Origin of the sequence: Peribacillus sp. NPDC060253, assembly GCF_042727425.1 — a bacterium.
Lineage (GTDB): Bacteria > Bacillota > Bacilli > Bacillales > DSM-1321 > Peribacillus.
In genome coordinates this window covers 1-57,671 of the sequence record NZ_JBHXAS010000008.1, presented here as the reverse complement: position 1 = coordinate 57,671, position 57,671 = coordinate 1, and the positions used below count along the sequence as shown (strand labels likewise).

Below are 57,671 nucleotides of genomic sequence, written 5' to 3'. Positions count from 1 at the left end.
CTACCGGTCGCGATCTTGACTTAGGAATATCCGGGGATGGTTATTTCATCGTCAAGCAAGGCGATGCACTTTCCTATACACGAGCAGGAAACTTCTATCTGGATGATAATGGTACGCTTGTCAACTCGAATGGTCTGAAAGTACAAGCCTACAAGGTTGATGAAAACGGAAAACGATCAAAAACGATCGGTGACGTTGCTGTTAATGTCAATGCGATTTTACCTGCTGTAACAACGACTAAAATATCAGTAAGTGAAAACCTTGCTGCTGATGCCATTGATGGTTCAGTATTTAGCCAGCAAATAAAAGTCGTTGACGATAAGGGGAAAGAACAGACGGCAACTATCTACTTCCAAAAAACAGGTGATAATAAATGGGAGCTTTTTGATGAAGAACCTGCTGCTTTGGGGGATGCTTCTGCAACTAAACCAAAACCGTTCACTTCAGTGAGTTTCGATGCAAATGGTCAGATAGTGGCTGCGGATAAAAATAAGGCAAACCAAACCCTTAGCATTACAAGCGGCAAAGAGGACGACACGAATACAGCAGTTGATGAAAGCATTCAAAAAGTTAAATTGGATTTTGATTTCTCAAAACTCACTCAAGTAAAAGGGTCTACGACTGCTCTGGTCAATCCGAATGGCAATAAGGAAGGGAAACTCGAGAGTTTTAATATTGGTTCATCGGGAGAAATAAATGGCGTGTATTCCAACGGGCTCATCACAACATTAGGCCAACTGGCCGTTGCCAAGTTTTCCAATTCATCCGTCTTGACGAAAACAGGTGGTAATACTTTTCAGGAATCAATCAATTCAGGGACTGCAAACATCAATATCGCAGGTGAGGGTCGCGGAATGATTGCATCAGGCTCATTGGAAATGTCCAATGTGGATTTATCTGAAGAGTTTACCGAAATGATCGTTGCGCAACGTGGTTTTCAGTCGAATTCCCGGATTATCACGACATCGGATGAAATCTTACAAGAACTGGTTAACTTAAAACGATAAGTTAAGGGGGGGAGGAGCCAGTTGCTTTTTGCTCTGGCTCCCAAATATCATTATCAAAGTCACAAGACTCAATGGAAAATGCTTTCATATCAATGCATTGTACATAGATACAGTCGAATCATTGCCTGATACGACCATTACTTTTACAAATGGCAAGAAAATCGTGGTGCTTGAGAAGGAAGAGGAAATGGTTGAAGCTATTATACAATTTTATCGTACCGTGAATATTCTCGGATTTCGCAATGATGTGGAGGAAAGAACATGAAAAAGAAATTAATGACAATTATGATGATTATGCTTGTGGCGATAACACTTGTTGGTGTCATAGCGGTCGTGGTTGTGACAAAGTTATCTGACCCCACATCTGCCGAAGGTAAACCGAGCATTGACGAAATTGTCAAATCATCCGTTGAAATTCCTGAAATTACAACGAATCTGGCCGGCAATGATTATATTAAAATCTCATTTATGGTCCAAACAGAAAATAAGAAAGCTAAAGAAGAGTTGGAAAAAAGAAGCTTTCAGATGAAAAATATCATTATTACGGAACTATCCGAAATGAAAGCAGAAGAGTTAACGGGTAAAAAGGGCAAGGAAAAACTACAAGATGCATTAAAGACTAGAATGAATGAATTAATGGAAGAAGGAAAAGTTGAAAAGGTTTATATAACCTCCTCGATTCTTCAATAAGAACATCCTTGCTACATTAAATAAGAAGGGGAAGCTTTGGAGGTGAGTGTTAATGTCCGGGGAAATATTATCGCAAAATGAAATCGATGCTTTGTTATCGGCCATTTCCACAGGTGAAATGGATGCAGATGATTTAAAGAAAGAAGAAGTAGAAAAAAGAGTGAAAGTGTATGACTTTAAAAGGGCACTTCGCTTTTCAAAGGATCAAATCCGGAGTTTGACTAGGATACACGAAAACTTTGCAAGGTTGCTGACCACTTACTTTTCGGCTCAGCTTAGGACATATGTTCAAATTTCCGTTGCTTCGGCAGACCAAATCCCATATGAAGAGTTTATTCGTTCAATTCCGAAAATGACTATCCTGAATGTGTTTGAAGTGCCGCCTTTAGATGGACGTATCATCCTTGAGGTTAACCCGAATATCGCCTATTCCATGATGGATCGAGTTTTGGGAGGGCGGGGCATTAGCGTTAATAAGGTAGATAGTTTAACGGAAATAGAAACGAAAATCATGTCCAATTTATTCGAGAAGGCTTTTGAAAATTTACAGGAGGCATGGGGAACGATTGTTGAAATCGAACCTGTGATGACAGAGTTCGAAGTGAATCCACAATTCCTTCAACTGGTTTCACCCAACGATACTGTTGTTGTCATTTCCTTGAATACCCAAATCGGTGAAACGAGCGGGATGATTAATATTTGCATTCCTCACGTCGTTTTAGAACCTATCATACCGAAGTTATCTGCTCATTATTGGATGGAAACTTCCCAAAAGGAAAAAATCCCAGAGGAAATCATGATTTTGGAAAAGCGTATCCGAAACGCAGACCTTCCCATTATTTCTGAACTTGGTTCTACAGATATCACGATCCATGATTTTTTGCTGCTTGATGTTGGTGATGTCATCGATTTAAATAAGGCAATCGATGAACCTTTGACGATAAAAATTGGAGGAATCCCAAAATATAGTGCGCAGCCAGGTAAAGTAGGTAAAAAACACGCCATCCAGATTCTTGATATTTTGAAAGGGGGAGACGAAGATGGTAAGTGATGAAATGCTTTCACAAGACGAAATTGATGCCCTTTTGAAAGGTACAAGTGATATAGAAGATGAGGTGAACACTCTTTCGATGAACGATTATTTATCAATGATGGAACTCGATGCTCTCGGTGAAATTGGTAATATCTCTTTCGGAAGTTCGGCAACTGCCTTATCCACGTTATTGAATCAGAAAGTGGATATAACTACCCCGACGGTCACCGTCATTGAAAAGGGCCAGATTTCGAAAGAATTCCCTTATCCGTATGTAGCGATTCAAGTTCAATATACAGAAGGATTTTCAGGTATTAATATGTTGGTCATCAAGCAAAGCGATGCTGCTATCATAGCCGATTTGATGCTTGGCGGTGATGGACTAAATCCTTCAGACATGCTGGGGGAAATTCAATTGAGTGCGGTCCAGGAAGCCATGAACCAAATGATGGGTTCGGCAGCGACATCCATGTCGACTATTTTTAGTAAAAAAGTTGATATTTCTCCGCCAAGCATAGATTTACTTAACTTTTTAAATGGTGAAGGAGAAAATGCGATACCAGATGAGGATTTATTTGCAAAAATCTCTTTCCGTCTGCGTGTCGGTACGTTAATTGATTCCAGCATCATGCAAATGCTGCCTTTAGAATTCGCTAAAGGACTAGTTTCTGAACTTTTAAATGGAACAAGCGAACCAACCGAAATGAAAACGGAAAAAGTATTAAGTGATCCAGTTATAAACAATCCATCCCAGGAGCCTGACCAATTTCAGTACGCTGGAACGAACCAAACGGCAAATGAGTTCAATGGACAAGGTGGTTATCAAACTCAACCTACGAACCAAATACCGGATGTGCCGCAACATTTTGGAGGTTCATCTGTACCAACAGGTCAGCCGGTAAATGTTCAGCCTGCCAGTTTCACTAGTTTCCAGCCCTTTCAGCTTCAAGAGACTGAAACGAAAAATCTCAGCATGCTGATGGATATTCCATTGCAAGTAACAGTGGAGCTCGGAAGAACGAAGCGTTCTGTCAAGGATATTTTGGAGCTGTCGTCCGGTTCGATAATCGAATTGGATAAGTTGGCCGGCGAGCCAGTGGATATCCTGGTAAACAGTCGCTTGATAGCAAAAGGCGAAGTAGTAGTGATTGATGAAAACTTTGGAGTCCGTGTTACGGATATCATGAGCCAAAGCGACAGATTAAATAAAATTAGATAAATTTGGGGGACGAAAAGAATGGCGAATAGAATTTTAATTGTGGACGATGCAGCATTTATGAGAATGATGATAAAGGATATCCTTTCTAAAAATGGTTTTGAAATTGTCGGTGAAGCAGCAGATGGCGCGCAAGCCGTGGAAAAATATAAAGAAACACATCCGGATCTTGTAACGATGGATATTACCATGCCTGAAATGGATGGAATTACAGCTTTAAAAGAAATAAAAAAGGTGAATCCTCAAGCTAAGGTCATTATGTGTTCAGCGATGGGGCAACAAGCCATGGTCATTGATGCAATCCAGGCGGGCGCCAAGGACTTTATCGTGAAGCCATTCCAGGCTGACCGGGTATTGGAAGCCATAAATAAAGCATTAAGTTAAGAGGGTGTCTTCATATTGTTTTTTATAAAAAAATGGCTTCAGGTCCCACTGATGATAGCAGTACTCTTCTCTGGGGCCATTCCGGCCCATGCGGAAGATCTAGATAAAACAGTGAAGGAAGTTTATGAGCAGCCAGATGATCAGAAAGTAGATAATGAAAAATCGATAGACTCTCAATCTAACAATCAGGCTTCTAATCCGGATAAAGTCGGGATTACCGTTTGGGAATTTCTCAGGATGATATTTGCTACTATTTTTGTAGTGGCACTTCTGTATATCATATTGAAGTTCATCAATAAAAAGAGTAAATCGTACCAAAAGGCAAATTCTGTAGAGAATTTAGGCGGTACGAGCCTTGGTGCAAATCGTTCTGTTCAACTTGTTAAAATCGGAGGGCGAATATTGGTAATCGGGGTTGGTGAAAATATTCAACTCTTGAAAGAAATAGATGATCCTTTGGAATATGAACAGCTTTTGAAAGATTATAACGATAAGTTGGATCAAATGATTCAGCCTGGGGAGTTTGCAGCTAAATTGAAAAATAAGTGGTTGAAGAATAGAGAATCCGAAACCGCTAGTTTTTCTTCAGAGCTCGAAAGTCAACTTGATCAAATGTCTGATAGCAGGAAGAAGCTATTAAATGAGCTTGATAGGAAAGGAAAAGACAATGAATGAATGAGTTCATGGAGTTTTTCAATAACAGTGATCCCACTAATGTCTCTACTTCCGTCAAGCTTGTTCTTCTAATGACCGTATTATCGCTGGCTCCAAGCATATTGATCCTGATGACGTGTTTTACAAGAATCATCATTGTCCTGAGTTTTGTAAGAACATCGCTAGCTACACAGCAGATGCCTCCGAATCAGGTACTGGTCGGACTAGCTCTTTTCATGACCTTTTTTATAATGGCACCGACTTTTCAGGAAGTGAATGAGAAAGCATTAACTCCGTTATTTAATGAAGAAATAGATTTAGAAGAGGCATATGTGCAGGCCTCCATACCTTTTAAGGAATTCATGAGTGCGCATACAAGGCAAAAGGATCTGGCATTATTTTTGGAATATGCCAAGGTGGATAAGCCGGAAACGGTACAGGACATTCCCTTGACTGCATTTGTACCAGCTTTTGCAATCAGTGAAATCAAAACAGCATTTCAAATAGGTTTTATGATTTTCATACCATTTCTGGTGATTGATATGGTAGTTGCAAGTGTCCTGATGTCGATGGGGATGATGATGTTACCGCCAGTCATGGTTTCCCTCCCATTTAAAATCCTCCTGTTCATTCTAGTTGACGGATGGTATTTAGTAGTGAAGTCTTTATTACAGAGTTTTTAAGCAGGTGAGAAAAAATGAGTGCAGAGTTTGTTATTGATGTAGCAGAAAAAGGAATTTATATGGTATTGATTATCGCTGGCCCATTGATGGTAATCGCTCTTATTGTAGGCCTATTAGTAAGTATCTTTCAGGCGACTACCCAGATTCAGGAACAAACCTTGGCATTCGTTCCAAAAATCGTGGCAGTCTTATTGGGGCTCATTTTACTGGCTCCATGGATGCTGAGCCATCTGTTATCATACGCCAATGAAATATTCGGTAACCTGAATCGATTTGTAGGGTAGGGCATGGAGGAAATATTTCCGCACTTTCCCGCCTTTTTATTAATTGTGGTCAGGGTCACTACGTTTTTTGTGGCTATGCCGATTTTTTCGTATCGTTCAATACCGATTCAACATCGTGTAGGGCTTGGAATCTTTCTTGCCTGGATCATGTACTATACCATTGAAGCCCCTGTTCTGGACTTGGATGTCACATTTTATTTATTAATCATTAAGGAAGCGCTTGTTGGACTTTTCATAGGATTCGCTGCCTATATGATTTTATCGGCCGTTCAAATCGCAGGTGGATTGATTGATTTTCAGTTGGGTTTTTCAATTGCTAATGTCATCGATCCCCAAACTGGGGCTCAAAGCCCGTTGTTGGGACAATACCTTTATACAATCGCTTTATTATTCCTATTAAGCACAAACGGCCATCATTTGCTTTTGGATGGAATCTTTTACAGTTATCAGTTCATCCCGATTGACCAATTATTCGTACCATTCGGAGATCATACATTGATAGAATACTTGGCCAAAGCGTTCAGCAAAGCCTTCATGATTGCTTTTCAAATGTCCATGCCAGTGGTGGGGAGCATTTTTTTAGTGGATGTCACACTGGGAATCCTGGCAAGGACAGTTCCTCAATTAAATGTGTTCGTTGTCGGAATTCCAGTGAAAATCATAGCTGGCTTAGCGATCATAGTACTGGTTATGGGGATGATGATGACGGTTGTCACCCAACTTTTCAATTTCTTGCTTTTGACGATGCGTCATCTAATGCAGCTGATTGGAGGCGTTTGATATAGAGAGATTTCAACTGGATTTACAGTTTTTCGCTGGTGAGAAGACCGAAAAGGCGACTCCAAAAAAACGTCAGGATTCGAAGAAAAAAGGACAGGTGGCAAAGAGTCAGGATGTAAATACGTCTGTGAATTTAATTGCTGTATTTGCAGTGCTATTTATCATGGGGCCCTATATGTACAAGCATTTGCTCGGACTCATGAAAGAATATCTGCAACATTTTACTCTGGCTGGATTCAGCGAGGAAAATGTACAAATTATCATGATTGAGGTTTTGAAGGAGATGGGTCTGGTCCTTGGGCCCGTTTTTGCAGCAGCAATAGTGGCTGGGATCTTGGCGAATGTCATGCAAATTGGGTTTATGTTTTCAGCAGAATCCATTCAGTTCAAACTTGAAAAATTGGATCCCATAAAAGGGTTCAAACGTATTTTTTCCATGAGAGCCATTGTTGAACTATTGAAATCCATACTTAAAATATCTTTTGTTGGTTTTGTTGCCTTTTATGTACTTTGGCAACGTATGGACGAGATTATGATTTTATCACAGACATCTGTGGAAGAAGCGATGTCAACATTGGCGGATATTACGATTAAAGTTGGGTTTTATGCTGCCGTGGCTTTATTGTTCATCGCGCTATTAGACTATTTGTATCAAAAATATGACTTTGAAAAAAACATCCGAATGTCCAAACAGGATATTAAGGATGAATATAAAAATTCCGAAGGGGACCCACTTATCAAATCCAAGATCAAGCAAAAGCAAAGGCAGATGGCGGCTCAAAGAATGATGCAGGAAATTCCCAATGCGGATGTCGTCATCACTAATCCGACGCATTTTGCAATTGCTTTAAAATATGATGAAGATAAGGCAGAGGCTCCGGTTGTAGTAGCAAAAGGCGTTGATTTTGTTGCTCAGAAAATTAAATTTATTGCAAAAGAAAACGATGTGATCATGGTGGAAAATCGGCCTTTGGCAAGGTCTTTATATGATCAAGCGGAATTAAGCCAGGCGATACCTGAGGAGTTCTTTAAGGCGGTCGCTGAAATACTCGCCTTTGTATATAAAACCAAAGGTAAGCTGTAAAGAAGTAACAGGTAACCCGTTAGTTAGGAGAGATAAACATGCGAGCAAGAGATTTAGTTGTTATATCGAGCGTCATCCTGATCGTTGCCATGTTGGTCATTCCATTGCCAACATGGTTGTTAAGTATTTTACTCCTCTTAAATATCTCTCTTGCGCTGCTGGTTCTATTGACTACGATGAATATGAAAGAACCTCTCGAATTTTCTATCTTTCCTTCATTACTCCTTTTACTGACATTGTTCAGGCTAGGGTTGAATGTTTCGACGACTCGTTCCATTTTGACCTATGGTGATGCTGGAGGAGTTGTAGAAACCTTTGGATCGTTTGTAGTCGGAGGTAACGTACTTGTAGGATTGGTTGTGTTCATCATTTTGGTCATCATCAATTTCATTGTCATCACGAAAGGATCGGAACGGGTCTCCGAGGTGGCTGCCAGGTTTACGCTAGATGCGATGCCAGGGAAACAGATGGCCATTGATGCAGATTTAAATGCTGGGATGATTTCCGAAAACGAAGCACGTGTCAGAAGGGAAAAAATAAGCAACGAAGCAGACTTTTATGGCTCCATGGATGGGGCAAGTAAGTTTGTTAAAGGGGACGCCATTGCTGGCATCATCATTGTCATCATTAACTTAATTTTTGGTATGATCATTGGCATCATGCAATTGGACATGACTTTTGCAGAGTCCGCCGTACATTTTTCGATGTTATCAGTTGGTGATGGTATCGTCAGTCAGGTGCCTGCCTTATTGATTTCCACAGCAACAGGAATAGTCGTAACCCGGGCAGCCTCGAATGGCAACCTCGGAGCAGATATTGTTGAACAGTTATTTCAATTTCCTAAAATGCTCTACTTAACAGCAGCGACCATTTTTCTGCTAGGGTTATTCACTCCCATTTCCGAATTATTCACATTGCCGATTGCTGCTTTATTAGTCATTGGCGGGTATACAATTTCAAGGATACCAAAGCAGGATGAGAGTGAAATACAAGAAATGGAAGAGGTGCTGGAAACCGATGAAATGAAAAGTCCAGAAAGCGTCGTTAACCTTTTAAGTGTTGATCCGATTGAATTTGAGTTTGGATATGGACTGATTCCACTTGCAGACGCCAATCAAGGGGGGGACTTGCTTGATCGAGTCGTCATGATCCGCAGACAGCTTGCTATTGAATTGGGGCTTGTCATTCCTGTCGTCAGAATACGTGATAACATTCAGTTGAACCCTAATGAGTATCGGCTGAAAATTAAAGGAAGTGTCATGGCTAAAGGGGAATTGCTTCTTAATCATTTCTTGGCCATGAGCCCGGGGATAGAGGATGATTCAATAGAGGGAATCGATACGATAGAACCATCCTTCGGTTTACCAGCCAAATGGATCACGGAAGATATGAAGGAACATGCGGAGATGATGGGATATACGGTTGTAGACCCCCCAAGTGTAGTATCCACTCACTTGACGGAAGTCATAAAGGCCAATGCACAGGAATTATTAGGCAGGCAGGAAACGAAACAATTGATCGATCATCTCCATGAATCTTCCCCGATACTTGTAGAGGAAGTCACCCCGAATCCCTTGTCGATTGGCGATGTACAAAAGGTATTGGCAAAGTTATTGAAGGAAAAAGTCTCTATAAGGAATTTGCCGATCATTTTCGAAACACTTGCGGATTATGGGAAGTTATCGACTGACACAGATTTACTTACTGAATATGTACGTCAAAATCTAGCCAGACAAATAACGAATTCTTTTATTACAGATGAAAATAGAATTAAAGTCATAACATTATCGGGTAAAGTGGAAAAAACAATAGCGGATGGTGTTCAGCAAACTGAACATGGTAACTTTTTATCACTTGATCCAACTGTATCGCAATCTATATTGGAGGCAATTGCTGCGAAATTGGAAGAGCTGACATTAATGGATCACCAACCGATCTTACTCTGCTCTCCAGCAGTAAGGATGTATGCCAGGCAATTAACGGAACGTTATTTTCCTAATGTACCGATTCTTTCATACAATGAGCTTGAATCCAATGTAGAAGTACAAAGTGTAGGGGTGGTGAATATCGATTGAAGGTAAAGAAATATTTGGCACCATCAATGAGCGAGGCGATGAAGCGAATAAGGGTGGAACTAGGCAGTGATGCGGTCATCCTAAGTTCAAAGCCTGTATATACTAGTGGCTTCCTAGGATTATTCAAAAAGAGGAATATTGAAGTCATTGCAGCCATTGATCCAGTTTCCCAACCTAACCAAACGGTAAGTAAACAAAAAACGAAGAGGGTGCCTTTGAAACCGGAATTGGAAAGTGCACCTGATTTTAATGAAAACAAAAGGGCAAGTTCTGATTTATTACAAGAAATCGAAGGTTTGAAAGAAATGATCAAAAATATACAAATCAATTCATCTGGTAGGGAATATCCAGAAAAACTTCAGAAAATCCACGATTACCTAACGGAGCAGGAAGTGGATATATCACTGCGGTCACAAATCTTGGAAGAACTACTTCAAAAATGGTTTATTTTCAAACAAAAAGCCACTGATGAAGAAGTTCAGGTTTGGTTGGAAGAAGCCATGTTCGGGATTCTGGATAAGGTTGAAAATGGAAAACAAGGGCTGCAAAAAAAATATATTAATATTGTTGGTCCAACAGGAGTGGGAAAGACTACCACTCTTGCAAAAGTAGCTGCGGAAACCATGTTGAAGCATGATAAAAAAGTGGCGTTCATTACGACGGATACGTACAGGATTGCTGCAATAGATCAGCTTAAGACATATGCAAAGATTTTAAACGTTCCGATTGAAGTCGCTTATAATTTGGAAGATTTCAAAAAGGCGGCTGAACGCTTCTCCCACTATGATTACGTCTTTATAGATACGGCCGGGAGAAATTTCCGTAACCCGCAATATGTAAAAGACCTTCATGAAATCATCCATTTTACAGATGAGATGGAAACCTATTTAGTGTTGTCATTAACCTCTAAGCAAAAGGATATGGAAGATATTTATCGGCAGTTTTCGGCCATACCGATTAAACAGGTCATTTTTACAAAAGCGGACGAGACTTCCACTTTCGGAGCAATATTTAATTTTATACACGCTCATAAATTAGGAGCCGCTTATATAACAAATGGACAGAATGTGCCAGACGATATTGAAATAGCTACTTCATCACAGGTATTGAAAATGGCTTTTGGGGCTGAAAAATTTGAATGATCAAGCTGAGAACTTACGAAGACGATTGGAAGCCCGTCATAATCAATCAATGGCTAGGACAATTGCCGTTTTAAGTGGCAAAGGTGGAGTGGGAAAATCAAACTTTTCCCTGAACTTTTCCATAGCCCTTTCCAAAAGGGGGAAAAGGGTCCTGGTATTCGACATGGATATCGGCATGGGGAATATTGATATATTGATTGGGCAACATTCCCCCCTCAGTATTATTGATTTCTTTGAAAATGATTGTTGTTTGAAGGATATTATCACCGAAGGTCCCGGGAACATTTCCATCATTACTGGTGGAACAGGGCTGACGAATCTCTTTTCACTAGATGAAGAAAGCTATACCCGCTTTAATGAAGAATTCATTTCATTGTTGGCGAACTACGATTATATTTTATTTGATATGGGTGCTGGTATAACTCAGGATTCGATCAAATTCATATTATGTGTGGATGAATTATTCGTTATTACGACGCCTGAACCGACTTCTATCATGGATGCATACTCCGCAATGAAATATATTCATTCAGTCAATAAAGGTATTCCACTTTTCCTTGTTTGCAATAGGGTTTTCACGAGTAAGGACGGGAAAGAAACGATAGAGCGGCTCCAAAATGCACTAGTGAAATTTTTGGGTCTAGAAACCGTTGCACTAGGGTATTTACCTGATGATAGAACTGTTTCAAGAGCTGTTACAAAACAAATTCCCTTTATCCTTTTCGATTCAAAAGCCAATGTATCCAAAGCAATTGTGGACATTGCATCGAGATATGTAAACCATTCATTTGAGGGAGAAGTGACTTTGCAAAAAAGCGATTTCCTCCGAAATATGAAGAGATATTTTCTTGGAAAGTAGGTCTCCTTATATGGATAAAGTAAAAGTGCTGATAGTGGATGATTCTGCGTTTATGAGAAAGTTAATTTCAGAGTTTTTAGCAGAGGAGAGCAAGGTCGAAGTCATCGGAACTGCAAGAAATGGAATAGAAGCTTTAGATAAAATAAAGGCTTTAAAGCCAGATGTCGTGACTTTGGATGTGGAAATGCCGGTTCTGGACGGCTTGGAAGCATTAAACCGGATCATGAATGAATGTCCAACCGCTGTAGTGATGCTATCAAGTACAACGAAAATAGGTACGGAAAATACATTTGCTGCCATGAATAGTGGAGCCTTTGACTTTGTGGCTAAACCATCAGGTGCCATATCCCTGGATTTACATAAAATTAAGAAAGAACTTTACGAGAAAGTTATGGCAGCCAGCAGGGCAAATGTTCACAAACTACAAAAAAATGCTCTAAATATTGAAAGAAGCCCATCGTTTTTTTTGGAGTATAGTAAAATAGAATCAATTGAAATGGTAAAAAGCGAAAAAAATAAAAAAATATGGTCCAATGGATATAAGAAGATTATAGTCATTGGTACATCTACAGGTGGCCCAAAAGCTTTGCAGACTGTATTGACAGAACTGCCAGAAGATATTGAGGCGCCCATTCTTGTTGTCCAGCACATGCCCCCCGGTTTTACAAAATCCTTGGCTACACGCCTGGATTCATTATGTAAGATTCAAGTGAAAGAAGCTGAAGAGGGGGAGTTGATCCAAAAAGGAATCGCCTACATCGCTCCTGGAGGTTTTCACTTGAAAGTGAGGAAAGTCGGAATGAGTTGGGCAGTCCTTTTGGATCAAACCGAATTGCGTAATGGACATCGCCCGTCGGTGGATGTTCTATTTGAATCAGTAAGTGAAATTAAGGATCTTGCGAAAATAGCCGTTATCATGACCGGGATGGGTATGGATGGGACGTTAGGGCTTAAGCGGTTGAAACAAAAGGGTCCTTTAAAAGCGATAGCCGAATCACAGGAGACATCAATCGTTTTTGGTATGCCGAAAGCAGCAATCAGTACCAATTTAATAGACAACATAGAGGATGTGGAAAAGATAGCTAAAGCGATAATAAGCTATTGTTAACACGTGGAGGTGGAGATTGTATGGATATGAATCAGTATCTAGAGGTATTTATAGAAGAAAGTAAAGAACATCTTCAAACATGCAGCGAACAGTTGCTTGTATTTGAAAAGAACCCGGAAGACCTCTCGATTGTAAATGAAATCTTTCGTTCCGCTCACACCTTAAAAGGGATGTCGGCAACTATGGGGTATGAGGATTTAGCCAATTTAACCCATAAAATGGAGAATGTTTTAGATGCAATCCGAAACAGTCAAATCATACTTACGCCTGAATTGTTTGATGTGATATTTTTAGCGGTCGATGATTTAGAGGCGATGGTCATGTCCATTGCTGAAGGTGGAGATGGAAAAAGGGATGTAGTGAAGGTTGTCAATCAACTTGAATTGATTGAAAAAGGGGAGTTCCAAGTTTTATCATCCTCCATTGCAGAGGTTGCAGCAGCTTCTGCCGTTCTTGGAAAGGAAGAAATGACTGCGGGGGAGTACGATGAATTTGAATGGACAGTGCTCCAGCAGTCCAAAGAGCAGGGGTTCAACAGCTTTGAAATTTCGATAGGTTTGCGTGAAGACTGTCTTTTAAAAGCTGCCCGCGTGTTTATGGTATTTGAAGTGCTTGAAAAATCAGGTGAAGTAATCAAGTCGCATCCACCCGTTGAACTTTTGGAAGAAGAGCAGTTCGATCAACAATTCACAATCACGATGGTAACAAGAGAATCGGCTGAAGAGCTACAGAAAAAAATCATGAAGGTTTCTGAAGTGGATCGAGTTGTTCTGAATGCCCTTGATTTTGAAGGCTTGCGACATGCGGACAATACTGAAGAGGATAAAATTACTGCAGTGAATAAACAGGAACAAGAGAGAAATGATGCCGAGATTCCAATTGATAATAAGGAGAAGAAAAAACAGGCATCCGTCAAGCCAGCGTCAAGCAAGACCATCCGGGTAAACATTGAACGGCTGGATATATTAATGAACTTATTCGAGGAACTTGTAATCGATAGAGGCAGACTTAATCAAATTTCCAGTGATTTGGATAATCAAGAACTTCATGAAACAGTGGAAAGAATGTCCCGTATAACGAGTGATTTACAAACAATCGTGTTGAATATGCGTATGGTGCCTGTGGAAACGGTATTCAATCGTTTTCCAAAAATGGTTCGTCAATTAGCAAGGGATTTAAACAAGAAAGTTGATTTGGAAATCATCGGATCTGAAACGGAACTTGATCGTACAGTCATTGATGAAATTGGTGATCCTCTCGTCCATTTATTAAGAAACGCTCTGGATCATGGAATTGAAACACCTGAAGAACGTCTGGGGAAAGGGAAGAATGAAGAAGGTAAAATCCAATTAAAAGCGTATCACAGCGGGAATCATGTTTTCATTGAAATCGATGATGATGGGGCAGGCATCAATAAAGAGCGAGTCTTGAACAAGGCGCTTTCCAATGGGATTTTAACTAGGGAAATGGCTTCCACTCTAACAGATAAGCAAATCTATGAATTGATATTCGCCTCTGGTTTCTCAACAGCAGAGACCATTTCAGATGTGTCAGGGCGCGGTGTAGGTCTGGATGTAGTCAAAAATACAATCGAGTCTCTGGGCGGTTCAGTCACGATTGATTCCAAGGAGAACGAAGGATCCATATTCCTTATTCAGCTTCCACTTACATTATCCATTATTTCAGTCATGCTGGTTGCGATTCAAAACGAAAAATATGCTATACCGCTTTCTTCTATTATAGAGACTGCGATCATAAAAAGAGAAGATATCATGAATGCCCATAACCAGCAAGTTATTGACTTCAGGGGGAAAGTACTGCCACTTCTGTTCTTGAAAGATATTTTTGAAGTGCCTGTCAGTCAGGAAGAAGAAGAATTCCTCTCCGTTGTCATTGTAAGAAAAGGAGATAAATTAGCAGGATTAGTCGTTGATTCATTTATCGGGCAGCTAGAAATCGTTTTGAAATCACTGGGTAATTATTTAGCAAGTGCATTTGCAATATCGGGGGCAACGATTCTTGGTGATGGTCAAGTAGCCTTAATCATAGACTGCAACACATTGATTCATTGATTGATAGGAAAATAAGAAGAGCCGTGTCACTTTCAGGTTAACATTTAGCTTACCTATCATCATGATTTTTTTGCAAAGAGGAGGGGAATAGATGTCGGAGGATATGAAAGTAATCGTATTTCAAATTAAAGATAAAGAATATGCCATTCCAGTAGATAAAGTGAGCGGAATTGAAAAGCTTCTGCATATAACCAGAGTCCCAAAGGCTGTTCAGTTTGTTAAGGGAGTCATCAATTTAAGGGGAGTCATTACCCCAATTATTGATTTACGGGTCCGTTTTGGATTCGAAGAGGTGGAATACGATGATTCTACAAGGATTATCATAGTCATTCTGGATGATATGGAAGTAGGGTTAATAGTGGATTCAGCTAATGATGTTTTGGATATTCCAGTGGATAGTATTGAGCCGCAGCCTGAAGTTGTGGGTCATTTGGCTTCAGAATACATTAGCGGCGTAGCAAAAATTGAAAAGCGTCTGCTCGTCTTAATTAATTTGGAAAAGGCATTAAGTCTAGAAGTGACTGAAAATATGTTAAAAGAAGGATAATCATATGTCGTTCATTGAAAAAATCAATCCTCTTCAACTCGATATTTTGAAGGAAATTGGCAATATAGGAGCCGGAAATGCAGCAACTGCGCTTTCAGCCATCCTTAATAGGAAAATAGATATGAATGTTCCTAATGTTCGAATCGTATCCTTCGATGAAATGATGGAAATGGCCGGCGGGGCCGATCACGTCGTTGCCAGCGTTTTTCTTAGAATAGAAGGTGACGCATCTGGGAGTATGTTTTTAATCCTTACGCTTCCAGTAGCCCAATACTTGATTCGACAGATGACTGGTGAAGAAACCTTTTCGATAGATTCTACACCCTATACTGAATTGGCATTCTCTAGTCTTCAGGAATTAGGGAATATATTATCGGGATCCTATCTATCTTCACTAGCTGATTTCACTGGATTGAATTTATATCCATCTGTTCCGTCATTGAGCATCGATATGGCAGGCGCGGCTATCAGCTATGGATTATTGGAATTATCCCAAGTAAGTGACGCAGCCATTGTCATTGATACGGTCCTCGAAAAAGATCAGCTACATGCGGAATCCTTTGATGGTCATTTCTTTTTATTGCCTGATCCTGAATTTTTCGATATCATTTTTGCCGCTTTGGGAGTGACACTAAATGACTGATTTGTTACATGTCAAGGTTGTGAAGGTCGGAATAGCGGATATGAATATTATAAAACCTCCCCATTCGATCCGTACTTCCGGGCTAGGGTCTTGTGTTGGTCTTGTGATTTATGACGAAAAAAAAGGGATTGCCGGTTTGGCTCACGTCATGTTGCCTGACTCTTCACTCGCTAAATCGGGTCAGATCAATGTTGCTAAATTTGCGGATACGGCTGTTAAGAAATTAGTGCATCTCTTAGTAAAAGAAGGCGCAAGAATGCCATTCTTAAAGCGAAGTTGGCTGGCGGGGCGCAAATGTTTCAATTTGCCTCAGGGGGGGACTTAATGAGAATAGGTCCCCGGAATGTGGATGCAGTCAAAAAAGAGTTACTTGACTTGCGCATTCAAGTCGTTGCTGAAGATGTTGGGGGGAATAGCGGGAGAACGATCGAATTCAAATTGAACGATTGTTTACTGAATATACGGACCGTAAATAAAGGGACAAAAAGCATATAGAAACGGAAATAGCATTAAAAAAAGCGCAGTTAAAATTATGACAGGATCACAAGAATCAAATTATTGTTGCATCTTGGGCCTTAATGGGCCGATTGTTCATTAAATGTATACAATGTTAGGAGGATGTCCAATGTCTCATCTGACCATCGAAGAAGAACAATTATGTTGGAAAAATTGGGTTGATTGCAGAAATCCGCAGGCCGGGGACATTTTGGTCAAGAAATACATCCCGCTTGTATCGTATCATGTTCAACGCATTTCAGTAAGTCTTCCTAAAAATGTGAGCCGTGATGATATCAGGAGTTTAGGGATGATGGGGTTATTCGATGCGCTTGAGCGTTTTGATACGAATCGAGACCTGAAGTTTGACACATATGCTTCATTTAGAATTCGTGGTGCTATTTTAGATGGATTAAGAAAAGAGGATTGGCTTCCACGGAGTGCAAGAGATAAAGCCAAGAAAATAGAGTCTGCTATTGAAAAGCTAGAGCAGAAATACATGAGGAACCTTTCTCCAAATGAAATTGCAGCTGAATTGAATATACCGGAAGATGATGTATATGCTGCAATAAATGAAAACTTCTTTGCGAACGTATTATCCATGGATGAAAACCCTCAAGAACAAGACGATAAAGAAAGCACAAAATTTCATATTAAAGATGAAAAAACGGATTTACCTGAGGAACATGTGTTAAGGGAAGAACTATATGTGGAATTAGCCGAAGTCATAGAAACGCTTAATGAAAAAGAACAGTTGGTTTTACAACTTTTTTATAAAGAGGAACTAACATTAACCGAAATTGGACAAGTAATGAGCCTATCTACATCTCGGATTTCCCAGATTCACTCAAAAGCAATATATAAATTAAGAAATGCGATGCAAGATCAAAAGAATTAAACATGCTTAGGGGGAACATGGCTGCAACGGATACATACAGGTCACGAGTGCGATTTTCGACGTCGAAGAATCACGACCTTGTCGCCTTTAATCATTTGGTCATGCCCCTTCTTGAACATTTCAAAATCACAGAATTTTTTAAACCGCACTTAGTCTAATAGAATAGGTCCAGGTTTGCAAGGTATTCAAGGCATATTTTTTTAGAAAGGTGGGTGGCCATGAGTTTAAAAGCGATTGAGATGCAAGTTGCTCTCCCCAGAACCTCGGATGCAGGGGAAATTCAAGAGCAAAATCAACAAAAGAGTTTGGTCCAACAGAATCATGCTGCCCATCAAGTCAAAAAGGATTTAGAAAGAAAACAAAAGACCGTAGTAGGTGAAGAGCAAAAGCTTCCTGCTCATTTTTATGAAAAGGAAGGTAATGCAATCAAGGGGCAGACTCGAAAAAAAATAAACAGGAAAAAACAGCAGTGAAAAAAGATCCCCATCCGTATAAAGGAAATAGGATTGACTATTCCGGTTTATAGGAGGCAACATGTTAGTATTTTTTATGTTTGTGTTGTTTGTTTTGAATATATTCACCATTTTTGCCATCGTCATTTTATATCTTCGTCAAAACCGTTTAAGTAAGCTGGAAAAAGACCAAAAAGCAATCATAGGAGAAATGGAACAACTTTTGTCTGGTTATTTGATGGAGATGAAAGAAGATAACGAGACATTGGTTCAGGCATTCACCAATTCGGTAGCGATGAAATCCGGGGTTGATACAAATGAACAAGAACATGGGCCATTAAATGAAACCATGGGAGAGAAAGAAGTCAAGCAAGAACAAAACATGATGCAAGGGCATCATGAGGGAAGGCGTGTCACCTTTAAAAAGCAGGCTATCAACGCTTATAAAAAAATGCCTGAAGAACAAGAGTACAATACTTTACCAGTAATAGATGAGGACAAATTGGAGCTTTCCGCAGCAGCCATTTCCCCCTCATTCGAGGGTAATTCGACCGGTAAAGAATTTGCGGACATGTTACAGGCTTCGTTAAATGAACGATCACTAAATGAACAAGTGAAAATGTTAGCTGATCAAGGACATTCAATAAAAGAAATCGCCAAAAAGTTAAATCGCGGCCAAACGGAAATTGAACTATTACTAAAGTTTCGTATGAATAGATAAATATTTCTTGATTGTGCAGAGTCGTTATGATATATTATGAAATGGTGTTAATACACACGCCCCGTGATTCTTGCAGATGGTGCTGTTTCGACAGTTTCTGTATGAAAATGATCGGTGCGGAGGAAAAACAAAACCATTTAGGAGGAACTAAAATGTCAGTCATTTCTATGAAACAATTGCTTGAAGCTGGTGTGCATTTCGGACACCAAACACGTCGCTGGAACCCGAAAATGAAGAAATATATCTTCACTGAGCGTAACGGCATCTACATCATCGACCTTCAAAAAACAGTTAAAAAGGTTGAAGAAGCTTATAACTTCGTGAAAGAACTAGCTGCTAACGGTGGAACTGTTCTTTTCGTTGGTACTAAAAAACAAGCTCAAGAGTCTGTTAAAGAAGAAGCTATCCGTTCTGGTATGTACTATGTAAACCAACGTTGGTTAGGTGGAACTTTAACAAACTTTGAAACAATCCAAAAACGTATTACTCGTCTTAAAGATATCGAAAAAATGGAAGCAAACGGAACTTTCGAAGTACTTCCTAAAAAAGAAGTTATCCAACTTAAAAAAGAATGGGATCGCTTAGAGAAATTCTTAGGCGGTATTAAAGATATGAAGACTCTTCCAGATGCGATCTTCGTTATCGACCCTCGCAAAGAGCGTATTGCTGTTGCGGAAGCTCACAAATTACACATTCCACTTGTTGGTATCGTTGATACAAACTGTGATCCGGATGAAATCGATGTAGTTATTCCTGCGAATGACGATGCAATCCGTGCTGTTAAATTATTAACAGGTAAAATGGCAGATGCTATCTTAGAAGCTAAACAAGGCGAAGAAACAGCTACTGAAACAACAACTGCTTAATAAGTAAAAAAGGTTGCTTATTCAGTGAGAAAAAAGGTGATAAGAGGATAATGCCTTTTATCCCTTTTTTTTGCACTAAATAAGCATACATAAATCACCGTGTGAATGAAAAAGGCATGGTTGGTTTTCAGGAAAGGAAAATCATTCAGTTCAGTCAATTTGACTGACTAAGTGGGTGATTCTTCTGGAATTCTGCCAAGAATCGTTATTTTCTTTGGTGATAACAAGTATTTTCTGGCAAAAATGGGTAAAGATTGAATAAACTGCATTTAATTTGAGGAGGATATATATTATGGCAATCACTGCACAATTAGTTAAAGAATTGCGTGAAAAAACTGGTGCCGGTATGATGGACTGTAAAAAGGCACTTGTACAAACAGAAGGCGATATGGAAAAAGCAATCGATTTCCTACGTGAAAAAGGAATTGCAAAAGCAGCTAATAAAGGTGACCGTATTGCTGCTGAAGGTTTAAGTTCTATCGTTGTAGAAGGAAACCAAGCGGTTATTCTTGAAGTGAATTCAGAAACTGATTTCGTTGCTAAAAACGAAGGCTTCCAAACTCTTGTTAAAGAATTAGCAGCATTCCTTATTGCTAACAAACCTGAAAGCGTTGAAGTTGCTCTTGAACAAACAATGGAAAATGGAGCAAAAGTTGCAGATCATATCAATGCTGCAGTTGCTAAAATCGGGGAAAAATTAACTCTTCGCCGTTTTGAAGTTGTTACAAAAACAGATAACGACGCATTCGGTGCATACCTTCACATGGGTGGACGTATCAGCGTACTATCAGTACTTGAAGGTACAACTGACGAAGAGGCAGCTAAAGGCGTTTCAATGCATATCGCTGCGATTAACCCTAAATATATCTCTCGCGACCAAGTTGATGCTAGCGAATTAGACCGCGAACGCGAAGTTCTTACTCAGCAAGCGCTTAATGAAGGTAAACCTGAAAAAATCGTTGCGAAAATGGTTGAAGGACGTATCAATAAATTCTACGAAGAAATCTGTGTTAACGAACAAGCTTTCGTTAAAAACCCGGATCAAAAAGTGGGACAATTCGTTGAATCAAAAGGCGGAAAAATCCTATCATTCGTTCGTTATGAAGTAGGGGAAGGTCTTGAAAAACGTCAAGAAAACTTTGCTGAAGAAGTAATGAACCAAGTTAAAAAAGACTAATTGTCAGATAATTAATAATAGGGAACACTCTGGTGTTCCCTATTTTTTGAAATGTCATGAATTTTTGGTAGTATTGCAAGAAAGCATGATGAACGAATGAAAAGATTACATAGTTGGAGGTTCTCATGAGTAACGCTAAATATAAACGTGTCGTTTTAAAACTAAGTGGCGAAGCATTAGCCGGTGAAGAAGGATTTGGAATTAACCCTGCAGTAATTAAATCTATTGCTGAACAAGTCAAGGAAGTGGCTGAGCTTGATGTGGAAGTGGCTGTTGTTGTCGGCGGCGGAAACATTTGGCGCGGGAAAATAGGCAGTGAAATGGGCATGGATCGTGCTAATGCCGATTATATGGGTATGCTGGCTACAGTCATGAACTCATTGGCATTACAAGACAGCCTTGATCAGCTTGGAATTGAAACGCGCGTGCAAACTTCCATTGAGATGAGACAAGTCGCAGAACCATACATTAGACGCCGTGCAATCAGGCATCTAGAGAAAAAGAGAGTGGTGATTTTTGCAGCTGGTACAGGTAATCCATACTTCTCAACGGATACCACTGCCGCCCTGCGTGCTGCTGAAATTGAAGCTGATGTCATCTTGATGGCGAAGAATAATGTGGATGGCGTTTACAATGCAGATCCGGTAAAAGACAAAAATGCAGTGAAGTATGATGAACTTTCCTATCTTGATGTGATTAAAGAAGGATTGGAAGTGATGGATTCGACTGCGTCCTCACTGTGCATGGACAATGATATTCCATTGATTGTCTTCTCGATTATGGAAAAAGGTAATATTAAACGAGCCGTTCTAGGCGAAACGCTTGGAACAATTGTAAGGGGGAAATAAAAGATGCCGAAACAAGTTATTTCGAATGCGAAAACGAAAATGGAAAAAGCCATTGGAGCTTACACACGTGAATTAGCCAGCATCCGTGCCGGAAGGGCAAATGCCTCATTGCTTGATAGAATCTCGATCGATTATTATGGTTCACCAACACCTGTAAATCAGGTGGCTGGTATTTCTGTCCCTGAAGCTAGACTTTTAGTCATTCAACCTTATGATAAAACCGTATTAGGTGAGATTGAAAAAGCGATCTTGAAATCAGACTTAGGCTTAAATCCTTCTAATGATGGTTCAATCATCAGGATAGCCATTCCAGCGTTAACTGAGGAACGTAGAAAAGAGCTTGTGAAAGTTGTCAAGAAAGAAGCGGAAGAAGCAAAAATAGCTGTCCGTAACGTGCGTCGCGATGCTAATGATGATTTGAAAAAGCTTGAAAAAAATGGTGAAATCACGGAAGATGATTTACGTGGCTATGTCGATGACATTCAAAAGATGACAGATGGCAATATCACGAAAGTCGATGAGATTACCAAAGATAAAGAAAAAGAAATTTTGGAAGTATAATTTCTACTTAAAGCAATGATTAAATTAAGAGGGCCGAATCCATACTGGGTCATGTCGTGGTTCTAACATATAGGTGTGCTTAAAAGAGAAAACTGTTATAATAAGGTTTCTCCGATAATGATTACTCCTTGAGTTAGTATGTTGCATGCAAACGTTGGAGGTGGTCCTTTTTTTGCTTTTTATATGGGAATCTTAACCGGTTTTAGAATAAAAGAAGTAATGATTTCTGCCTTTCTCGCTTCTAATGAAGAAATAATTTTCATAATAATAATATGAGAACCAGTTTTTTTTTGATATTATAATATAGATTCTTTTTAAGCGGCAGAAAGCTTGATATACATAGTGCACGAAAATTTTGCCTTTGTAGAGAGATAAGTACAACCTGATGGGGGACTAACATATGTATTCACTATGGAAGCGTTTCGTTAAAAAAGATGCTTCTTCCGATGTAACAAATAGGATTCAGCATATTAAGAAGTTTGATGTTCCTCAACATATCGCCATCATTATGGATGGAAACGGCCGTTGGGCCAAAAAGCGTGCAATGCCACGTGTGGCGGGTCATCATGAAGGAATGAAAACCGTTCGTAAAATTACGAAGGTTGCCAATAATTTAGGGGTCAAAACTTTGACTGTCTATGCGTTTTCCACTGAAAACTGGAAACGTCCAAAAAGTGAAGTCGACTTTTTAATGAAGCTTCCCCAGGAATTTCTTGGGACATTTTTGCCTGAACTCATTTCTGAAAATGTAAGGGTGGAAACGATTGGCGACTTGTCACTCATTCCTTCACATACTCAAAATGCCGTGAAACGAGCGATGGAAGACACGAAGGATAATGATGGGATGATTCTGAATTTCGCCCTGAACTATGGGAGCCGTGGAGAGATTGTATCTGCAGTGAATAACATCATTCAAGATGCTAAGAATGGTATAATAAAGGAAAATGTATCTGAGGAAATGATATCCAGTTACTTAATGACCAAACATTTGTCAGATCCGGATTTACTGATTCGTACAAGTGGCGAAATCCGTTTAAGTAATTTCATGCTTTGGCAGTCGGCTTATACTGAACTGTGGTTTACTGAGGTGCTATGGCCGGACTTTAGTGAAGAGCATTTATTGCAGGCAGTTGAGGAGTATCAAAAGCGTTCACGAAGATTCGGTGGCGTTTAATGCAGAAGGCGAGGAAAATGGAATAATGAAACAACGAATTATTACGGCGGTCGTAGTTGCCGCTATCTTCATTCCACTAGTTATTTTAGGGGGCATTCCCTTTTTACTGACGGTTTATCTGTTAGGATCCATTGGTTTGTATGAACTGATGAAAATGAAAAATTTACGTGTACTCTCTTTTGAAGCGATTCTTTCACACATTTTATTGTGGGTACTTTTATTGCCTCATGAATATACTGCTTTTTTAGAGGAAATAAATTACGATAAAGTACAAGTCTTCTTAATCGGGGTTTTGCTGCTGCTGCTTTATACAGTTGTTTCAAAAAATCGTTTTACTTTTGATGACGCAGGCTTTTTAGTGATTTCAATCCTATACTTGGGAATTGGTTTTTACTATCTATTCGAAACACGTGACTCTGCAGGAATGGGTTTGATTTATATCTTGCTTACCCTATTTACGATCTGGGCAACCGATTCCGGGGCCTACTTCATAGGTAAATCACTTGGTAAAAGAAAGCTATGGCCAGAAATAAGTCCAAACAAGACGGTGGAAGGATTTATCGGCGGGTTATTCTCCGCGATGATCGTGGGTGCTTTATTTTATGCCTTCTCCAGCCTTGACTACACGTTATTACAATTATTAATGATTTCATTGATCATTGGGGTTTTCGGCCAATTGGGTGATCTCGTCCAATCGGCATACAAACGTCATTATGGGGTAAAGGATTCAGGGAAGCTTCTTCCGGGGCACGGTGGGATTTTGGACAGGCTTGATAGCGTGATATTCATTTTACCGATTTTGCATTTATTGCATGTTTTATAATATAAATATAGGCAAGCGTTATATGAATTAGGAGATGAGCAATTTGAAAAATATCAGCCTATTGGGCGCAACAGGTTCGATTGGTCAACAAACAGCGGATGTGGTAAGGTCCCATCCTGATCAATTCAAGATAGTGGCGCTTTCAGCTGGAAAGAATATAGAATTGGTAAGGACTTTTATAAAAGAGTTTGAACCGAAACTGGTTTCAGTCCAGACGGAAGAAGATTATCATGTTTTGAAAAGTGAATTCTTCAGCCGAAAAGATATCGAATTCATGTATGGCGATGAGGGATTGACTGCAGTGGCTGTGTATGATCAAGCGACGATATTGGTCAATGCTGTCATTGGAAGCGTGGGACTTTATCCGACGCTGTCTGCAATCAAGGCTAAAAAGGATATTGCCATCGCCAACAAGGAGACGTTGGTAACAGCAGGTCATTTGGTCATAAGTGAAGCTAAAAAGGCGGGAGTTAGATTACTCCCGGTTGATAGTGAGCATTCTGCTATTTTTCAAGCACTGCAGGGTGAAAAGGAAAAAAATATAGAACGTCTCATCATTACCGCTTCAGGCGGAAGCTTCCGGGATCGAAACAGGGAAGAATTGAAGGGTGTAACGGTGGACGAGGCATTGAATCATCCGAACTGGTCAATGGGAGCTAAAATTACGATTGATTCAGCTTCAATGATGAATAAGGGGTTGGAAGTGATTGAGGCCCACTGGTTATTCGATCTTCCATACGATAAAATTGATGTATTGCTACATAAGGAGAGTATCATCCATTCCATGGTTGAATTTCAAGACTCCAGCGTCATTGCCCAACTGGGGACACCGGATATGCGAGTTCCGATCCAATATGCACTTACTTATCCAGACCGGATGCCACTTACAGGGCGCAAACGTCTGAACTTAGCTGAAGCAGGAAAGCTGCATTTTAACGAAATGGATTTCTCCAGATATCCTTGTTTGCAATTTGCCTATGAAGCGGGTAAGATTGGCGGAACGATGACAACGGTGTTGAATGCCGCTAACGAAGCGGCAGTTGCTGCATTCTTATCTGGAAAGGTATCTTTCCTTGATATTGAGACGTTGATTGAAAAAGCGCTGAATCAGCATTCCGTCATAGCTCTCCCAGATTTAGAAACGATTTCTGAAGTGGATATTATGACAAGGCAGTATATAGAAACTTTAGTGAAAGATAGGTGACCGGAACATGCAGACTTTAGAAACGATTATAGCTTTCATCATCATTTTTGGCGCTCTTGTATTTTTCCATGAGCTTGGACACTTAGTGTTTGCAAAGCGTGCCGGGATTTTATGCCGGGAGTTCGCAATCGGTTTCGGACCAAAAGTATTCACGTATAAAAAGAAGGAAACCGTTTATACGATTCGATTGCTTCCTCTGGGCGGGTACGTGCGTATGGCTGGTGAAGACGCAGAAAATATCGAACTGAAGCCCGGGTATCGTGTGGGATTAATGTTTGATCATGATGAGAATGTTACAAAAATCATTTTGAACAATAAAGATAAATATCCTGATATTCGTCTTGTTGAAGTTGAAGTGATCGATCTTGATCATAAACTTATCCTAACCGGTTATGAAGAGGGTGAGGAAGATACATTAAAGACGTTTGCCATTCATAAAGAAGCGGTAATCGTTGAAAATGGTGTGGAGAATCAGATTGCTCCATTTGACCGGCAATTTGCCTCTAAATCGCTTGGGCATCGCTTCCTTACGATTGTAGCAGGACCTGCAATGAACTTTGTTTTGGCTTTTGTCATTTTTGTTTTAATCGCCTTGTTTCAAGGAGTCGTGGTGGATGAAGCGAAACTTGGTGAACTGACTGCAGATGGTTCGGCAGTAAACGCCGGGTTAAAATCGGGGGATGTCATTCAATCCATTGAAGGGACGGAAGTCTCATCTTGGGGAGATGTTCAGGAAAGTATCCAAAAGCACCCTGGGCAAGAGATCGAGTTTGTCGTTGATAGGGATGGGAAAACATTAGAAGTGCCGGTCGTTCCACAAGAAGTGGAAAGGGAAGGTAAGAAGATTGGAATTATCGGTGTGTACCCTCCTGTTGAAAAAGCACCGATTAAAGCTATTCAATACGGTTTTACAGAAACATATTTCTGGACAAAACAAATCTTCATCATCCTTGGAGATCTCGTAACGGGCGGATTTACGATAGATAGTCTATCTGGTCCTGTAGGAATATATAAATCCACTGAAGAAGTAGCGAAACAAGGTATATTCACATTGATGAAATGGGCAGGGCTTCTCAGCATTAACCTGGGAATCATGAACTTGCTGCCGCTACCGGCATTGGATGGAGGAAGACTGTTATTCTTTGTTGTCGAATTCTTAAGAGGAAAACCAATCGACCGCCAAAAAGAAGGAATGGTTCACTTCATCGGTTTTGCTTTACTGATGCTATTGATGATCGTCGTTACATGGAATGATATCCAGCGATTCTTCTTGTGAGACTTTCTTGGGTAAGAAAAAACAGGCCAGCAGATTTATCTGTTGGCTGTTTCTTATTTTAAGAATGACTAGTATTTCCTTAGTTTTTTAACTGTTTCAGGGAAATAGTTTGTTTTCTAGGGAAATCGTAAGTATAATCGATAATGAGTATAATAACAGCTTTTCTGAATTACGAAGAAAGACTTTTATGTATTGATATGATCATATCCATTCTGCGGTACGATTTTTACCGTAGTCACAGTTTAATTTAAAGGAATTATTGAAGAGGTGCAGATATGAAACAAAGTATGACGTTAATCCCTACATTAAGAGAAGTGCCTGCAGATGCTGAAATCAAAAGTCATCAGCTTTTATTGCGTGCAGGATTTATGAGACAAAATTCCAGCGGGGTTTATAGTTTTATGCCACTTGGAAAAAAGGTGCTTCAAAAGGTAGAAGCGATCGTTAGGGAAGAGATGGAGAATGCTGGAGCAGTTGAACTATTGATGCCGGCTTTACAACAAGCCGAATTCTGGCAGGAATCAGGGCGCTGGTATACCTATGGCCCAGAGTTGATGCGCCTTAAGGATCGCAACAACCGTGAATTTGCACTTGGTGCCACACATGAAGAAGTGATAACGAGCTTAGTTCGTGATGAGGTGAAATCCTACAAGCGTCTTCCTTTAACGGTATATCAAATCCAAACCAAATTCCGTGATGAACAAAGACCACGTTTTGGATTGTTGCGTGGGCGTGAATTCATCATGAAAGATGCTTATTCTTTCCATGCTAATCAAGAAAGCCTTGATGCTGTTTATAAAAGAATATATGCGGCGTATTCAAACATTTTTAGCCGTTGTGGCTTGGACTTCCGTGCCGTCATTGCCGATTCAGGGGCTATGGGCGGAAAGGATACACATGAATTCATGGTCCTATCTGAAATAGGGGAAGATACGATCGCCTATTCGGATACTTCCGATTATGCAGCTAATATTGAAATGGCTCCGGTAAGTGTTAAATATGAAAAAAGTCAAGAAGCACAAATTGCACTTGAGAAAATTCATACACCTGGTCAAAAATCGATTGAAGAAGTTGCTTCATTCTTAAATACTGATGCAGAAAAACTGATCAAATCGTTATTGTTTAAAGTGGATGAGAAGAATGTGCTTGTATTGGTACGAGGCGATCATGAAGTCAATGATATCAAGTTGAAGAATTTCTATAACGCTTCAATCGTTGAATTGGCTGATCCAAACGAGACGAAAGAAATTTTAGGATGTTCGATTGGATCCCTTGGACCAATCAATGTCACTTCTGAGGTAGAAGTGATTGCTGATGTTGCCGTCGAAGCGATGGTTAATGGAATCTGTGGTGCAAATGATGAAGATCATCATTATGTGAACGTAAATCCAGAACGCGATTTTAAAGTGGCCAATTATATTGATCTTCGTTTCATTCGGGAGGGCGACCCATCACCTGATGGAAACGGAAAAATTAAATTTGCCAAAGGGATTGAGGTAGGCCACGTGTTCAAACTTGGAACTAAATATTCCGAAGCGATGAATGCGACATTCCTTGATGAGAATGGACGGTCACAGCCTATGATCATGGGCTGCTATGGAATTGGTGTTTCCCGCACACTTGCTGCTGTAGCTGAACAATTCAACGACGATAAAGGGTTGGTGTGGCCTGCAAACTTAGCACCATACGAAGTTCATTTGATTCCAATCAATATGAAGGATGAAGCCCAGGCTGCCCTTGGTGAAGATTTGTATAATGAGCTAAAGGCCCAAGGCATGGATGTTCTGATGGATGATCGTCAAGAACGTGCAGGCGTAAAATTTGCCGACTCTGACCTGATCGGTCTTCCTGTCAGGGTAACGGTAGGTAAAAAGGCATCTGAGGGAATCGTCGAAGTGAAGATCCGTAAAACAGGTGAGGTTCTTGAAATTGAAAGAGCTGAACTATCTCAAAAGCTTCAAGAAATACTGGGATAATTTAATAATAGGGGAATTAGGCATCATTCAATTGGATGATGCCTTTCCTTTTCATGGATTTGGATACTAGAGAAACAATCGTGATATGATATAATAACCACTGATATCAAACGAAAATGCTAGTGAATAATATCTTAAGAGATAGTAGATAGGGGAGAGAGGGAATGGATCAAAATCCAAATAGCGGTAGAGAGAGATTTCAACTCTTGCTCCAGCAAATGGACTTGACTGAGGATGCCTTTGTGAATTATTTCATAGGTGCCGAAATTGATAAGCTCTCAATCGAGAGGGAGTCCAAAACATGGCATTTTGCCTTTAATATACCTGCATTAATTCCTTGCAGTGTTCATACAAGACTTGCTACTCATTTAGCAAGTACGTTTTCCCATATTGCGAAGGTCACATTCAACTTGAATGTGGCCAATCCGCAAGTGACGGAACAATTGGTAAAAGAGTATTGGAAAAACTGCATTGGCGAGCTTGAAGGCATGTCTCCGGCCCTGTTATCACTCTTGAATGAACAAGAGCCAACAGTGAATGGATATAAGCTGATCGTTAGCGCCCGAAATGATACCGAGGCCGTCCAGCTGAAACGAAAATACTCCGGGATCATTTCTAATATCTACCAAACATTCGGTTTTCCTCCGTTGACACTGGAAGCGGAAGTGAAGGAAACGGTTTCTAATCCTGATTACCAGAAGTTTTTAGAAGAGAAACAAAAGGAAGACGCAGAAAAGGGACTTGCTGCCCTGGTGGAAATGCAGAAGAAAGAATCGGAAAAAGGCGGCGACGATGTTTACGAAGGACCGGTTAAAATTGGCTATACGATTAAAGAAGATGCGGATTTCCGCCGGATCGAACAGATTATCGATGAAGAGCGCAGGATTGCGATCGAAGGCTTCGTATTTGATGCAGAAGTGCGTGAGTTACGCAGCGGCCGCAGCCTATTGACGTTTAAAGTCACCGATTATACGAGCTCGATATTGGTCAAAATGTTTTCGCGTGATAAAGAAGATGCTGCCATACTTGCCCGTGTGAAAAAAGGGATGTGGGTACGTGCCCAAGGCAGTATCCAAAATGATACATTCGTACGTGATCTGGTAATGATCGCTAATGATATAAATGAAATTTCTAAACAAGGAAGGCAGGATAAGGCTCCTGAAGGAGAAAAGCGCGTAGAACTGCATATGCATACCCCAATGAGCCAGATGGATGCAGTGACACCTACTTCAGCACTTGTTGCCCAGGCTGCCAAGTGGGGGCATAAGGCTGTTGCCATTACGGATCATGCAGGTGCCCAATCATTCCCTGAGGCTTACAGTGCAGGGAAGAAGAATGGCATCAAAATCCTTTATGGTGTCGAAGTGAACCTAGTGAATGATGGTGTGCCCATCGTTTATAATGAGGCGCATATTGCTTTGGCAGATGCCACGTATGTTGTGTTTGACGTAGAGACGACAGGACTGTCAGCCGTTTATGATACGATCATTGAATTTGCAGCAGTGAAAATTCGTGATGGGGACATCATTGATCGATTCGAGTCCTTCGCGAATCCACATCATCCATTATCCAATACGACGATAGAATTGACGGGAATAACAGATGATCTTGTAGAGAATGCTCCTGAAGTCTCTGAAGTGCTGGAAAAGTTCAAGGCTTGGGCAGGAGATGCAATCCTGGTTGCCCACAACGCAACCTTCGATATGGGCTTTTTGAATATAGGTTATAAAAACCTGGGATATTCCAAAGCATCCAACCCTGTTCTGGATACATTGGAACTTGCCCGCTTTCTTTATCCGGAATTTAAAAATCACCGGTTAAATACATTATGTAAAAAGTTCGATATCGATTTGACCCAGCATCATAGGGCCATTTATGATGCTGAAGCTACTGGTTACTTAATGCTGAAGATGCTGAAGGATGCAATGGAAAAAGACATTACCCATCATGATCAGCTTAATGACAATATGGGTAAAGGCAATGCGTACCAACGCTCCCGTCCGTCCCATTGTACGTTGATCGCGCAAACACAGGCTGGTTTAAAAAACCTTTTTAAATTAGTTTCAATATCGCATATGGATTATTTTTATCGTGTGCCCCGGTTACCCCGTTCACAACTTAAAAAGTATCGTGAAGGAATTCTGGTCGGATCGGGATGCGATAAAGGGGAAGTTTTTGAAGGGATGATGCAGAAGGGCTTTGAGGAAGTCGTCGATATCGCCGAATTTTACGACTATCTTGAAATCCATCCGAAGGAAGTGTATCAGCATTTGATTGAGCTTGAATATGTCCGGGATGATAAATCGTTAGAAACGATCATCTCAAATATCGTCAAGCTTGGTGAAAAATTGGATAAGCCTGTCGTTGCCACTGGGAATGTACATTATTTGGACCCTAATGATAAAATTTACCGTAAAATCCTTGTGAACTCACAAGGTGGAGCAAACCCGCTTAATCGTCATAAGCTTCCTGATGTACATTTCCGGACTACTGATGAAATGCTACGGGAATTCTCCTTCCTTGGTTCTGAGAAAGCCAAAGAGGTCGTGGTAACCAACACGAATAAAGTAGCGGATATGATTGAAGAAATCAAGCCAATTAAAGATGAGTTATATACACCTAAAATTGAAGGTGCAGAAGAAGAGATGCGTGAGATGAGTTATGGCATGGCGAGGAAGATTTATGGAGAGAACCTGCCGGAAATCGTGGAAGCTCGTCTTGAGAAAGAATTGAAAAGCATCATTGGTCATGGTTTTGCTGTTATTTATTTAATCTCTCACAAACTAGTTAAAAAATCTTTGAATGATGGGTATCTTGTTGGCTCAAGGGGATCTGTTGGATCATCCTTTGTTGCCACGATGACTGAAATTACAGAGGTAAACCCTCTTCCGCCGCATTATGTATGTCCGAAGTGCAAGAAATCGGAATTCTTCAATGACGGTTCGGTAGGTTCCGGGTTTGACCTGCCTGATAAAGACTGTCCCGATTGTGGAATTGCTTATACAAAGGACGGCCATGATATCCCGTTTGAAACCTTCCTTGGCTTTAAAGGGGATAAGGTTCCCGATATCGACTTGAACTTCTCCGGTGAATACCAGCCGAAAGCACATAACTACACGAAGGTCTTATTCGGGGAAGAATATGTATACCGTGCGGGAACGATTGGTACAGTCGCTGAAAAAACGGCATATGGGTATGTAAAAGGATACTCCGCTGATAATAACATCCACATGCGCGGGGCTGAGACTGATCGCCTTGTTGCCGGTTGTACTGGGGTGAAAAGGACAACAGGACAGCATCCAGGCGGAATCATCGTTGTTCCGGATTATATGGATATTTATGATTTCACACCTATTCAGTTCCCTGCTGATGACAGGAACTCCGAGTGGAAAACGACTCATTTTGATTTCCATTCCATTCATGATAATATTTTGAAATTAGATATACTTGGTCACGATGATCCGACTGTAATCCGGATGCTTCAAGATTTGAGTGGCATCGATCCAAAGACAGTTCCTACAGATGATCCAGTAGTAATGAAAATATTCAGCAGTACTGAATCATTAGGAGTGACTGAAGAGCAGATCATGTGTAAAACGGGTACACTCGGCATTCCCGAGTTTGGAACGCGTTTCGTTAGGCAAATGCTTGAAGATACGAAACCTACAACATTTTCCGAGCTTGTCCAGATCTCGGGATTATCACATGGTACGGATGTATGGTTGAGCAATGCACAGGAATTGATTCACAATCGCATTTGTACATTAAGTGAGGTTATCGGCTGCCGGGATGATATTATGGTCTATCTGATTTATCAAGGACTCGATCCTTCCCTGGCGTTTAAAATTATGGAATCTGTACGTAAAGGGAAAGGGCTTTCTGAGGAATTTGAAGAGGAAATGCGGAAAAATGAGGTACCGGAATGGTATATCGATTCATGTAAGAAGATTAAATACATGTTTCCTAAAGCCCATGCTGCAGCTTACGTATTAATGGCTGTCCGGATTGCCTATTTTAAAGTGCATCTGCCTTTATTGTATTATGCAGCCTATTTCACAGTACGTGCCGATGATTTCGAAATCGACGCCATGACACGGGGTTCGCAAGCGATCAAATCAAAAATGGAAGAAATCATGGTAAAAGGATTGGATGCATCCACTAAGGAAAAGAATACTTTGACAGTTCTTGAACTGGCTTTGGAAATGTGTGAACGAGGATTTGCATTTGCTAAAGTGGATTTGTACAAATCCAGTGCTGACCAATTCCTTATTGAAGGAAACACTTTGATTCCGCCTTTCAATTCGATACCTGGTCTTGGAACGAATGCCGCCATCAATATCGTCAACGCACGCAAGAATGGCGAATTCCTTTCGAAAGAAGACCTCCAACAACGAGGGAAAGTTTCGAAGACCATTCTTGAATACCTTGATAAACAAGGGTGTCTGGAGTCATTGCCTGAACAAAATCAGTTATCATTATTTTAAAGTGGATACGGATGTCAAAAAGGAAGAAACAGACATGGTATTTGCATAAATATCTTGATTATGGTATATTTTTATTGGAAATACTAAGAGGAACCAATGGCAAGAGTGGGGAAACCCACTCTTTCGTGTTGTATTGACCATTTAATTTTGAATCCGAAACCAAGCGCATACAACGCACGTATGGAGGAAACAAATGAGTAAAAAGGTAACGGAAGTTGTAGAGGAATTAGCATTACCAATTCTTGAGGAATTGCAGCTTGAATTAGTCGAAGTGGAGTATGTGAAGGAAGGTAAAAGCTGGTTCCTTCGAGTTTACATTGATAAAGAAACAGGCGTAGATATTGAAGATTGCGGAAATGTGAGTGAAAAACTCAGTGAAAAGCTTGATGAGGTTGATCCGATTCCACAAAATTATTTTCTCGAAGTTTCATCACCCGGAGCTGAAAGGCCTCTGAAAAAAGAGAAGGATTTCCTTAATGCTATCGGTAAAAATGTTTACATAAAAACATACGAGCCCATTTTAGATGAAAAAGAATTCGAAGGAATCCTAATCAGTTTCGATGGTAAAGAAGTGACAATCGAAGTCAGAATCAAGACAAGAAAGAAAACGATCGTCATACCATTCGAAAAGGTAGCCAAAGCAAGATTGGCGATTACCTTCTCTTAAGTCAAGCAAATCATTAATTAAATATCCGTAAGGGGGATCACCATGGGCAATGAGTTATTGGATGCTCTCTATATTTTAGAAAACGAAAAAGGAATTTCCAGGGAAGTTTTGATCGACGCGATTGAAGCTGCACTTATTTCGGCATACCGCCGTAACTTTAACCAAGCACAAAATGTACGTATCGACTTGAATCTTGGTAAAGGAACTATGCGTGTATTTGCGAGAAAAGACGTTGTTGACGAGGTATTCGATTCACGTTTGGAAATTTCTGTTGAAGAAGCAAGAGCAATTGATCCCAACTATCAGTTAGATGACGTTGTCGAAATGGAAGTTACGCCTAAGGATTTCGGCCGTATTGCTGCTCAAACTGCAAAACAAGTCGTTACCCAAAGGGTGCGTGAAGCAGAACGAGGCATCATTTATGCCGAATTCATTGATCGCGAAGAGGATATCATGACTGGAATCGTTCAACGCCAGGATTCTCGCTTCATATATGTAAGCTTAGGTAAAATTGAAGCTTTGCTGCCCGTGAATGAGCAAATGCCGAATGAACAGTATAAACCTCATGATCGCATTAAAGTTTTCATCACGAAAGTTGAAAAGACGTCGAAGGGCCCGCAAATTTTTGTATCCCGATCACATCCTGGACTTTTAAAACGTTTATTCGAAATCGAAGTGCCTGAAATTTTTGATGGAACGGTTGAAATCAAGTCAGTTGCCCGCGAAGCAGGTGACCGTTCAAAAATCTCCGTTCACTCCGATAACGAAGAAGTCGATCCTGTCGGTTCCTGTGTAGGTCAAAAAGGACAACGTGTTCAGGCCATCGTCAATGAATTAAAAGGGGAAAAAATCGATATCGTTAAATGGTCTGAGAATCCGGTCATTTTCGTTGCGAATGCTTTAAGCCCTTCAAAAGTCCTTGAAGTTATCGTAAAAGAAGAAGAAAAAGCGACGACTGTTATCGTCCCTGATTATCAACTATCACTAGCAATTGGTAAGCGGGGGCAAAATGCCCGCTTAGCTGCCAAACTTACTGGCTGGAAAATTGATATCAAGAGTGAAACGGAAGCCCGCGAAGCTGGTATTTATCCAGTGGAAGAACAGGAATTCCTTTTAAGCAGAGATAGTTATGTTAATGAAGAGGAAAATGAATTCGAAGAGGATAACGAGTAATCCAGAGGTGAAAAAAGATGAATAGCCGAAAAAAAATCCCGATGCGTAAATGTGTAGCCACAGGCGAAATGAAGCCGAAGAAAGAACTCATTCGCATCGTTCGATCTAAAGAAGGGGAAGTCAGCCTAGATCCGACCGGAAAGAAATCGGGAAGGGGAGCTTATTTAACTCTTGATCGGGATATTATCGAGCTGGCCAAAAAGAAAAACGTGCTGGCTAATCACCTTAGTACCCAAATCGATTCTTCCCTTTATGAACAATTGCTTGAATTAGTGAATAAGGAGAAAAACTAACACCATGACCCAACAACAACAATGGATGTCTCTATTAGGTTTGGCCAATCGAGCACGCAAGCTAATTTCGGGTGAAGAATTAGTGGTTAAAGAGATTAGAAGCGGTAATGCCAAAGTTGTTATTTTATCCGCGGACGCTTCAAAAAACACTGAAAAAAAAATATCTGATAAGTGCGCATTTTATCAGGTTCCTTTAAAAAGAGTCGAAAGCAGGTCAATGCTCGGCCATGCGATAGGCAAGGATGCTAGAGTCGCCGTCGCAGTTCTGGATGAAGGTTTTGCACAAAAACTCCGAACGCTGCTCGATTAAATTTTACGGGGGTGAATGTATGACAAAATTGCGTGTATATGAATATGCAAAACAAAAGAACGTTTCAAGCAAGGATGTAATAAATAAACTTAAAGAAATGAATATAGAGGTAACAAATCATATGACAGCATTAGACGATTCAACTGTAAATAAATTAAACGATTCAATTAAACCTAAAAACGAAGATAAAAGTCAAGCTGCTGAACCAAAAGCTAACGCTACGGTTGCAAAATACGAAGCAGAAGCAGATGAGAAGAGTACGGTCAATAAAGAAAAGCTTAAGAAAAAACCACCAGTTAAACCTGTAGGTACAAAAAAACCGACTGGGCAGTTTAACCGCGGTCGCAATAATAAGAATAAAAATAATAAACAAAGACAACAAGCGCCAGCGGCTCCTGTTACAAAACGTAAAGAAAGAGAACTACCAGAGAAAATTACGTTTTATGAGTCTTTGACTGTTATGGAGCTTGGTAAAAAACTTCACCGTGAACCGTCTGAAATTATTAAAAAGCTCTTTATGCTTGGTGTGATGGCTACAATTAACCAAACTTTGGATAAAGATGCTATTGAATTGATTTGTACGGAATATGGTGTATTGGCTGAAGAAGAGATTCGTGTTGACCTTACTGACCTTGAGTCACTAGTCACTGAAGATGCTTCAGAAGATTTGATTGAGCGTCCGGCCGTAGTAACAATCATGGGCCACGTTGACCATGGTAAAACAACGTTGCTTGATTCTATTCGCCATACGAAAGTAACAGAAGGCGAAGCTGGCGGAATCACTCAGCATATCGGTGCCTACCAAGTTAAAGTTAACGACAAAAAAATCACTTTCCTTGATACACCAGGACATGCTGCGTTTACAACGATGCGTGCTCGTGGAGCTCAGGTTACGGATATCACAATCCTGGTCGTAGCAGCGGATGATGGTGTAATGCCTCAAACGGTTGAAGCGATTAACCATGCTAAAGCAGCAGAAGTTCCAATTATCGTCGCTGTTAATAAGATGGATAAAGAAGCAGCTAATCCAGACCGCGTCATGCAAGAATTGACAGAGCATGGTTTAGTTTCTGAAGCATGGGGCGGGGATACAATTTTCGTACCAATCTCAGCTAAACAAGGTGAGGGTATCGATAGCTTGCTTGAAATGATTCTGCTTGTTAGTGAAGTGGAGGAGTATAAAGCGAATCCGTCTCGTAAAGCAAATGGAACGGTTATCGAAGCTCGTTTGGATAAAGGACGCGGTTCCGTTGCGACATTGCTTGTTCAAAACGGAACGTTGAAAGTTGGAGATCCGATTGTTATCGGTAATACTTTCGGGCGTGTTCGTGCATTGGTTAATGATCTTGGTCGTCGTGTTAAGGATGCTGGTCCGTCAACACCGGTTGAAATCACTGGATTGAATGAAGTACCACAGGCTGGCGATCGTTTCATCGTCTTTGAAGATGAGAAAACGGCACGTCAAGTTGGTGAAGTTCGTGCACAGAGACAACTTGCTTCACAACGTAATGAAAAATCCCGTGTAACGCTTGATACATTGTTCGAGCAAATGAAAGAAGGGGAAATAAAAGAATTGAACATCATTCTAAAAGCTGATGTTCAAGGTTCTGCGGAAGCAGTTGCCGCTTCCCTGAATAAAATAGAAGTGGAAGGCGCTAAAGTGAAAATCATTCACACTGGCGTCGGGGCTATTACAGAGTCTGACATCATCCTTGCTACGGCTTCCAATGCTATCGTCATCGGATTTAATGTCCGTCCTGATGTGAATGCGAAGCGTGCAGCTGAATCAGAAAATGTTGATGTCCGTCTTCACCGCATCATCTACAAAGCGATTGAAGAGATCGAGTCGGCTATGAAAGGGATGCTGGACCCTGAATTCGAAGAAAAAATTATCGGTCAGGCTGAAGTTCGTACGACTTTCAAAGTATCTAAAGTCGGCACGATTGCCGGTTCATATGTTACTGAAGGAAAACTTACACGTGATAGCGGAATTCGCTTAATTCGTGAAGGTGTCGTCATTTACGAAGGTGAAATCGATGCATTGAAACGGTTTAAGGATGACGTTAAAGAAGTGGCAACCAACTATGAGTGCGGTATTACCATTAAAAATTACAACGACCTTAAAGAAGGCGATGTAATCGAAGCATATGTAATGGAAGAGATTGAACGTAAATGATCGTTGGCTCTGTCCAATGTGAATGCATTATCCATGATACCCATTCTTTGAAAGAAAAACGGGCCGTGTTGCAGCGTGTCATGACACGCCTTAAACAAAAGTTCAATATTTCGGTAGCCGAAACTGATTTTCAGGATTTATGGCAACGAACAAAGATTACTATCGTAACCGTAACTTCCTCAAGGAAGGCTACTGAGAGGGAACTTCAAAATGCCCTGAAATTTCTAGATTCTTTTCCTGAACTAGAGAGAACAATAACAGATATAGACTGGCTTTAGGCTATCGAGGTGATATTATGAGCCTTCGTTCAAATCGTGTTGGCGAACAAATGAAAAAAGAGCTGAGTGAAATTATTGGCCGGAAAATTAAAGATCCAAGAATTGGATTCGTAACAGTAACGGATGTCGAGGTTACAGGCGACCTTCAACAGGCAACAGTTTTTATTTCCGTTTTGGGTGACCAGGAACAACGGGAGAAAACCTTGCAAGGCCTAGCAAAGGCCAAAGGATTCATGCGATCTGAAATTGGGCAAAGAATTCGCCTGCGCAAAACCCCTGAATTGTTTTTTGAATTTGATGAATCGGTCGATTATGGTAATCGTATTGAGTCGTTGATTTCCCAAATCAATTCAGAGGAAAAACCGGCTGAAAAAGACGAAGAATAAGCAAGCAAAAGGAGGCCGACTCAATAAGTGCTTTGCACTTCTTGAAGTCGGTCTCTTTTTTTTGAATATGGAATATGTAAAAAAGCAATAAACACCTATTAAAATTGGATTATTTTCTTTGTGTTTCCCGTTTGAGGTGTTTTTTCTTTTAAATGATGAGGTGATAAAAGTGAATGGTATTCTACCATTAATGAAACCAAAGGGATTGACATCCCATGATTGTGTTTTTAAGTTAAGAAAGATTTTAAAAACAAAAAAGGTTGGGCATACAGGTACTTTAGATCCTGATGTCACAGGGGTATTACCGATTTGTATCGGAAGGGCAACGAAAATAGCTGAATATTTGACAGAAGCTGGTAAATCGTATGAAGGGGAAGTGACCCTCGGTTTTTCAACGGTAACCGAAGACGCAAGCGGTGAAAAAGTAGAAGAGAAAAAGGTTGCCGAAGTGATTCAGCGTGAACGGATACTAGAAGTGTTGGAATCATTGACAGGGAAAATTGATCAGACGCCGCCGATGTTTTCAGCCGTTAAGGTAAACGGCAAGAAGTTATATGAATATGCTCGTGCAGGAATCGAAGTGGAGAGGCCGACTAGAGAGGTCACCATCTACGAAATTACCCTTCTGGATGATCGTTCTGAATTCGTGGGAGAAACCATTTCTTTTCGTTTTCGTGTCAAGTGCAGTAAAGGAACGTATATTCGAACGCTTGCAGTCATGATGGGGGAAAAACTGGGCTATCCTGCACATATGTCAGATTTAATCCGGATTGAATCGGCTGGTTTTAAGCTAGAGGACTGTTTGACATTCGATGAGGTGGAAGCATTCATGGAAACCGGAAGAACGGATGATTTTCTGTTGCCTTTGGAGCGGGGATTATTTCATTTGCCCAAATTTAAGATTAGTGATAAAGTAGCAAAGAAAGTACTTAACGGTGCGGTATTGGAACAAACAGAGGATGTTGTTGTTGAAAAAGGGAAGCCTTTTGTGATGGTTGACCCATCTGATAAGGCCATTGCCATTTATCAAATACATCCGACAAAAGAGGGGCTAATTAAACCTGTAAAAGTATTGGCACAAGAATTATAGACCGTTTTGCCGTCGGAAAGAGGAGATTGAAAGGTGAAAGTGATCGCAATAGAGCATCCTCATCAATTTAATTCGGATGATTTTCCTGAGCTTGTAATGGCGCTTGGATTTTTTGATGGTATTCATAAAGGACATCAAATCGTTATTCAAACTGCCAAGAAAAAAGCCAAGGAAATGAATCTTAAGTCAGCAGTCATGACATTTGATCCGCATCCTTCTGCAGTATTAGGGAGGAAAACGGAGAATATCCGTTATATTACACCACTTGAAGATAAGGTGGATATCATAGAATCGATGGAGATAGATTATTTATTCATCGTCCATTTCAGCGAGGAATTTGCTTCGGTATTGCCGGAACGCTTCGTTGACGAATACATTGCCGGGCTGAATGTCCGACACGTAGTTGCAGGCTTTGATTATTCATACGGTCGCTATGGTCAAGGGTCGATGGAAGATTTGCCTGTTTATGCACAAGGAAGGTTTTCGCAGACGGTCGTTGCAAAACAAACCCTTGAGGATGAAAAGGTTAGCTCGACAAGAATCAGGGAGACTCTCGGAAATGGTGACTTTTCCGACTTTCATCATTTGGCTGGCCGACGCTATTTAACGAAAGGTCATGTCATTCACGGTGAAAAACGGGGCAGGAAGTTAGGATTCCCCACTGCTAATATTGAAGTGAGCAACGATTATATCTTCCCTGCTGCCGGCGTATATGCTGTCAGGATTAAAATCAGCGGTAAATGGTATAATGGAGTTTGCAATGTCGGTTACAAACCTACGTTCCACGAAGAAAAGCCTAAATATCCTACTGTGGAGGTTCATGTCCTGGAGTTCTCGGGAGATATTTATGGCAACCAGGTTTCTGTTGAATGGCATATAAGACTGCGAAGTGAGCAGAAATTTTCCGGACTTGAAGCATTGGTCGCTCAGATAGAAAAGGATAAACAAGATACGATAGAATATTTTTCAAAGCTTGAAGCTAAAAAAGGTTAGTTAGAGACAAGACTTGCAATTTTAATGAAATACATGTATTCTATTATATGTATGGAAATAACCATTGCTTGGCTAGTCGAGACTCCGACGCTGGCTCGGTAATCGGTGATTTTACAGAATTTTAGGAGGAATAATAACATGGCTATTACACAAGTACGCAAAAACGAACTTATCACTGAGTTCAGAACTCACGATACTGACACTGGGTCTCCAGAGGTTCAAATCGCAGTATTAACAGAAGAAATCAACAACTTGAACGGACACTTACGCACACATAAAAAAGACCACCATTCACGTCGCGGTCTTCTTAAAATGGTAGGTAAACGTCGTAATCTTTTAACTTACCTACGTAACAAAGACGTTACTCGTTACCGTACACTAATTAACAAATTAGGTCTACGTAGATAATTTTTTCAGGAAGGCGGGAAATTTCCCGCTTTTTTGATGTTAATCAAATGATTAGGACGTGTTCTATTTTAAGGCTGAGCCTTCGTCCTTGGGACTCGGCAGGAGCCGGGTCCTTTTCCGTTTATAAATGATCAGGATATACATAATCAAATGAATGAAATTTTTATTCATTTTACTGTTAATGCTTGTTTTTTTCGTGCATAATAGGAATAGTTTGGTTTTAACTCGAGTTCAGTTACTTTCACATAAATGATTTAATCCAATACAGGTTTAGGTAAACTAAGCCTCTAAGTGAAGATTCAGAGAGGGGTTTAATAAATGGGACAGGAAAAACATACGTATTCATTTGACTGGGCCGGCCGTAATGTAACGGTAGAAATAGGGCAATTGGCCAAACAAGCGAACGGAGCAGTTTTAGTCCGTTATGGAGAAACTGCTGTGTTAAGTACAGCAACAACTTCGAAGGAACCTAGAAATGTCGACTTTTTCCCTTTAACAGTCAACTACGAAGAAAGACTTTATGCAGTCGGTAAAATTCCAGGCGGCTTCATCAAGCGTGAAGGCCGGCCGAGTGAAAGAGCAATTCTTGCAAGCCGGTTAATAGATCGTCCAATCCGCCCGTTATTCGCTGATGGCTTCAGGAACGATGTTCAGATCATCAGCATGGTCATGAGTGTCGATCAAGATTGCTCCACAGAAATGGCAGCGATGCTTGGTTCATCTCTTGCACTTTCAGTTTCCGATATTCCGTTCGAAGGTCCAATTGCTGGAGTTGTAGTAGGAAGAATCAATAATGAATTCATAATTAACCCTACTGTTGACCAACTTGCAAAAAGTGACATCAATTTGACGGTTGCAGGTACTAAAGATGCGATCAACATGGTTGAAGCAGGAGCAAATGAAGTACCAGAAGAAACTATGCTTGAAGCAATCATGTTCGGACATGACGAAATCAAGAAGGTCATTGCATTCCAAGAAAAAATCGTTGCTGAAATCGGCAAGGCTAAAATGCAGATCGCATTATATCAAGTGGATGCAGAACTAGAAGCAGAAGTGAAAGGCCTTTGTGAAGCAGACTTGAACAAAGCAGTACAAGTTCAGGAAAAACATGCTCGTGAAGACGCGATTAAAGAAGTAAAAGATCGTGTGTTGGCTCATTATGAAGAAGAAACTGATGAAGCTAAATTAAAACAAATCAAAGAAATTCTGAATATATTGGTTAAATCCGAAGTCCGCCGTTTAATTACGGAAGAAAAAGTGCGTCCAGATGGACGTAATCCTGACGAAATCAGACCATTATCATCAGAAGTTACCATTCTGCCTCGTACTCATGGATCTGGATTGTTCACACGCGGACAAACCCAAGCGCTATCCATTTGTACATTAGGTGCACTAGGTGATGTACAGATTTTGGACGGGCTTGGAACCGAGGAGTCAAAACGCTTCATGCACCACTATAACTTCCCACATTTCAGTGTTGGTGAAACTGGTCCTATCCGTGGGGCAGGCCGTCGTGAAATTGGTCATGGTGCACTTGGTGAAAGAGCATTGGAACCGGTCATTCCAAATGATAAAGATTTCCCTTATACAATTAGACTTGTTTCTGAAGTACTTGAATCAAACGGGTCAACATCACAAGCAAGCATCTGTGCAAGCACTCTGGCAATGATGGATGCTGGTGTACCATTGAAAGCTCCAGTTGCAGGAATTGCAATGGGTCTTGTTAAAACAGGTGAGCACTATACAATCTTAACTGATATTCAAGGTATGGAAGATCATCTAGGGGACATGGACTTTAAAGTCGCTGGTACCTCAAAAGGTGTTACTGCCCTGCAAATGGATATAAAGATTGCGGGTCTTTCAAGAGAAATCCTTGAAGAAGCTTTACTTCAAGCCAAACATGGCCGGATGCATATTTTGGAATCAATGATATCAACAATCAATCAACCGCGTGAGCAGTTATCCAAATATGCTCCAAAAATCGTTACAATGTCTATAAATCCGGATAAAATCCGTGATGTCATTGGACCGAGCGGAAAACATATCAATAAAATCATTGAAGAAACTGGCGTGAAAATCGACATCGAACAAGATGGTACGGTATTCATATCATCTACAGATGAACCAATGATTCAAAAAGCGAAGAAAATCATCGAAGATATCGTACGTGAAGTCGTCGTGGGCGAACTATACTTAGGTAAAGTTAAACGTATTGAAAAGTTCGGTGCCTTCGTTGAAATCTTCAATGGTAAAGACGGTTTGGTACATATTTCTGAACTGGCTGAAGAAAGAGTCGGAAAAGTGGAAGATGTCGTTTCACTTGGCGATGAGTTATTAGTAAAAGTTACTGAGATTGATAAGCAAGGAAGGGTAAACCTTTCACGCAAAGCGGTCCTAAAAGAGCAAAAAGAGGCAGCTAATCCTTCTCAATCGTAATAGAAATGAAAATACGGCATGCGATTCCTTGTGAATCTGCATGCTTTTTTTATTTGAAAGTAATGGGGCGATATAAAGGGGAAACAGTATTAAAAGCATGTCATGTTCTACCTTGTCCGTTTTCTTCATACATTTTGGTATGAAGGGGGCGTAAAAAATGAATAATAAATGGAAGCAGATAGTTGCGATAAGTGCCATTGCAGGTATATCATGGTTATTAGTGCAAAATCCATATACACAAATTTATTTGACCCAATTAACAGATCATTCAGTTGCTTCAATGAAGCAAGAAGATGACCTTCTTTTACAAATAAAAGACTCATCAAAAAAATATGAGATTGCACCACAGGATGCACGAATAGATTCGGTTTGGAAAACCGTTCCTGCGTATAATGGCCTTAAGGTAAAAATTGACGATTCGTATAAAGTCATGAAGAAGGAGGGCGTATTCGATAAGGATAAGCTGGTATTTCAGCAGGTTCCTGCAAAGATACATATAGAGGATCTTGATCCGGCTCCGATTTACCGGGCCCATCCCGAAAAGCCGGTGGTTTCATTTTTAATCAATGTGGCTTGGGGAAATGAATACTTACAAGATATGTTGGCTGTTTTAAAAAAGAATAATGTCAAGGCTACTTTTTTTCTTGAGGGTAATTGGACGAAAAAGAATCCGGATTTGGCCAAGATGATTATGGCTGGCGGGCATGAAATTGGAAATCACTCTTATTCGCATCCAAATATGCAAAACATATCCTCACAGGCTACACGTGAGGAAATTCGAAAAACGAACGAAGTCATTGAAGCGGTGACAGGTGTGAAAATGAAATGGTTTGCACCCCCAAGTGGCAGCTACCGGGACGAAACGGTGAAAATTGCGGATTCTTTCGGTTTGGAAACCGTTATGTGGAGTGTGGATACGATCGACTGGCAAAAACCAAGCCCTGAGGTCCTTCAACAGCGCGTGCTCTCCAAGGTTCACCCAGGAGCATTCATTTTAATGCATCCTACGGAATCCACCGCAAAATCATTGGAAACATTAATTGTTGAAATAAAAAAGAAAGACTTGGATGTTGTTACCGTTTCAGAGGCAGTAGACGAAGAGCGATTGAATCCATGATGTTTTGGTTACGATAGCAGCATAGAATGATTGGGAGGAATGTTAGTTGATTAAGAAATACACGTGTCAAAATGGAGTAAGAATTGTATTGGAAAATATTCCAACAGTACGTTCAGCAGCAATTGGAGTATGGATCAAAACAGGTTCCCGAAATGAAACACCTGAGTTGAATGGAGTTTCACATTTCCTGGAGCATATGTTGTTCAAAGGGACCACTACGAGAAATGCGCGTGAAATTGCCGAGTCGTTCGATAGTATTGGCGGACAAGTGAATGCATTCACTTCAAAAGAGTATACATGCTATTATGCAAAAGTAATGGATAACCATGCTAGCTATGCGCTTGAAATCCTTTCTGATATGTTCTTCCATTCAACATTTGATGAAGAGGAACTGAAAAAAGAAAAAAATGTAGTCTACGAAGAAATCAAAATGTACGAAGACACACCGGATGATATTGTCCATGACCTCTTAAGTAAGGCGGTCTATGAAAATCATCCTCTTGCCTATCCTATATTGGGTACGGAAAACACACTTGAAACATTCAATAGTGATACTTTAAAGAAATACGTCCATGATATGTATACACCTGATAAAGTAGTGGTATCCATTGCTGGGAATGTGGATGAAAAGTTGATTCAAGAAGTCGAAAACTACTTTGGTTCGTATGAAGGCGGGAAAGAACGTCTAGAATTGCTCAAGCCATCTTTCCATGAAAATAGGATCACTCGTAAAAAAGAAACAGAGCAAGCCCACTTATGCCTTGGTTACAAAGGGTTGGAAATCGGCAATGACAAAACATACAGCTTGATTACCTTGAATAATATTCTTGGAGGAAGCATGAGTAGCCGCCTATTCCAGGACGTCAGGGAACAACGCGGCCTTGCCTATTCCGTTTACTCCTATCATTCCAGCTACCAAGATAGCGGTTTGGTGACAGTCTATGGGGGGACAGGCACAAATCAACTTGATAGCCTGTATGATACCATTCAGGGAACGCTGGATACATTAAAAAGGGATGGTATAACGGAAAAGGAGTTGCGCAATAGTAAAGAGCAACTTAAAGGAAGCTTGATGCTCAGTCTTGAAAGCACGAATAGCCGCATGAGCCGAAACGGAAAAAATGAGCTAATGCTGGGTGAGCACCGTTCCCTTGATGATATCATCATCAAAATTGACGAGGTGACGGAGAATACCGTGAATGAACTGGCAAACCAAATCTTCACGGAACATTCCTTGTCATTAGTGAGTCCGCTGGAAAACTGGGACAAATAAAAAGAATAAGTCTGTACCTTCCTTTTATTAATGGGAGGTCAGGCTTTTTTTTATATAAAAATCCTTGGAATAGAAGGCTTCAAAGTTATGGACAATATTTGGATAAATGCCTTCTAAGTTTATCTTTTTCGGATATAGATTGAATAGAAGGTGAAAAAGGGGGAGCTATAATTGAGATTGAGTGAACTGAGCGGGAAGGAAATAGTCGATGTGAACAGGGCGGAAAGATTAGGAATCCTCGGTCAGACGGATTTGGAAATAGATGAAACCGGACAAATTACCACGTTGATCATCCCTTCGGTCAAATGGTTCGGCCTCTTAAGGAATGGCAGTGAAATACGGGTGCCGTGGGAACATATAAAAAAAATCGGAACGGACATGGTCATCATTGATTTTCAGGAAGGGCTTTCACATGAGAATGGAGAGCATATGGACGGATAAAGACAGCAGAAAGTAAACATATGTTAAAAAAACGCCTCAGCTGGCAATAGCTAAGGCGTTTTTTCTTTTCTTATCACCGTTTTTTAAGTGAAAACATAAGATGCAGGGTAACTAGAGAATGCAGCAAATTGCTTCTTGAGGAAATGTATCATGAGGCGAGCAATGTTTAGGATCTTTTATATAAAGAAGGTGACGGTTTTAATGCTCACAGGCATGCAAATCGCTGTAATTGGTGGAGATGCGCGTCAGCTTGAAGTTGTCCGTAAACTGACGGAGCTCGATGCGAAGCTATTATTAGTAGGTTTTGAACAGCTCGACCATGCTTTTACCGGAGCGGTTAAGGAGAAAATGGAAGATATAAATTTCAAGGAAATTGATTCAGTTATTCTACCTGTCCGGGGCACAGATTCAGATGGAAAAGTGGAAACGATCTTTTCCAGCGAAGATGTTGTCTTGACTGAAGAAATGATAAAAAACACCCCGGCACATTGCGTTTTTTATGCAGGAATCAGCAATGATTACCTCAATGGAATATTTAAGAAAGCGGATCGCAAACTCGTTCTATTGTTCGAACGTGATGATGTGGCTATTTATAATTCTATACCTACTGTAGAGGGCGCGATCATGATGGCCATTCAACATACGGATTTCACTATCCATGGATCAAATGTGGCCGTTCTAGGACTTGGAAGGGTTGGTATGAGTGTAGCCCGGTCATTCCAGGCTCTTGGAGCAAAGGTTAAGGTGGGGGCAAGAAAAAGTGAAGATATTGCGAGGATCAGTGAAATGGCTCTAGCCCCTTTTCATTTAAATGATCTTGCTGCAGAAATGAAAAATGTTGATATATGTATCAATACGATTCCTTTTCCGATAATTACCGCAAAAGTCATTGCGAATATGCCCGTTCATACATTAATTATCGACCTTGCTTCAAAACCGGGGGGAACGGATTTTCGTTACGCTGAAAAAAGGGGAATTAAAGCGCTGTTGGCACCGAGCTTACCGGGTATAGTTGCCCCGAAAACAGCTGGTCAGATATTAGCGAACGCACTGGGACTATTGATTCAAGGTGAGTTCACGAAAAGGAAGGGGAAAAAACTATGAGTCTTCAAGGGAAACGTATCGGTTTCGGATTAACAGGGTCACATTGCACATATGATGAAGTGTTTCCTGAAATAGAAAAACTTGTAAATGAAGGGGCAGAAGTCATTCCAATCGTAACATCGACCGTACAGAACACGGAAACCCGTTTTGGGAAGGGCGAGGATTGGGTTGAAAGGATAGAAAAATTGACGGGGAATCACGTCGTTGATACAATCGTCAAAGCAGAACCATTAGGACCTAAATTGCCGCTTGATTGTATGGTGATTGCCCCTTTAACGGGCAACTCCATGAGTAAAATGGCAAATGCTCTTACCGATTCGCCTGTACTTATGGCTGCAAAAGCGACGATGAGAAATCACCGTCCGGTTGTGGTCGCAATATCAACCAACGATGCACTTGGGTTAAATGGTGTCAATCTAATGAGGCTGATGGCAGCAAAAGATATTTATTTTGTTCCGTATGGCCAGGATAATCCAGTAGGGAAACCGAGTTCCATGGTTGCCAGAATGAGCATGATAAGGGATACGATCATTGCGGCTCTGGAGAGGGAACAAATTCAACCGGTAATCGTAGAAAGGTTCAAGGATGATTTAAACTGATCAAGTGTTCTGACACGCTCCCGCTTTCTGATTACTGACATATTATGCATGAATTTGTAGGTTGAAGTTATAAAAAACCACTCCACTACCAGAATATTTTGTTTAAGTGCGACCCTTTGGAATGTTAATATGATAAAATAAATGATATTCTGAACAAGTAGAAGTAAATCCAACAAATAACTAATTTTAAGAGATAGAAAAGGAGTATGGACAAATGACTGAGACACAGGGATTGCATATTGCAGTTGTGGGAGCAACTGGAGCAGTAGGACAACAAATGATTTCAACACTCGAACAACGGGACTTACCGATAAAGAAAATAATCTTTTTATCATCGGCTCGTTCCGCAGGAAGCAAACTTACATTTAAGGCCGAAGAAATCGAAGTGCAGGAAGCAAAACCTGAAAGCTTTGAAGGCATCGATATCGCTTTATTCAGTGCTGGAGGAAACGTGTCTAAGGAATTGGCTCCAGAAGCAGTGAAACGCGGCGCGATAGTCGTGGATAATACGAGCGCATTCCGCATGGATGAAAATGTGCCGCTGGTTGTGCCTGAAGTAAATGAAGAAGATTTGAAACAGCATAATGGGATCATTGCCAACCCGAATTGTTCAACTATCCAAATGGTAGTGGCATTAGAACCTATCCGCCAGACTTACGGCTTATCCAAAATTGTTGTTTCTACTTATCAGGCTGTTTCAGGTGCAGGAGTCGCAGCGATAAATGAATTAAAAGAACAAGCTCGCGACTTGCTTGATGAAAAAGAAATAACTCCAAAAATTTTACCGGTAAAAGGGGACGAAAAGCATTATCAAATCGCATTTAACGTCATTCCCCAAATCGATAAATTCCAAGATAATGGGTTCACATTTGAAGAGATGAAAATGATTAATGAAACAAAGAAAATCATGCATATGGATGACCTACCGGTAGCAGCTACATGCGTAAGGCTTCCTGTTGTTACAGGTCATTCAGAATCCGTTTATATTGAAGTTGAAAAAGAAGGCGTAGCGGCTTCTCAAATTAAAGATTTGATGAGAACGGCACCTGGAATAGTGTTAGAAGATGAACCGGAACAACAACTTTACCCAACACCTGCATCGTCCGTCGGCAAGAATGATGTATTTGTCGGTCGGATTCGCAAAGATTTGGATGAGGATAAAGGCTTCCATTTATGGGTGGTTTCCGATAATCTATTAAAAGGAGCAGCTTGGAATTCTGTTCAAATTGCGGAAAGCCTTTTAAAATTAGGTTTGGTGACCGTTAAGTAATAATTACAATAGAAAATTAAATTCTAACAGGATAGAGAGTTTTTGTCAGCTTCCCGAATCGGGAAGCTGGCTTATATTTGGGGTGCATATTATGAAAATTATCGTCCAGAAATTCGGTGGGACATCCGTTCGTGATGAGAAAAGCCGTACATTTGCGAAAGGCCATATTGAAAAGGCGATCAACGAAGGCTATAAAGTGGTGGTAGTCGTTTCAGCTATGGGAAGAAAAGGAGATCCCTATGCAACGGATACCTTGCTTTCACTAATAAATGGGGCAAAAACCAGCCTTTCAAAGCGAGAACAGGATTTACTTATGTCAGTAGGAGAAACAATTTCTTCTGTTGTATTTACGAACATGCTGTTAGAAAACGGTATAGGAGCCGTTGCATATACTGGAGCACAAGCGGGATTCTTGACTAATACCGACTATTCAAGTGCGAAAATTGTAGAAATGAAATGTGACCGTCTCATGAAAGAACTGGAATTGAAGGATGTAGTCGTTGTGTCAGGATTCCAGGGAGCGGCTAAAAATGGGGACATCACGACCATCGGCCGGGGAGGTAGCGATACTTCAGCGGCAGCATTAGGGGCGGCATTGCAAGCTGAAAGGGTCGACATTTTTACGGATGTGGAAGGTATCATGACTGCAGATCCACGTATTGCGGAGCAAGCACGTCCATTATCCATCGTTTCATATACGGAAGTTTGCAACATGGCATATCAAGGGGCGAAAGTCATTCATCCACGAGCTGTTGAAATTGCCATGCAGGCCAAAGTTCCGATTCGGATTAGGTCAACATATAGCGAAGGTTTGGGAACACTAGTTACAGGTGTGAACAAAGGCAGCCAGGGCAGTGACATTCGTGAAAGGCTCGTAACCGGGATTGCCCATGTTCCAAAAATCACACAAATCAAGGTGCGCGCAAAAAAAGATCAATACAATTTACAGGCAGAAGTTTTCAAAGCAATGGCCAATGCCTCCATTTCAGTGGACTTTATAAATATTTATCCGAGTGGCGTAGTTTATACCGTTTCGGAAGAGATGACAGAACTGGCCCTTTCCATTTTGGCCGAGCTTGGTCATGAACCGGTCATTGAACGAAATTGTGCCAAAGTTTCCGTTGTAGGTGCAGGCATCAACGGAGTGCCAGGCGTTGCAGCGAAGATTGTCACAGCGCTTTCAGAGAAGGAAATTGCCATTCTCCAGTCAGCGGACAGCCATACGACTATTTGGGTCCTCGTAAAAGAGGAAGATTTAATTGAAGCTGTTAATTCACTTCACTATGCGTTTCAATTGCATGAAAATGAAGTCCAATAATCATAAGGTTTTATTAATTAAAGAGGTGTTAAAAGATGATATTTGGTAGAGTATCAACCGCAATGGTCACTCCTTTCGATAGCAAGGGAAATGTTGATTTTCAAAAAACGACAACATTGGTCAATTATTTATTATCGAATGGAACGGATTCACTTGTGATTTCGGGTACGACAGGGGAATCTCCAACTTTATCTTCGGAGGAGAAAATTGCCTTATTGCGTCATGTTTCGAAGGTTGTTCATAAACGAGTGCCCATCATCATGGGTACAGGAAGCTATAATACGTATGCTTCCATTGAATTGACAAAAAAAGCAGAACAAAACGGTGCAGATGCGATCATGCTGGTGGCCCCGTATTATAGTAAAACGAATCAAGAGGGGTTATACCAACATTTCAAAGCGATTGCAGCTAGCACGACTCTGCCTGTAATGATTTATAATATCCCTGGGCGTGCTTCGGTCAATATTGAACCGGAAACGATCATCCGTCTTTCAAAAATTCCTAATATCGTAGCCGTGAAGGAAGCGAGCGGTGATTTAAACGCGATGACTCAAATCATTGCCGGAACGGATGATGAATTTGCATTATACAGTGGGGACGACGCTTTAACACTCCCTGTTTTAGCGATAGGCGGTGTGGGGGTAGTTTCAGTTGCTTCCCATATTGCTGGTAATGAGTTACAGAAAATAGTGGAAGCCTTCATCAGTGGGAACTTGAAAGAGGCAGCCCGGCTGCATCAGGAACTTTTACCGCTTATAAAGGGTTTGTTTGCAGCGCCAAGCCCTGCACCTGTGAAAACAGCGCTTCAGTTATTTGGAATTGACGTTGGATCGGTGAGACTTCCAATCGTGCCATTGACGGAGCAGGAGCGCCTTGCATTAACTAAGGTATTAAAAAAATAAAAAGTCACGGAACAAGCTGATCGTTGAAGATTGGCTTGTTTTTACATAAAGATGTATTTGAAAGTGGGTTCATATCCAGTTTGGGGTTTGGGTTAAAACAATGAGATTTTCATAAGTCTTAACAGCGAAAATCGGATAAAAACACGTGAAATAAAAGGGATGAATGTCTCATACATAAGTGAAATGAATTTAAAAAGAAATTAAGTGAAAAAACCCCTCTGAAATTGGTAAGTGTTGTCATGTTTTTTGAATATCGGTTATAATGAAATCATTGGGAAATTATGAACGGGATTTTTTAAGGAGGATATTCGATTGGGTAAAGATAAAAATAATGGCATAAAAGTCATTTCTCTTGGAGGACAAGGGGAACTTGGTAAAAATATGTACGTCGTTGAGGTGAACGAAGACATTTATCTTCTTGATGCAGGTTTGATGCTGCCAGGAGAAGAAATGCTTGGAATCGATGCGGTTATCCCTGATATTTCTTATTTAATGGATAATAAAGAACGTGTACAGGGGATATTCATTTCCCATGGTCATGAAGACCATATGGGAGCGCTCGCTTATGTTTTGAAATACTTACCAGTTCCTGTTTATGGAACGAAGCTTACACTTGCTTTAATCAAAACGAAATTAAAGGAAGATGGCTTTAATGGACGGGCAACATTTACGGAGATCGATTCAGATTCTCTTTTAAGTTTCCCACAAGCAGCCGTGTCTTTTTTCCGGACTAACCATAGTATTCCCGATTCTGTCGGAGTCGTGATCCATACCCGTGATGGTGCGATCGTATACACAGGGGATTTCAAATTCGACCAAGCGGCAACCGATTTATATAAGCCGGAAATCGGTAAAATGGCTAGTATCGGTGAAGAAGGTGTCCTATGTTTGCTATCGGATAGCACGGGTGCTGAGAGGCCAGGTTATACGACATCAGAAGCCGTTGTTGCCAGGGATATTACAGAAGCATTCCATGCTGCCTCGGGAAGGATCATCGTTGCGTGCTTCGCATCAAACATCAACCGGATCCAACATGTCTTCAATGCGGCAGCAGCAAGTCGCAGGAAAGTGGCAGTTGTAGGAAAAAGTCTTCAACGTGTTTATGAAACAGCCCTGAACCTTGGGTATTTAAAGGTCGAGGATGAGCTAATAATCCCAATTAATGAAATTAGCCAGTATGACGACCGTGAAATCGTCGTATTATCGACAGGTCACCAAGGGGAGCCCATTGCGGCGCTTCAAAAAATGGCGAAACAGACGCATAAACAGGTAACGATAAAAAAAGGTGATACCGTTTTGATCAGTGCATCACCCCTGCAGGGCGGCGAACTAATTTTATCAAAAACGGTCGATTTGCTTTACAGGGTAGGTGCTGAAGTAGTATCTGCCAACAAATATAAAGTGCACGTAACGGGGCATGGCAGCCAAGAAGAATTGAAAATGATGATCAATCTGATGAACCCTAAATTCTTTATCCCGGTACATGGAGAATACCGCCATTTATATGCCCATCAAAAAGTTGGGGTCGCAGCGGGTATAAAGAAGGAAAATATCGTAATTGCCGAAAAAGGTGATGTCATCGAACTAAAAGGCGATAAAATGAGCCTATCCGGCAAAGTTTCTGCAGGAAATATCTTGATAGATGGCAGTGGTGTTGGCGATGTGGGCAATATCGTTCTCCGTGATCGTCGCTTGTTGTCTCAGGATGGCATTTTGATTGTCGTCGTCACTCTGAACCGTCAGGATAAAAGTATTGCTGCAGGACCTGAAATCATTTCCCGTGGATTCGTTTATGTTCGTGAATCAGAAAAAATGATCGCCGAAGCAACTGAAATAGTAAGTGAAATCGTAAAGAAAAATGGATCACGCCAACCTTTCGATTGGTCTACGCTGAAGCAGGAAATGCGTGATGCCTTAAACCAATTCTTCTATGAAAAAACGAAACGCCGTCCGATGATTTTACCAATCATCATGGAATATTAAGTAAAAACCCCTGATAAGCATTATCAGGGGTTTTTTTCTCTCTGTGTCAAACCACTTATATCTTTAAGAATGAAGTCCAAGACTCGTGACATAATAAAGCTATAGGATTTAAGTGAAAGGGGTTGGCATAGTGGATAATGCACCATTACCAAATGAAAATGAAGGCAGGCAGGAAGGTAAGAATTCTACTTTAATCGAAAAGATCCAGCAGCTGGGGTCTACAAATGTCCCGCAACTATCTCAGGACTCAAAAATCCATTGTTTGACGATCATTGGACAAATTGAAGGACATATGCAGCTGCCACCTCAAAATAAAACGACCAAATATGAACATGTTATTCCACAAATTGTGGCAATTGAGCAAAATCCCAATATTGAGGGGCTACTGGTCATTTTAAATACAGTGGGAGGAGATGTTGAAGCAGGACTAGCCATTGCAGAGATGCTGGCTTCCCTATCAAAGCCTACAGTGTCGATTGTACTAGGGGGCGGACATTCGATAGGTGTGCCTATTGCGGTTTCGTGTGACCATTCCTTTATAGCTGAAACGGCGACGATGACGATTCATCCCATTCGTTTGACAGGTCTGGTTATTGGGGTGCCTCAAACCTTTGAATACCTCGATAAAATGCAGGAAAGAGTCATTAAATTTGTTACACGACACTCCAATGTCACGGAAGAAAGTTTTAAGGATTTAATGTTTGCTAAAGGAAATCTAACCCGTGATATTGGCACGAATGTAATCGGGTCGGAGGCAGTTGAAATCGGTATGATCGATGATGTTGGAGGAGTGGGTCAAGCCATGAGAAAACTAAATAGCTTCATGGAAGAAAGAAGGCCAAAAATAGCAAGCGAAGAGGAGGGGCTTCTTCAATGACGCTCTATACGATCGTTCCTGATGAAATTATTTTCCCTCATCACCACGAGAAGACGGCGAACTTGATAGAAATGATCTATAATGGTGTACATGTCATGGTAGAGCATGATGGGGGACGTACGTTTCGCATAGATCGAATAGTGAGCACGGATCCTGAAGATTATATGAATGTTCACATTCAGCCAGGGGCTGTCATCAATATGTTCGAACAGATGAATAGCAGGTAGTAACGACTAACTAAGGAAAATTATGATATACTGGAGTGAAAATCAGCAGCCGCTTGGCTGCTTTATTCATTATGTGGGCAAATTGTCCTTCTATTATAGAAATGGTATATATATCAAGGACAAGGTCATTTTTATTTGGTATAATCAAGGAGCGAACGTTTGTTTTGTGAAGGGAAATCACGATGTAATGTTGAATAGGAATGTTAGAATAGTTTCATGAAGAATCAGGTGATATTATGGCAAAGAAGAAATACAGAAAAAAGAAAAGTACAGAGAAATTAAAAATAACGCTTAAATATGAATTGATTGGCTTGACCTTGATAGGGTTGGCTATCATTGCCATTGCCAAGCTTGGAGCAGTGGGAAACGGGTCGGTCCTTTTAATCCGCTTCTTTATGGGGGAATGGTATATCCTCTTTTTGTTGGGTGCGATTGCTGCCGGTTTCTATTTGATGATTAAGAGAGAGGTCCCATACCTGTTAAAACGGCAGTTGATCGGTACATACTTCCTTGTTGCGAGCATGCTCTTGCTAAGTCATGTAACACTGTTTAATATGCTTGCAGATGGAGGTCCGTTCACGAAGCCGAGCGTCATTTCGAATACGTGGGAATTATTCTGGATGGAAGTGACAGGCAAGGCCAGCACGAAGGATCTTGGAGGCGGAATGATTGGAGCGATATTATTTGCTGCTTCTTACTTTTTATTCGACGAAGCTGGTTCGAAAATCGTTTCAGTCCTTTTTATCATTGTAGGGGCCGTGCTATTGACAGGGAAAACATTAGGTGAAACCCTAGGAAAGTTTTTCATGGGTCTTGGAGGTTTTTTCAAAACTCAATGGTCAGCGTTCAGAGATGATGTGAAAACGTGGAATGAAGACAAAAAAGAAAAGAAAAAAAGTCCCGTGAAAAAGAAAAAACGAGAAAAAGATCCGGTTGAAGAAACGGATCAGACCCTTCATCAAGAAGAGGAAACACAGCAAATGGCAACGGAACGGATCATTTCTAGTTTTGCTGATAAAGCCTATAGCGATGAAGCGGAAATAATTCCGGTTGCAGCAGAACCTGCAGCTGTAAGTACAGAGGACCAGGATGATGCCGTACCGCCTATGAATTTTACGGAAGTGGAAAATAAAGAATATCTATTACCGCCGCTCTCTTTATTATTGCAGCCCCAAAAAACGGACCAAAGCGGTGAGTATCAATTAATTCATGAAAATGCGGCAAAACTTGAACGCACCTTCCATAGCTTTGGAGTGAAAGCGAGGGTCACGCAAGTTCATTTAGGCCCTGCCGTAACGAAATATGAAGTGCATCCGGATGTAGGGGTGAAGGTAAGTAAAATTGTCAGCCTATCCGATGACTTAGCCTTAGCGCTTGCCGCGAAGGATATTCGTATCGAAGCTCCGATTCCTGGTAAATCAGCTATTGGCATAGAGGTACCTAACTCCGAAGTGGCGATGGTGTCATTAAGGGAAGTTTTAGAAGCGAAAGAAGTTGACAAGCCTGACGCAAAACTACAAATAGGTTTAGGGCGAAATATTTCTGGTGAAGCGGTTAAGGCGGAGCTCAATAAAATGCCCCATTTACTAGTGGCTGGAGCAACAGGAAGTGGGAAATCCGTTTGTATCAATGGCATTATCACGAGTATCTTGATGCGGGCAAAACCGCATGAAGTGAAAATGATGATGATCGACCCAAAGATGGTGGAGCTAAATGTCTATAATGGAATTCCGCATTTACTCGCACCTGTCGTGACGAATCCAAAGAAAGCTGCACAGGCTTTGCAAAAAGTGGTCAGTGAAATGGAACGCCGATACGAACTATTTTCTCATACAGGTACGCGTAATATTGAAGGATACAACGATTATATCAACCGGTATAATATTGAAGAAGATGCCAAACAACCACTTTTACCTTATATCGTAGTCATTGTCGATGAGCTGGCTGATTTGATGATGGTCGCCTCAAATGATGTAGAGGATGCCATCACACGTCTTGCACAAATGGCGCGGGCTGCAGGCATCCATTTGATAATAGCCACTCAGCGGCCTTCTGTCGATGTCATAACAGGGGTCATTAAAGCGAACATCCCATCTCGAATTGCTTTTAGTGTCTCATCAATGACCGATTCGAGAACGATTCTGGATATGGGCGGAGCCGAAAAACTGTTGGGTCGGGGTGACATGCTTTTCTTGCCTGCTGGAGCTTCAAAACCGGTCCGGGTCCAAGGGGCCTTTTTATCAGACAATGAAGTTGAGGAAGTTGTCACATATGTAATTTCACAGCAAAAAGCACAATATAACGAAGAGATGATACCGGATGAAATTGCAGAAACTTCAAATGGTGAAGTCGAAGATAGTTTATACGGTGATGCGGTATCCTTGATTTTAGAAATGCAGACGGCATCAGTTTCCATGCTGCAGCGTCGTTTCCGAATCGGTTATACGCGGGCGGCAAGACTTATTGATGAAATGGAAGCAAGGGGAATTGTCGGTCCATATGAAGGCAGTAAGCCACGAAATGTATTGGTGGCTAAAGATGAACAAGACGAAGCGCATTTATCATAGGTAAAAAAAAACCGGGCCATGGCCCGGTTTTTAATTATTCATCGCTTCGTCAAAATGTTTAAGGCAAAAGTCGGTAATCATCGCTTTTTCATCTTCCTCTAAATCGAATTCGAGCGCACCTTCATTCCCTTTTTCAAATATATCATATTTAATCAGTTTGCCTATTTGTTCTTCAACTACAAATAGTACCCGGATATATAAACCATTTTCTGAAAAGAGCTCATCCTCTTCCGGCACTTCAATATCCAAGAACAACTCGTAACGCTCCCCGGTTAAAATACCAAATGGATCATTCAATTTTTCAATACTGTATTCTGTAATGTTTAACATCATGTGTACATCCCTTCAAAGAAGATAATCCTATTATACAGGAAATCGGTATATTGAACAGAAAGCTGGCCGCAATCCGTTTGCATTTTTTTTGATTTTTATCTGATTTAGGAGAATAATCGTACAATTAATCAAGCCTTGTCTAGATTGAAAGACATAGATGAGGGTAATTTCTCCTAAATTCTTTTTAAGTAAATAGTAAAACACTATTTATTTATATCAAAAAAAATGTTATAT

The 57,671-nt window shown here is 40.7% G+C and carries 55 protein-coding genes and 1 pseudogene (1 of these 56 running past the window's edge); 55 read left to right on the top strand and 1 reads right to left on the bottom strand.

Translation table 11 applies throughout. The features are described 5' to 3' along the window. The 55 genes and pseudogenes from ACFWE9_RS03875 to ACFWE9_RS03605 all read left to right on the top strand — a co-directional run. Positions 1-1,007: the 3' portion of a flagellar hook protein FlgE gene (locus ACFWE9_RS03875; protein ID WP_377355677.1), read on the top strand. Its footprint begins 259 nt before the window's first position; the window shows 1,007 of its 1,266 coding nt (coding positions 260-1,266); its start codon lies off the left edge, out of view; it ends in the stop codon at positions 1,005-1,007. 49 nt (positions 1,008-1,056) lie between these two features. Continuing rightward, complete coding sequence (locus ACFWE9_RS03870; protein ID WP_230158272.1) at positions 1,057-1,272, top strand: flagellar FlbD family protein; 216 nt, start codon at positions 1,057-1,059, stop codon at positions 1,270-1,272. After that, complete coding sequence (gene fliL / locus ACFWE9_RS03865; protein WP_230158083.1) at positions 1,269-1,697, top strand: flagellar basal body-associated protein FliL; 429 nt, start codon at positions 1,269-1,271, stop codon at positions 1,695-1,697. The genes ACFWE9_RS03870 and fliL overlap by 4 nt, the downstream gene beginning before the upstream one ends. A 52-nt stretch (positions 1,698-1,749) precedes the next feature. Then, positions 1,750-2,748, top strand: a complete 999-nt coding sequence (gene fliM / locus ACFWE9_RS03860) for a flagellar motor switch protein FliM (RefSeq protein ID WP_230158081.1) — start codon at positions 1,750-1,752, stop codon at positions 2,746-2,748. Continuing rightward, positions 2,738-3,949 carry a flagellar motor switch phosphatase FliY gene (gene fliY / locus ACFWE9_RS03855; RefSeq protein WP_230158079.1) on the top strand — a complete coding sequence of 404 codons (1,212 nt, stop codon included), beginning with the start codon at positions 2,738-2,740 and terminating at the stop codon, positions 3,947-3,949. Before fliM ends, fliY begins: the two co-directional genes overlap by 11 nt. 18 nt (positions 3,950-3,967) lie before the next feature. Beyond that, positions 3,968-4,330, top strand: a complete 363-nt coding sequence (gene cheY, locus ACFWE9_RS03850) for a chemotaxis protein CheY (RefSeq protein ID WP_063231856.1) — start codon at positions 3,968-3,970, stop codon at positions 4,328-4,330. 15 nt (positions 4,331-4,345) lie between these two features. Continuing rightward, positions 4,346-5,005, top strand: coding sequence for a flagellar biosynthetic protein FliO (locus ACFWE9_RS03845; RefSeq protein WP_377355674.1), 660 nt, complete (start codon positions 4,346-4,348; stop codon positions 5,003-5,005). Next, positions 5,002-5,667, top strand: coding sequence for a flagellar type III secretion system pore protein FliP (gene fliP / locus ACFWE9_RS03840; RefSeq protein ID WP_377355672.1), 666 nt, complete (start codon positions 5,002-5,004; stop codon positions 5,665-5,667). Before ACFWE9_RS03845 ends, fliP begins: the two co-directional genes overlap by 4 nt. A gap of 14 nt (positions 5,668-5,681) precedes the next feature. Then, a complete protein-coding gene (fliQ, locus tag ACFWE9_RS03835; RefSeq protein WP_230158060.1) occupies positions 5,682-5,951 on the top strand; it encodes a flagellar biosynthesis protein FliQ in 270 nt (89 codons plus the stop codon). A 3-nt stretch (positions 5,952-5,954) separates the two neighbouring features. Continuing rightward, positions 5,955-6,731, top strand: coding sequence for a flagellar biosynthetic protein FliR (fliR, locus tag ACFWE9_RS03830; protein ID WP_230158059.1), 777 nt, complete (start codon positions 5,955-5,957; stop codon positions 6,729-6,731). A 1-nt stretch (position 6,732) separates the two neighbouring features. Continuing rightward, on the top strand, positions 6,733-7,815 hold the full coding sequence (gene flhB, locus ACFWE9_RS03825) for a flagellar biosynthesis protein FlhB (protein WP_230158058.1): 1,083 nt from the start codon (positions 6,733-6,735) through the stop codon (positions 7,813-7,815). Between the two features lie 38 nt (positions 7,816-7,853). Continuing rightward, positions 7,854-9,890, top strand: coding sequence for a flagellar biosynthesis protein FlhA (gene flhA, locus ACFWE9_RS03820; RefSeq protein WP_377355670.1), 2,037 nt, complete (start codon positions 7,854-7,856; stop codon positions 9,888-9,890). Continuing rightward, a complete protein-coding gene (flhF, locus tag ACFWE9_RS03815) occupies positions 9,887-11,032 on the top strand; it encodes a flagellar biosynthesis GTPase FlhF (RefSeq protein WP_377355668.1) in 1,146 nt (381 codons plus the stop codon). The genes flhA and flhF overlap by 4 nt, the downstream gene beginning before the upstream one ends. Continuing rightward, on the top strand, positions 11,025-11,891 hold the full coding sequence (locus ACFWE9_RS03810; protein WP_377355666.1) for a MinD/ParA family protein: 867 nt from the start codon (positions 11,025-11,027) through the stop codon (positions 11,889-11,891). The genes flhF and ACFWE9_RS03810 overlap by 8 nt, the downstream gene beginning before the upstream one ends. A 10-nt stretch (positions 11,892-11,901) precedes the next feature. Further along, a complete protein-coding gene (locus ACFWE9_RS03805; RefSeq protein WP_377355664.1) occupies positions 11,902-12,999 on the top strand; it encodes a protein-glutamate methylesterase/protein-glutamine glutaminase in 1,098 nt (365 codons plus the stop codon). A 20-nt stretch (positions 13,000-13,019) separates the two neighbouring features. Further along, positions 13,020-15,071, top strand: a complete 2,052-nt coding sequence (locus tag ACFWE9_RS03800) for a chemotaxis protein CheW (protein ID WP_377355662.1) — start codon at positions 13,020-13,022, stop codon at positions 15,069-15,071. Positions 15,072-15,162: 91 nt separating this feature from the next. Further along, positions 15,163-15,618: a chemotaxis protein CheW gene (locus ACFWE9_RS03795; RefSeq protein WP_230158051.1), complete on the top strand. Its 456-nt coding sequence runs from the start codon at positions 15,163-15,165 to the stop codon at positions 15,616-15,618. A gap of 4 nt (positions 15,619-15,622) precedes the next feature. After that, complete coding sequence (locus tag ACFWE9_RS03790; RefSeq protein WP_230158049.1) at positions 15,623-16,261, top strand: chemotaxis protein CheC; 639 nt, start codon at positions 15,623-15,625, stop codon at positions 16,259-16,261. Beyond that, a pseudogene (locus tag ACFWE9_RS03785) lies at positions 16,254-16,756 on the top strand (chemotaxis protein CheD). Before ACFWE9_RS03790 ends, ACFWE9_RS03785 begins: the two are co-directional and overlap by 8 nt. A gap of 130 nt (positions 16,757-16,886) precedes the next feature. After that, the gene (locus ACFWE9_RS03780) at positions 16,887-17,654 is read left to right on the top strand and encodes a FliA/WhiG family RNA polymerase sigma factor (protein ID WP_230158045.1); all 768 of its coding nucleotides are present in this window, start codon (positions 16,887-16,889) and stop codon (positions 17,652-17,654) included. 218 nt (positions 17,655-17,872) lie between these two features. Beyond that, on the top strand, positions 17,873-18,127 hold the full coding sequence (locus ACFWE9_RS03775; protein ID WP_230158043.1) for a hypothetical protein: 255 nt from the start codon (positions 17,873-17,875) through the stop codon (positions 18,125-18,127). A 61-nt stretch (positions 18,128-18,188) separates the two neighbouring features. Then, positions 18,189-18,827, top strand: coding sequence for a hypothetical protein (locus ACFWE9_RS03770; protein ID WP_377355659.1), 639 nt, complete (start codon positions 18,189-18,191; stop codon positions 18,825-18,827). A 152-nt stretch (positions 18,828-18,979) separates the two neighbouring features. Then, on the top strand, positions 18,980-19,693 hold the full coding sequence (gene rpsB / locus ACFWE9_RS03765) for a 30S ribosomal protein S2 (protein ID WP_056526825.1): 714 nt from the start codon (positions 18,980-18,982) through the stop codon (positions 19,691-19,693). Positions 19,694-19,985: 292 nt separating this feature from the next. Further along, positions 19,986-20,870 carry a translation elongation factor Ts gene (tsf, locus tag ACFWE9_RS03760; protein WP_230158041.1) on the top strand — a complete coding sequence of 295 codons (885 nt, stop codon included), beginning with the start codon at positions 19,986-19,988 and terminating at the stop codon, positions 20,868-20,870. 125 nt (positions 20,871-20,995) lie between these two features. Continuing rightward, positions 20,996-21,718: a UMP kinase gene (gene pyrH, locus ACFWE9_RS03755; protein ID WP_057913387.1), complete on the top strand. Its 723-nt coding sequence runs from the start codon at positions 20,996-20,998 to the stop codon at positions 21,716-21,718. A 3-nt stretch (positions 21,719-21,721) separates the two neighbouring features. After that, complete coding sequence (frr, locus tag ACFWE9_RS03750) at positions 21,722-22,279, top strand: ribosome recycling factor (RefSeq protein WP_377355657.1); 558 nt, start codon at positions 21,722-21,724, stop codon at positions 22,277-22,279. 400 nt (positions 22,280-22,679) lie between these two features. Beyond that, complete coding sequence (locus ACFWE9_RS03745) at positions 22,680-23,453, top strand: undecaprenyl pyrophosphate synthase (RefSeq protein ID WP_230158039.1); 774 nt, start codon at positions 22,680-22,682, stop codon at positions 23,451-23,453. 25 nt (positions 23,454-23,478) lie between these two features. Then, positions 23,479-24,276: a phosphatidate cytidylyltransferase gene (locus tag ACFWE9_RS03740; protein ID WP_377355655.1), complete on the top strand. Its 798-nt coding sequence runs from the start codon at positions 23,479-23,481 to the stop codon at positions 24,274-24,276. A 43-nt stretch (positions 24,277-24,319) separates the two neighbouring features. Then, a complete protein-coding gene (gene dxr / locus ACFWE9_RS03735) occupies positions 24,320-25,480 on the top strand; it encodes a 1-deoxy-D-xylulose-5-phosphate reductoisomerase (protein ID WP_230158037.1) in 1,161 nt (386 codons plus the stop codon). A gap of 7 nt (positions 25,481-25,487) precedes the next feature. Then, entirely contained in the window at positions 25,488-26,756 is a 1,269-nt protein-coding gene (gene rseP / locus ACFWE9_RS03730) for an RIP metalloprotease RseP (RefSeq protein ID WP_377355653.1), read from the top strand. Positions 26,757-27,031: 275 nt separating this feature from the next. Then, positions 27,032-28,732 carry a proline--tRNA ligase gene (locus tag ACFWE9_RS03725; RefSeq protein ID WP_377355651.1) on the top strand — a complete coding sequence of 567 codons (1,701 nt, stop codon included), beginning with the start codon at positions 27,032-27,034 and terminating at the stop codon, positions 28,730-28,732. A 164-nt stretch (positions 28,733-28,896) separates the two neighbouring features. Further along, positions 28,897-33,216 (top strand): PolC-type DNA polymerase III, encoded by a 4,320-nt coding sequence (locus ACFWE9_RS03720; RefSeq protein ID WP_230158020.1) that lies wholly within the window; start codon positions 28,897-28,899, stop codon positions 33,214-33,216. Positions 33,217-33,409: 193 nt separating this feature from the next. Further along, positions 33,410-33,883, top strand: coding sequence for a ribosome maturation factor RimP (gene rimP / locus ACFWE9_RS03715; protein ID WP_230158018.1), 474 nt, complete (start codon positions 33,410-33,412; stop codon positions 33,881-33,883). 42 nt (positions 33,884-33,925) lie between these two features. Further along, positions 33,926-35,056: a transcription termination factor NusA gene (gene nusA / locus ACFWE9_RS03710; RefSeq protein WP_230158015.1), complete on the top strand. Its 1,131-nt coding sequence runs from the start codon at positions 33,926-33,928 to the stop codon at positions 35,054-35,056. A 17-nt stretch (positions 35,057-35,073) separates the two neighbouring features. Next, the gene (gene rnpM / locus ACFWE9_RS03705) at positions 35,074-35,349 is read left to right on the top strand and encodes an RNase P modulator RnpM (RefSeq protein ID WP_057913378.1); all 276 of its coding nucleotides are present in this window, start codon (positions 35,074-35,076) and stop codon (positions 35,347-35,349) included. Positions 35,350-35,353: 4 nt separating this feature from the next. Then, the gene (locus tag ACFWE9_RS03700) at positions 35,354-35,659 is read left to right on the top strand and encodes a YlxQ family RNA-binding protein (RefSeq protein WP_061144653.1); all 306 of its coding nucleotides are present in this window, start codon (positions 35,354-35,356) and stop codon (positions 35,657-35,659) included. 19 nt (positions 35,660-35,678) lie between these two features. Continuing rightward, positions 35,679-37,835, top strand: a complete 2,157-nt coding sequence (gene infB, locus ACFWE9_RS03695) for a translation initiation factor IF-2 (protein ID WP_230158013.1) — start codon at positions 35,679-35,681, stop codon at positions 37,833-37,835. After that, complete coding sequence (locus tag ACFWE9_RS03690; RefSeq protein WP_057913375.1) at positions 37,832-38,113, top strand: DUF503 domain-containing protein; 282 nt, start codon at positions 37,832-37,834, stop codon at positions 38,111-38,113. The genes infB and ACFWE9_RS03690 overlap by 4 nt, the downstream gene beginning before the upstream one ends. A 17-nt stretch (positions 38,114-38,130) precedes the next feature. Beyond that, complete coding sequence (gene rbfA / locus ACFWE9_RS03685; RefSeq protein ID WP_230158011.1) at positions 38,131-38,499, top strand: 30S ribosome-binding factor RbfA; 369 nt, start codon at positions 38,131-38,133, stop codon at positions 38,497-38,499. A gap of 169 nt (positions 38,500-38,668) precedes the next feature. Further along, entirely contained in the window at positions 38,669-39,589 is a 921-nt protein-coding gene (gene truB / locus ACFWE9_RS03680; RefSeq protein WP_230158009.1) for a tRNA pseudouridine(55) synthase TruB, read from the top strand. Between the two features lie 33 nt (positions 39,590-39,622). Next, the gene (gene ribF / locus ACFWE9_RS03675; protein ID WP_230158007.1) at positions 39,623-40,582 is read left to right on the top strand and encodes a bifunctional riboflavin kinase/FAD synthetase; all 960 of its coding nucleotides are present in this window, start codon (positions 39,623-39,625) and stop codon (positions 40,580-40,582) included. Between the two features lie 138 nt (positions 40,583-40,720). Further along, positions 40,721-40,990, top strand: coding sequence for a 30S ribosomal protein S15 (gene rpsO / locus ACFWE9_RS03670; RefSeq protein ID WP_057913371.1), 270 nt, complete (start codon positions 40,721-40,723; stop codon positions 40,988-40,990). Between the two features lie 318 nt (positions 40,991-41,308). Further along, complete coding sequence (gene pnp, locus ACFWE9_RS03665; protein WP_230158006.1) at positions 41,309-43,426, top strand: polyribonucleotide nucleotidyltransferase; 2,118 nt, start codon at positions 41,309-41,311, stop codon at positions 43,424-43,426. A 157-nt stretch (positions 43,427-43,583) separates the two neighbouring features. After that, positions 43,584-44,543 carry a polysaccharide deacetylase family protein gene (locus ACFWE9_RS03660; protein WP_377355645.1) on the top strand — a complete coding sequence of 320 codons (960 nt, stop codon included), beginning with the start codon at positions 43,584-43,586 and terminating at the stop codon, positions 44,541-44,543. 46 nt (positions 44,544-44,589) lie between these two features. Then, positions 44,590-45,816 carry a M16 family metallopeptidase gene (locus tag ACFWE9_RS03655; RefSeq protein WP_377355643.1) on the top strand — a complete coding sequence of 409 codons (1,227 nt, stop codon included), beginning with the start codon at positions 44,590-44,592 and terminating at the stop codon, positions 45,814-45,816. 171 nt (positions 45,817-45,987) lie between these two features. Further along, positions 45,988-46,257, top strand: a complete 270-nt coding sequence (locus tag ACFWE9_RS03650; protein ID WP_230157997.1) for a YlmC/YmxH family sporulation protein — start codon at positions 45,988-45,990, stop codon at positions 46,255-46,257. Between the two features lie 201 nt (positions 46,258-46,458). Beyond that, complete coding sequence (gene dpaA, locus ACFWE9_RS03645) at positions 46,459-47,361, top strand: dipicolinic acid synthetase subunit A (RefSeq protein ID WP_377355695.1); 903 nt, start codon at positions 46,459-46,461, stop codon at positions 47,359-47,361. Beyond that, entirely contained in the window at positions 47,358-47,960 is a 603-nt protein-coding gene (locus tag ACFWE9_RS03640; protein ID WP_377355641.1) for a dipicolinate synthase subunit B, read from the top strand. The genes dpaA and ACFWE9_RS03640 overlap by 4 nt, the downstream gene beginning before the upstream one ends. 214 nt (positions 47,961-48,174) lie before the next feature. Further along, positions 48,175-49,230 (top strand): aspartate-semialdehyde dehydrogenase, encoded by a 1,056-nt coding sequence (asd, locus tag ACFWE9_RS03635; RefSeq protein WP_377355639.1) that lies wholly within the window; start codon positions 48,175-48,177, stop codon positions 49,228-49,230. 91 nt (positions 49,231-49,321) lie between these two features. After that, positions 49,322-50,548, top strand: a complete 1,227-nt coding sequence (gene dapG, locus ACFWE9_RS03630) for an aspartate kinase (RefSeq protein WP_230157987.1) — start codon at positions 49,322-49,324, stop codon at positions 50,546-50,548. 35 nt (positions 50,549-50,583) lie between these two features. Further along, positions 50,584-51,450, top strand: coding sequence for a 4-hydroxy-tetrahydrodipicolinate synthase (dapA, locus tag ACFWE9_RS03625; RefSeq protein WP_230157985.1), 867 nt, complete (start codon positions 50,584-50,586; stop codon positions 51,448-51,450). A gap of 312 nt (positions 51,451-51,762) precedes the next feature. After that, on the top strand, positions 51,763-53,433 hold the full coding sequence (locus ACFWE9_RS03620) for a ribonuclease J (RefSeq protein WP_230157983.1): 1,671 nt from the start codon (positions 51,763-51,765) through the stop codon (positions 53,431-53,433). A gap of 127 nt (positions 53,434-53,560) precedes the next feature. Next, a complete protein-coding gene (locus ACFWE9_RS03615) occupies positions 53,561-54,310 on the top strand; it encodes a ClpP family protease (protein WP_377355693.1) in 750 nt (249 codons plus the stop codon). Beyond that, positions 54,307-54,537, top strand: a complete 231-nt coding sequence (locus tag ACFWE9_RS03610; RefSeq protein WP_230157979.1) for a YlzJ-like family protein — start codon at positions 54,307-54,309, stop codon at positions 54,535-54,537. The genes ACFWE9_RS03615 and ACFWE9_RS03610 overlap by 4 nt, the downstream gene beginning before the upstream one ends. Positions 54,538-54,773: 236 nt before the next feature. Next, positions 54,774-57,104, top strand: coding sequence for a DNA translocase FtsK (locus tag ACFWE9_RS03605; protein WP_230157977.1), 2,331 nt, complete (start codon positions 54,774-54,776; stop codon positions 57,102-57,104). Between the two features lie 30 nt (positions 57,105-57,134). Here the strand turns inward: ACFWE9_RS03605 and ACFWE9_RS03600 are convergent, their stop codons facing one another. Then, positions 57,135-57,434: a DUF6509 family protein gene (locus tag ACFWE9_RS03600; protein ID WP_230157974.1), complete on the bottom strand. Its 300-nt coding sequence runs from the start codon at positions 57,432-57,434 to the stop codon at positions 57,135-57,137. Between the last annotated feature and the right edge of the window lie 237 nt (positions 57,435-57,671).

Excerpts from the sequence above, each read along its gene's own strand:
- fliL (WP_230158083.1), top strand. The coding sequence starts at position 1,269 with ATGAAAAAGAAATTAATGACAATTATGATGATTATGCTTGTGGCGATA.
- fliM (WP_230158081.1), top strand. The coding sequence starts at position 1,750 with ATGTCCGGGGAAATATTATCGCAAAATGAAATCGATGCTTTGTTATCG.
- fliY (WP_230158079.1), top strand. The coding sequence starts at position 2,738 with ATGGTAAGTGATGAAATGCTTTCACAAGACGAAATTGATGCCCTTTTG.
- cheY (WP_063231856.1), top strand. The coding sequence starts at position 3,968 with ATGGCGAATAGAATTTTAATTGTGGACGATGCAGCATTTATGAGAATG.
- fliP (WP_377355672.1), top strand. The coding sequence starts at position 5,002 with ATGAATGAGTTCATGGAGTTTTTCAATAACAGTGATCCCACTAATGTC.
- fliQ (WP_230158060.1), top strand. The coding sequence starts at position 5,682 with ATGAGTGCAGAGTTTGTTATTGATGTAGCAGAAAAAGGAATTTATATG.
- fliR (WP_230158059.1), top strand. The coding sequence starts at position 5,955 with ATGGAGGAAATATTTCCGCACTTTCCCGCCTTTTTATTAATTGTGGTC.
- flhA (WP_377355670.1), top strand. The coding sequence starts at position 7,854 with ATGCGAGCAAGAGATTTAGTTGTTATATCGAGCGTCATCCTGATCGTT.
- ACFWE9_RS03805 (WP_377355664.1), top strand. The coding sequence starts at position 11,902 with ATGGATAAAGTAAAAGTGCTGATAGTGGATGATTCTGCGTTTATGAGA.
- ACFWE9_RS03800 (WP_377355662.1), top strand. The coding sequence starts at position 13,020 with ATGGATATGAATCAGTATCTAGAGGTATTTATAGAAGAAAGTAAAGAA.
- ACFWE9_RS03795 (WP_230158051.1), top strand. The coding sequence starts at position 15,163 with ATGTCGGAGGATATGAAAGTAATCGTATTTCAAATTAAAGATAAAGAA.
- ACFWE9_RS03790 (WP_230158049.1), top strand. The coding sequence starts at position 15,623 with ATGTCGTTCATTGAAAAAATCAATCCTCTTCAACTCGATATTTTGAAG.
- ACFWE9_RS03780 (WP_230158045.1), top strand. The coding sequence starts at position 16,887 with ATGTCTCATCTGACCATCGAAGAAGAACAATTATGTTGGAAAAATTGG.
- ACFWE9_RS03775 (WP_230158043.1), top strand. The coding sequence starts at position 17,873 with ATGAGTTTAAAAGCGATTGAGATGCAAGTTGCTCTCCCCAGAACCTCG.
- ACFWE9_RS03770 (WP_377355659.1), top strand. The coding sequence starts at position 18,189 with ATGTTAGTATTTTTTATGTTTGTGTTGTTTGTTTTGAATATATTCACC.
- rpsB (WP_056526825.1), top strand. The coding sequence starts at position 18,980 with ATGTCAGTCATTTCTATGAAACAATTGCTTGAAGCTGGTGTGCATTTC.
- tsf (WP_230158041.1), top strand. The coding sequence starts at position 19,986 with ATGGCAATCACTGCACAATTAGTTAAAGAATTGCGTGAAAAAACTGGT.
- pyrH (WP_057913387.1), top strand. The coding sequence starts at position 20,996 with ATGAGTAACGCTAAATATAAACGTGTCGTTTTAAAACTAAGTGGCGAA.
- frr (WP_377355657.1), top strand. The coding sequence starts at position 21,722 with ATGCCGAAACAAGTTATTTCGAATGCGAAAACGAAAATGGAAAAAGCC.
- ACFWE9_RS03745 (WP_230158039.1), top strand. The coding sequence starts at position 22,680 with ATGTATTCACTATGGAAGCGTTTCGTTAAAAAAGATGCTTCTTCCGAT.
- ACFWE9_RS03740 (WP_377355655.1), top strand. The coding sequence starts at position 23,479 with ATGAAACAACGAATTATTACGGCGGTCGTAGTTGCCGCTATCTTCATT.
- rseP (WP_377355653.1), top strand. The coding sequence starts at position 25,488 with ATGCAGACTTTAGAAACGATTATAGCTTTCATCATCATTTTTGGCGCT.
- ACFWE9_RS03725 (WP_377355651.1), top strand. The coding sequence starts at position 27,032 with ATGAAACAAAGTATGACGTTAATCCCTACATTAAGAGAAGTGCCTGCA.
- ACFWE9_RS03720 (WP_230158020.1), top strand. The coding sequence starts at position 28,897 with ATGGATCAAAATCCAAATAGCGGTAGAGAGAGATTTCAACTCTTGCTC.
- rimP (WP_230158018.1), top strand. The coding sequence starts at position 33,410 with ATGAGTAAAAAGGTAACGGAAGTTGTAGAGGAATTAGCATTACCAATT.
- nusA (WP_230158015.1), top strand. The coding sequence starts at position 33,926 with ATGGGCAATGAGTTATTGGATGCTCTCTATATTTTAGAAAACGAAAAA.
- rnpM (WP_057913378.1), top strand. The coding sequence starts at position 35,074 with ATGAATAGCCGAAAAAAAATCCCGATGCGTAAATGTGTAGCCACAGGC.
- ACFWE9_RS03700 (WP_061144653.1), top strand. The coding sequence starts at position 35,354 with ATGACCCAACAACAACAATGGATGTCTCTATTAGGTTTGGCCAATCGA.
- infB (WP_230158013.1), top strand. The coding sequence starts at position 35,679 with ATGACAAAATTGCGTGTATATGAATATGCAAAACAAAAGAACGTTTCA.
- ACFWE9_RS03690 (WP_057913375.1), top strand. The coding sequence starts at position 37,832 with ATGATCGTTGGCTCTGTCCAATGTGAATGCATTATCCATGATACCCAT.
- rbfA (WP_230158011.1), top strand. The coding sequence starts at position 38,131 with ATGAGCCTTCGTTCAAATCGTGTTGGCGAACAAATGAAAAAAGAGCTG.
- rpsO (WP_057913371.1), top strand. The coding sequence starts at position 40,721 with ATGGCTATTACACAAGTACGCAAAAACGAACTTATCACTGAGTTCAGA.
- pnp (WP_230158006.1), top strand. The coding sequence starts at position 41,309 with ATGGGACAGGAAAAACATACGTATTCATTTGACTGGGCCGGCCGTAAT.
- ACFWE9_RS03660 (WP_377355645.1), top strand. The coding sequence starts at position 43,584 with ATGAATAATAAATGGAAGCAGATAGTTGCGATAAGTGCCATTGCAGGT.
- dpaA (WP_377355695.1), top strand. The coding sequence starts at position 46,459 with ATGCTCACAGGCATGCAAATCGCTGTAATTGGTGGAGATGCGCGTCAG.
- ACFWE9_RS03640 (WP_377355641.1), top strand. The coding sequence starts at position 47,358 with ATGAGTCTTCAAGGGAAACGTATCGGTTTCGGATTAACAGGGTCACAT.
- asd (WP_377355639.1), top strand. The coding sequence starts at position 48,175 with ATGACTGAGACACAGGGATTGCATATTGCAGTTGTGGGAGCAACTGGA.
- dapG (WP_230157987.1), top strand. The coding sequence starts at position 49,322 with ATGAAAATTATCGTCCAGAAATTCGGTGGGACATCCGTTCGTGATGAG.
- dapA (WP_230157985.1), top strand. The coding sequence starts at position 50,584 with ATGATATTTGGTAGAGTATCAACCGCAATGGTCACTCCTTTCGATAGC.
- ACFWE9_RS03610 (WP_230157979.1), top strand. The coding sequence starts at position 54,307 with ATGACGCTCTATACGATCGTTCCTGATGAAATTATTTTCCCTCATCAC.
- ACFWE9_RS03605 (WP_230157977.1), top strand. The coding sequence starts at position 54,774 with ATGGCAAAGAAGAAATACAGAAAAAAGAAAAGTACAGAGAAATTAAAA.
- ACFWE9_RS03600 (WP_230157974.1), bottom strand. The coding sequence starts at position 57,434 with ATGTTAAACATTACAGAATACAGTATTGAAAAATTGAATGATCCATTT.